This is a genomic window from Polaromonas sp. (genome assembly GCF_030680935.1).
In the GTDB taxonomy this organism is placed as follows: domain Bacteria; phylum Pseudomonadota; class Gammaproteobacteria; order Burkholderiales; family Burkholderiaceae_C; genus Polaromonas.
Genome location: NZ_JAUXUP010000004.1, coordinates 1 through 56,112, shown reverse-complemented (window position 1 = coordinate 56,112; position 56,112 = coordinate 1). Strand labels below are relative to the sequence as shown.

At 62.6% G+C, this 56,112-nt stretch carries 50 protein-coding genes (1 of these 50 only partly in view); 29 read left to right on the top strand and 21 right to left on the bottom strand.

The features are described 5' to 3' along the window. Together Q8L50_RS01055 and Q8L50_RS01050 are read left to right on the top strand one after the other, a co-directional pair. On the top strand, positions 1-410 hold the final stretch of the coding sequence (locus Q8L50_RS01055) for a dihydroorotase (RefSeq protein ID WP_305346791.1). It extends 883 nt beyond the left edge of the window; only the last 410 of its 1,293 coding nucleotides appear in the window; its start codon lies beyond the left edge, outside the window; its stop codon occupies positions 408-410. A 3-nt stretch (positions 411-413) separates the two neighbouring features. Then, on the top strand, positions 414-1,163 hold the full coding sequence (locus tag Q8L50_RS01050) for a 1-acyl-sn-glycerol-3-phosphate acyltransferase (RefSeq protein WP_305346790.1): 750 nt from the start codon (positions 414-416) through the stop codon (positions 1,161-1,163). On the opposite strand, the gene Q8L50_RS01045 is transcribed toward Q8L50_RS01050, so the two are convergent. After that, positions 1,151-2,215, bottom strand: a complete 1,065-nt coding sequence (locus Q8L50_RS01045) for an ABC transporter ATP-binding protein (protein ID WP_305346789.1) — start codon at positions 2,213-2,215, stop codon at positions 1,151-1,153. The two genes, Q8L50_RS01050 and Q8L50_RS01045, sit on opposite strands and share 13 nt — an antisense overlap. Positions 2,216-2,339: 124 nt before the next feature. Here Q8L50_RS01045 and Q8L50_RS01040 point away from each other — a divergent pair, with 124 nt between their 5' ends. The 3 genes from Q8L50_RS01040 (at position 2,340) to Q8L50_RS01030 (ending at position 5,157) form a co-directional block, all read left to right on the top strand. Continuing rightward, complete coding sequence (locus tag Q8L50_RS01040) at positions 2,340-3,950, top strand: iron ABC transporter permease (RefSeq protein ID WP_305346788.1); 1,611 nt, start codon at positions 2,340-2,342, stop codon at positions 3,948-3,950. Between the two features lie 170 nt (positions 3,951-4,120). Next, the gene (locus Q8L50_RS01035; protein ID WP_305346787.1) at positions 4,121-4,693 is read left to right on the top strand and encodes a hypothetical protein; all 573 of its coding nucleotides are present in this window, start codon (positions 4,121-4,123) and stop codon (positions 4,691-4,693) included. 236 nt (positions 4,694-4,929) lie between these two features. Then, on the top strand, positions 4,930-5,157 hold the full coding sequence (locus Q8L50_RS01030; protein ID WP_305346786.1) for a sulfurtransferase TusA family protein: 228 nt from the start codon (positions 4,930-4,932) through the stop codon (positions 5,155-5,157). Between the two features lie 167 nt (positions 5,158-5,324). Here Q8L50_RS01030 and galU read toward each other — a convergent pair whose 3' ends face one another. Beyond that, positions 5,325-6,206 (bottom strand): UTP--glucose-1-phosphate uridylyltransferase GalU, encoded by an 882-nt coding sequence (gene galU, locus Q8L50_RS01025; RefSeq protein ID WP_305346785.1) that lies wholly within the window; start codon positions 6,204-6,206, stop codon positions 5,325-5,327. Positions 6,207-6,311: 105 nt separating this feature from the next. On the opposite strand from galU, the gene Q8L50_RS01020 reads away from it, so the two are divergent. Next, complete coding sequence (locus tag Q8L50_RS01020; protein WP_305346784.1) at positions 6,312-7,328, top strand: D-isomer specific 2-hydroxyacid dehydrogenase family protein; 1,017 nt, start codon at positions 6,312-6,314, stop codon at positions 7,326-7,328. A gap of 155 nt (positions 7,329-7,483) precedes the next feature. Here the strand turns inward: Q8L50_RS01020 and Q8L50_RS01015 are convergent, their stop codons facing one another. From Q8L50_RS01015 to Q8L50_RS01000, 4 genes are all read right to left on the bottom strand, one after another. Beyond that, positions 7,484-10,390, bottom strand: a complete 2,907-nt coding sequence (locus Q8L50_RS01015) for a valine--tRNA ligase (RefSeq protein WP_305346783.1) — start codon at positions 10,388-10,390, stop codon at positions 7,484-7,486. A gap of 80 nt (positions 10,391-10,470) precedes the next feature. Beyond that, positions 10,471-10,662 carry a DUF2783 domain-containing protein gene (locus Q8L50_RS01010; RefSeq protein WP_305346782.1) on the bottom strand — a complete coding sequence of 64 codons (192 nt, stop codon included), beginning with the start codon at positions 10,660-10,662 and terminating at the stop codon, positions 10,471-10,473. Positions 10,663-10,686: 24 nt separating this feature from the next. Further along, positions 10,687-12,441: an FAD-dependent oxidoreductase gene (locus tag Q8L50_RS01005; protein WP_305346781.1), complete on the bottom strand. Its 1,755-nt coding sequence runs from the start codon at positions 12,439-12,441 to the stop codon at positions 10,687-10,689. A 68-nt stretch (positions 12,442-12,509) separates the two neighbouring features. Continuing rightward, positions 12,510-13,154 (bottom strand): VOC family protein, encoded by a 645-nt coding sequence (locus Q8L50_RS01000; RefSeq protein ID WP_305346780.1) that lies wholly within the window; start codon positions 13,152-13,154, stop codon positions 12,510-12,512. A gap of 313 nt (positions 13,155-13,467) precedes the next feature. Here Q8L50_RS01000 and Q8L50_RS00995 point away from each other — a divergent pair, with 313 nt between their 5' ends. The 7 genes from Q8L50_RS00995 to queF all read left to right on the top strand — a co-directional run bounded on the left by Q8L50_RS00995 (position 13,468) and on the right by queF (position 19,621). Then, entirely contained in the window at positions 13,468-13,890 is a 423-nt protein-coding gene (locus Q8L50_RS00995) for a rubrerythrin family protein (RefSeq protein ID WP_305346779.1), read from the top strand. A 200-nt stretch (positions 13,891-14,090) separates the two neighbouring features. Beyond that, positions 14,091-15,440, top strand: a complete 1,350-nt coding sequence (locus Q8L50_RS00990; protein WP_305346778.1) for a heterodisulfide reductase-related iron-sulfur binding cluster — start codon at positions 14,091-14,093, stop codon at positions 15,438-15,440. A 19-nt stretch (positions 15,441-15,459) separates the two neighbouring features. Beyond that, a complete protein-coding gene (locus Q8L50_RS00985) occupies positions 15,460-16,050 on the top strand; it encodes a DUF3501 family protein (RefSeq protein ID WP_305346777.1) in 591 nt (196 codons plus the stop codon). A 66-nt stretch (positions 16,051-16,116) separates the two neighbouring features. Then, the gene (gene yaaA / locus Q8L50_RS00980; protein WP_305346776.1) at positions 16,117-16,893 is read left to right on the top strand and encodes a peroxide stress protein YaaA; all 777 of its coding nucleotides are present in this window, start codon (positions 16,117-16,119) and stop codon (positions 16,891-16,893) included. Positions 16,894-16,909: 16 nt separating this feature from the next. After that, positions 16,910-17,740 (top strand): 2OG-Fe(II) oxygenase, encoded by an 831-nt coding sequence (locus Q8L50_RS00975; RefSeq protein WP_305346775.1) that lies wholly within the window; start codon positions 16,910-16,912, stop codon positions 17,738-17,740. A gap of 166 nt (positions 17,741-17,906) precedes the next feature. Beyond that, positions 17,907-18,797, top strand: coding sequence for an alpha/beta fold hydrolase (locus Q8L50_RS00970; protein WP_305346774.1), 891 nt, complete (start codon positions 17,907-17,909; stop codon positions 18,795-18,797). Beyond that, positions 18,794-19,621: an NADPH-dependent 7-cyano-7-deazaguanine reductase QueF gene (gene queF / locus Q8L50_RS00965; protein WP_305346773.1), complete on the top strand. Its 828-nt coding sequence runs from the start codon at positions 18,794-18,796 to the stop codon at positions 19,619-19,621. The genes Q8L50_RS00970 and queF overlap by 4 nt, the downstream gene beginning before the upstream one ends. 95 nt (positions 19,622-19,716) lie before the next feature. On the opposite strand, the gene Q8L50_RS00960 is transcribed toward queF, so the two are convergent. The 8 genes from Q8L50_RS00960 to Q8L50_RS00925 all read right to left on the bottom strand — a co-directional run bounded on the left by Q8L50_RS00960 (position 19,717) and on the right by Q8L50_RS00925 (position 25,038). Beyond that, on the bottom strand, positions 19,717-20,562 hold the full coding sequence (locus Q8L50_RS00960; RefSeq protein WP_305346772.1) for an enoyl-CoA hydratase-related protein: 846 nt from the start codon (positions 20,560-20,562) through the stop codon (positions 19,717-19,719). A 15-nt stretch (positions 20,563-20,577) separates the two neighbouring features. Continuing rightward, positions 20,578-20,880 carry a hypothetical protein gene (locus Q8L50_RS00955; protein WP_305346771.1) on the bottom strand — a complete coding sequence of 101 codons (303 nt, stop codon included), beginning with the start codon at positions 20,878-20,880 and terminating at the stop codon, positions 20,578-20,580. A 75-nt stretch (positions 20,881-20,955) separates the two neighbouring features. Next, on the bottom strand, positions 20,956-21,414 hold the full coding sequence (locus Q8L50_RS00950) for a tetratricopeptide repeat protein (protein ID WP_305346770.1): 459 nt from the start codon (positions 21,412-21,414) through the stop codon (positions 20,956-20,958). A 119-nt stretch (positions 21,415-21,533) separates the two neighbouring features. Further along, a complete protein-coding gene (locus Q8L50_RS00945) occupies positions 21,534-22,274 on the bottom strand; it encodes an anti-sigma factor domain-containing protein (protein ID WP_305346769.1) in 741 nt (246 codons plus the stop codon). Then, a complete protein-coding gene (locus Q8L50_RS00940; protein ID WP_305346768.1) occupies positions 22,271-22,885 on the bottom strand; it encodes an RNA polymerase sigma factor in 615 nt (204 codons plus the stop codon). Before Q8L50_RS00940 ends, Q8L50_RS00945 begins: the two co-directional genes overlap by 4 nt. Before the next feature lie 63 nt (positions 22,886-22,948). Beyond that, positions 22,949-23,599 (bottom strand): plastocyanin, encoded by a 651-nt coding sequence (locus tag Q8L50_RS00935; protein WP_305346767.1) that lies wholly within the window; start codon positions 23,597-23,599, stop codon positions 22,949-22,951. A gap of 28 nt (positions 23,600-23,627) precedes the next feature. After that, positions 23,628-24,071, bottom strand: coding sequence for a group 1 truncated hemoglobin (locus tag Q8L50_RS00930; RefSeq protein WP_305346766.1), 444 nt, complete (start codon positions 24,069-24,071; stop codon positions 23,628-23,630). A 37-nt stretch (positions 24,072-24,108) separates the two neighbouring features. Continuing rightward, entirely contained in the window at positions 24,109-25,038 is a 930-nt protein-coding gene (locus tag Q8L50_RS00925) for a DUF3034 family protein (protein ID WP_305346765.1), read from the bottom strand. Between the two features lie 154 nt (positions 25,039-25,192). Here Q8L50_RS00925 and Q8L50_RS00920 point away from each other — a divergent pair, with 154 nt between their 5' ends. Then, positions 25,193-25,618, top strand: a complete 426-nt coding sequence (locus Q8L50_RS00920; RefSeq protein WP_305346764.1) for a cytochrome c family protein — start codon at positions 25,193-25,195, stop codon at positions 25,616-25,618. A gap of 46 nt (positions 25,619-25,664) precedes the next feature. On the opposite strand, the gene Q8L50_RS00915 is transcribed toward Q8L50_RS00920, so the two are convergent. Beyond that, positions 25,665-26,867 carry a DNA polymerase IV gene (locus Q8L50_RS00915; RefSeq protein ID WP_305346835.1) on the bottom strand — a complete coding sequence of 401 codons (1,203 nt, stop codon included), beginning with the start codon at positions 26,865-26,867 and terminating at the stop codon, positions 25,665-25,667. Positions 26,868-27,168: 301 nt separating this feature from the next. Between Q8L50_RS00915 and Q8L50_RS00910 the strand changes: the two genes are divergently transcribed. Next, positions 27,169-28,404 carry a diguanylate cyclase domain-containing protein gene (locus tag Q8L50_RS00910; RefSeq protein WP_305346763.1) on the top strand — a complete coding sequence of 412 codons (1,236 nt, stop codon included), beginning with the start codon at positions 27,169-27,171 and terminating at the stop codon, positions 28,402-28,404. Here the strand turns inward: Q8L50_RS00910 and Q8L50_RS00905 are convergent. Together Q8L50_RS00905 and argH are read right to left on the bottom strand one after the other, a co-directional pair. Further along, positions 28,383-29,543: an alpha-hydroxy acid oxidase gene (locus Q8L50_RS00905; protein ID WP_305346762.1), complete on the bottom strand. Its 1,161-nt coding sequence runs from the start codon at positions 29,541-29,543 to the stop codon at positions 28,383-28,385. The two genes, Q8L50_RS00910 and Q8L50_RS00905, sit on opposite strands and share 22 nt — an antisense overlap. A 98-nt stretch (positions 29,544-29,641) precedes the next feature. Beyond that, entirely contained in the window at positions 29,642-31,057 is a 1,416-nt protein-coding gene (gene argH, locus Q8L50_RS00900; RefSeq protein WP_305346761.1) for an argininosuccinate lyase, read from the bottom strand. 235 nt (positions 31,058-31,292) lie between these two features. Between argH and Q8L50_RS00895 the strand changes: the two genes are divergently transcribed. The 4 genes from Q8L50_RS00895 to Q8L50_RS00880 all read left to right on the top strand — a co-directional run bounded on the left by Q8L50_RS00895 (position 31,293) and on the right by Q8L50_RS00880 (position 35,132). After that, complete coding sequence (locus Q8L50_RS00895) at positions 31,293-32,354, top strand: sensor histidine kinase (protein WP_305346760.1); 1,062 nt, start codon at positions 31,293-31,295, stop codon at positions 32,352-32,354. Then, positions 32,351-33,097 (top strand): LytTR family DNA-binding domain-containing protein, encoded by a 747-nt coding sequence (locus tag Q8L50_RS00890; RefSeq protein WP_305346759.1) that lies wholly within the window; start codon positions 32,351-32,353, stop codon positions 33,095-33,097. Before Q8L50_RS00895 ends, Q8L50_RS00890 begins: the two co-directional genes overlap by 4 nt. Positions 33,098-33,280: 183 nt before the next feature. Beyond that, positions 33,281-34,447 carry an AI-2E family transporter gene (locus Q8L50_RS00885; protein ID WP_305346758.1) on the top strand — a complete coding sequence of 389 codons (1,167 nt, stop codon included), beginning with the start codon at positions 33,281-33,283 and terminating at the stop codon, positions 34,445-34,447. Further along, the gene (locus Q8L50_RS00880; RefSeq protein WP_370869705.1) at positions 34,410-35,132 is read left to right on the top strand and encodes a tRNA-uridine aminocarboxypropyltransferase; all 723 of its coding nucleotides are present in this window, start codon (positions 34,410-34,412) and stop codon (positions 35,130-35,132) included. Before Q8L50_RS00885 ends, Q8L50_RS00880 begins: the two co-directional genes overlap by 38 nt. Here Q8L50_RS00880 and Q8L50_RS00875 read toward each other — a convergent pair. Both Q8L50_RS00875 and Q8L50_RS00870 read right to left on the bottom strand, forming a co-directional pair. Then, a complete protein-coding gene (locus Q8L50_RS00875; RefSeq protein WP_305346757.1) occupies positions 35,078-35,713 on the bottom strand; it encodes an ABC transporter ATP-binding protein in 636 nt (211 codons plus the stop codon). The genes Q8L50_RS00880 and Q8L50_RS00875 overlap by 55 nt on opposite strands. A gap of 28 nt (positions 35,714-35,741) precedes the next feature. Continuing rightward, complete coding sequence (locus tag Q8L50_RS00870; protein ID WP_305346756.1) at positions 35,742-36,743, bottom strand: integron integrase; 1,002 nt, start codon at positions 36,741-36,743, stop codon at positions 35,742-35,744. Positions 36,744-36,936: 193 nt separating this feature from the next. Here Q8L50_RS00870 and Q8L50_RS00865 point away from each other — a divergent pair, with 193 nt between their 5' ends. From Q8L50_RS00865 to Q8L50_RS00845, 6 genes are all read left to right on the top strand, one after another. Further along, positions 36,937-37,212 (top strand): BrnT family toxin, encoded by a 276-nt coding sequence (locus Q8L50_RS00865; RefSeq protein WP_305346755.1) that lies wholly within the window; start codon positions 36,937-36,939, stop codon positions 37,210-37,212. Continuing rightward, positions 37,196-37,450, top strand: coding sequence for a BrnA antitoxin family protein (locus Q8L50_RS00860; RefSeq protein ID WP_305346754.1), 255 nt, complete (start codon positions 37,196-37,198; stop codon positions 37,448-37,450). The genes Q8L50_RS00865 and Q8L50_RS00860 overlap by 17 nt, the downstream gene beginning before the upstream one ends. Before the next feature lie 115 nt (positions 37,451-37,565). Continuing rightward, positions 37,566-38,009 (top strand): lipocalin-like domain-containing protein, encoded by a 444-nt coding sequence (locus tag Q8L50_RS18910; protein WP_370869704.1) that lies wholly within the window; start codon positions 37,566-37,568, stop codon positions 38,007-38,009. A 241-nt stretch (positions 38,010-38,250) separates the two neighbouring features. Next, entirely contained in the window at positions 38,251-38,544 is a 294-nt protein-coding gene (locus Q8L50_RS00855; protein ID WP_305346753.1) for a DUF1330 domain-containing protein, read from the top strand. A 74-nt stretch (positions 38,545-38,618) separates the two neighbouring features. After that, positions 38,619-38,798 (top strand): hypothetical protein, encoded by a 180-nt coding sequence (locus Q8L50_RS00850; RefSeq protein WP_305346752.1) that lies wholly within the window; start codon positions 38,619-38,621, stop codon positions 38,796-38,798. A 325-nt stretch (positions 38,799-39,123) separates the two neighbouring features. After that, complete coding sequence (locus tag Q8L50_RS00845) at positions 39,124-39,558, top strand: SRPBCC domain-containing protein (RefSeq protein ID WP_305346751.1); 435 nt, start codon at positions 39,124-39,126, stop codon at positions 39,556-39,558. A gap of 103 nt (positions 39,559-39,661) precedes the next feature. On the opposite strand, the gene Q8L50_RS00840 is transcribed toward Q8L50_RS00845, so the two are convergent. Beyond that, entirely contained in the window at positions 39,662-47,824 is an 8,163-nt protein-coding gene (locus Q8L50_RS00840) for a GH36-type glycosyl hydrolase domain-containing protein (RefSeq protein ID WP_305346750.1), read from the bottom strand. 421 nt (positions 47,825-48,245) lie between these two features. Further along, positions 48,246-51,110 carry a phosphoenolpyruvate carboxylase gene (gene ppc, locus Q8L50_RS00835; RefSeq protein WP_305346749.1) on the bottom strand — a complete coding sequence of 955 codons (2,865 nt, stop codon included), beginning with the start codon at positions 51,108-51,110 and terminating at the stop codon, positions 48,246-48,248. Between the two features lie 133 nt (positions 51,111-51,243). On the opposite strand from ppc, the gene hemC reads away from it, so the two are divergent. From hemC to Q8L50_RS00815, 4 genes are read left to right on the top strand one after another with little or no spacing between them, the layout of a single operon-like run. After that, positions 51,244-52,152, top strand: coding sequence for a hydroxymethylbilane synthase (gene hemC / locus Q8L50_RS00830; RefSeq protein ID WP_370869708.1), 909 nt, complete (start codon positions 51,244-51,246; stop codon positions 52,150-52,152). Continuing rightward, complete coding sequence (locus tag Q8L50_RS00825) at positions 52,149-52,949, top strand: uroporphyrinogen-III synthase (RefSeq protein ID WP_305346747.1); 801 nt, start codon at positions 52,149-52,151, stop codon at positions 52,947-52,949. The genes hemC and Q8L50_RS00825 overlap by 4 nt, the downstream gene beginning before the upstream one ends. Further along, on the top strand, positions 52,946-54,052 hold the full coding sequence (locus Q8L50_RS00820; RefSeq protein ID WP_305346746.1) for a uroporphyrinogen-III C-methyltransferase: 1,107 nt from the start codon (positions 52,946-52,948) through the stop codon (positions 54,050-54,052). Before Q8L50_RS00825 ends, Q8L50_RS00820 begins: the two co-directional genes overlap by 4 nt. An 11-nt stretch (positions 54,053-54,063) precedes the next feature. Continuing rightward, entirely contained in the window at positions 54,064-55,353 is a 1,290-nt protein-coding gene (locus Q8L50_RS00815; RefSeq protein WP_305346745.1) for a heme biosynthesis HemY N-terminal domain-containing protein, read from the top strand. Positions 55,354-56,112 lie beyond the last annotated feature (759 nt).

Here is a 56,112-nt window from a genome sequence, read left to right as displayed (position 1 = left end):
TCGACGGAACCATCGACGCGCTGGTCTCTGACCACACGCCGGTCGAGGCCGACGCGAAAACATTGCCTTTCGCAGAGGCCGAGCCGGGTGCGACCGGGCTGGAGTTGCTGCTGGGCCTGGGTTGCAAGTGGGGCCACGACAGTGGACTGGATTTGGCGCAGGCGCTGACCGTCTTGACCGTTGGCCCTGCCCGGGTGCTGGGTAGTGCGCTCGGTACCCTCCAGGCCAGCGTGGGGCAACTGGTCAAGGGGGGCGTGGCAGACCTTTGTATCTTCAATCCAGACGCCGAATGGACGGTGCAATCCGATACCCTGAAGAGCCAGGGCAAACACACGCCGTTTTCCGGCTACCAGTTGCCGGCTCGCGTGGGCTGGACGCTGGTGGGCGGGCAGGTCGCCTACGAGGCTTGACGCATGCGCCAGATCAAGGCCGTGTGGCGGCTGTTGCGCTGCCTCATGCACATTGCGGGCGGCATCTGGACCATCCTGACGCTGTTTCCACGGCTGGGTCAGGTCGCCAGAGAGGCCCGGGTTCAGGTCTGGGCCCAGGCCATGCTGCCGCTGGCCGGTATCGAACTGGTGGTCAGCGGAACCCCGGTTGCAAGCGGCCCGGCGTTGCTGGTGGCCAATCACCTGTCCTGGCTGGACATCGTGGTGATGCATGCCTCACGTTATTGCCGCTTTGTGTCCAAGTCGGATATCCAGCACTGGCCGCTGGTCGGCATATTGGCCGGAGGCGCCGGCACCCTGTACATACAGCGCGAATCCAGGCGTGATGCACACCGGGTGGTGCACCACATGGCAGAGCGCTTGCTGCAGGGCGATGTACTGGCGGTGTTCCCGGAGGGTACGACCGGTGATGGCACCAGGCTCAAGCCCTTTCATGCCAACCTGCTTCAGGCGGCGATCTCCAGCAACACTTGTGTGCAACCGGTGGCCTTGCGGTTTGTCGATGCAGACACCGGGCAAACCAGTTTTGCGCCGCGTTACATCGACGACGATTCCATTTTTGTCTCGATCTGGGAAACGCTTTGTGTGCCGCACCTGCGGGCCGAGGTGATTTTCGGGGAGGCCCAGCAATGTGAGGGCAGAGACCGGCGCAGCTGGGCCGCCGATCTGCAAAGGGAAGTCGAAAGTTTGCTGGGCGCAGCCTACTCGCGCTGAAAGGTCACGACGTGATCGACCTCGGCCCGGATGCCTATCCATTCGCCTAACGCATGGTCGTGGTGCGAAGGCACATGGGCCATCACCGTTTCCCCGGTTTTGAGCTGAAGCGTGTATAAAAATTCAGAGCCCCGGAATGACTTGCGCAGGATCTGCGCTTTCACCGGTGCCGCGTCGTCATGCACGATGTCGTCAGCGCGCAGCAGGACATCACACATACCGTCAGGGTAAGCGCCGGGCAGGGGGCACTCCAGCATGTCGCTGAGGTTGCCCAACGCGGTGTGCACCACCACGTCGTCTCCCTGTTGCGAGATCTGCGCCCGGGTAAACACCCCATGACCGATGAAGTCGGCCACAAAACGTGTGGCCGGCCGGTGGTACAGCTCGTAGGCATCGGCCCACTGGTGCAGCTGGCCTTCATGCATGACACCAATGCGGTCACCGATGGCAAAGGCTTCGAGCTGGTCGTGCGTGACAAACAGCGCGGTGGCGCCGGCCTGCTTCAGGATGCCGCGCACCTCATGGGCCAGGCGTTCACGCAAATCCACATCCAGGTTGGAAAAAGGCTCGTCCAGCAATAGCAGGCGTGGCCGGGGGGCCAGCGCGCGGGCCAGCGCCACGCGCTGCTGCTGGCCACCGGACAGCTCATGCGGATAACGCTTGTACACGCTGCCCAGGCCCACCAGATCCAGGACTTCTTCCACCCGTTGTCTGCGCTCGGGATGCTTCAAGTGCGCCAGGCCAAAAGCCACGTTGTGTGCCACATCAAGATGCGGAAAAAGTGCATAGTCCTGAAACACCATGCCAATGCGGCGCTGCTCGGCGGGGATGTGCACGGTGTCACTGCTCACGGTTTCGCGGGCCAGCAGAATGCTGCCGCCCTGTACCCGTTCCAGGCCCGCCACGGCACGCAGCAGCGTGGTTTTTCCACAGCCTGACGGCCCGATCAACACCCCTATTTCGCCCGCCACCAGACCCAGCGAGACCCCATTGACGGCGGGACGCGAGCGACCTGCGTAGTGCACCACCAGATGCGAAATGTCCAGAAACATGCTGGTAATTGTAGATGCTTACAATTCTCATTTGCAATGACCGGGGGTTTGACCCGGTTTGGCCCCGCCCGGCGCGGGACGCCAGGCCGCGCGCCGAACCGCCAACTACCTTTTCTGGGACTTCATGTTTCGTCGTTTTGTGTCGCCCGCGCTGTGGTTTCTGCTGATGGCGGCGCTCACCTTGCCGGTGCTGGCGGTGATGCTGTCGTGGCTGGAGCTGGGCGGCCAGTCTTTGCCCATCCTGCAGGAAATGTGGCAGACCGTGCTGCCCGAGTATGTGCTGACATCGCTGTTGCTGTGCCTGGCGGTGGCTACGGGGGTTGGGTTGTTGGGAGTCACGACGGCCTGTGCGGTGAGTTTGTTCGAGTTTCCCGGGCGCCGTTTTTTTGCCTGGGCGCTGCTGCTGCCGCTGGCCATGCCGGCTTATGTGGTGGCTTATGCCTACACCGATTTTCTGCAATACGCGGGGCCGCTGCAAAGCTGGCTGCGCTCAAGTTTCGGTCTGCAGGGCCGATTGCTGCCTGAGATACGCAGTCTGGGTGGGGCCATGCTGGTCTTTACCGTGACCCTTTACCCCTATGTCTATCTGCTGGCGCGTACCGCGATGTCCGAGCGCGCTGTGTACTTGATGGAAGCGGCCCGTCTGCTGGGCGCGCCGCTGGGCCGCCGCATCCGTGAAGTCGCGCTGCCGCTGGCGCGACCAGCCGTGGCGGCTGGTGTGGCATTGGCGTTGATGGAAACGCTGGCCGACTTTGGCGTGTCCAGCTACTTCGGAATCCAGACCTTCACTGCCGGCATTTACAAGGCCTGGCTGGCCATGGACAACCGCCTTGCGGCTGCGCAATTGGCTACCGCCTTGCTGCTGGTGGTAGCGGTTCTGCTGAAGATCGAGCGGCACGCGCAAAACCGCATGCGTTTTGCGGGCAGCCGGGGCGGCCGTGCAGGTGCGGCAGATGCAGCCCCGATTGTCCTGAGTGGCTTGCGGGCGGTGCTGGCCTGGGTGTTGTGTGCCTTGCCGATTGCACTGGGTTTTGGGTTGCCCGTGCTGTTTATGCTGCGTCCCCTGACTGCCGCGTGGGGTGAGTTGCCCTGGAGCCAGTTTGCGGGCTGGGCCATGAACAGCGTAGGCCTGGCCAGCTTGAGTGCCTTGCTGGCCACCGGCATTGCGTTGGGGCTGGCTTTTTCGCTGCGCGGTCGGCCCCATTTCCTGACCCGGTTCGCTGCGCAGCTGGCGAGCCTGGGTTATGCAGTCCCAGGCGCGGTGATTGTGGTGGGTCTGTTGCTGCCTTTGGGTTGGCTGCAGGCTGTTGCCCCCAGCAGCACGGCTGGCTACTGGATCACAGGCACTGTGCTGGGAGTGGTGTGGGCCTATCTGGTACGTTTTACTGCTGTGGCGCTTCAGTCTGTACAAAGCGGCTACTCCCGTATTCCTGCCAGCTTTGACGACAGCGCGCGCATGCTGGGCACCACAGGCCCGGCCCTGCTGGGCCGGGTGCACTGGCCCCTGCTCAATCGCTCGATAGGCGCCGCCGCCTTGCTGGTGTTTGTGGACGTGATGAAAGAGCTGCCCGCCACCCTGGTGCTGCGACCTTTCAACAGCGACACGCTGGCTGTGGTGACGTATCAGCTGGCGCGTGACGAGCGGCTTGGAGAGGCGGCCCTTCCTGCCCTGGCGCTGGTACTTGTGGGGCTGCTGCCTGTGCTGCTGCTTGGCCGGACGCTCAAAGGCCGCTAGCTCTGCTACTGGGGTGTGTTGTGCCGCCGGAATCCCTGTAGGTGCCTGCCTACGGGTGCTTATTCTTTTTGCCTATCAAGCCGGCGCTGACTTTTTCCTAAAGTGATTTTCTCCCGTCGAAGGGCAGAAAAACATTCACTTTCCGAAAATCATCCTCAAGGAAATGCACCATGAAAACCAAACTATCCATGTTGACCCTGGCCGTATCGTGCGCTTTTGCAGGCCATGCGATGGCGCTCACCAAAGCGCAATACAAGACGCAAAAAGAAAGTGTTGAGGCCGCCTACAAATCCGCCAAGGAAAAGTGCGCCGCCCTGAATGCCAACGCCAAAGACATCTGCCGAGCTGAAGCCAAAGGTGCAGAAAAAGTGGCCAAAGCCGAGCTGGCGGCCCAATACAAACCCAGTCCCGGCCGAGACAAAAAGGTGCGCGATGCCAAGGCCGATGCAGCTTATGACGTTGCCAGGGAAAAGTGCGACGACCTGGATGGCAATCCCAAGGACGTGTGCGTGAAGGACGCCAAGGCTGCCCGCGTCTCGGCCAAGGCAGACGCCAAGGTCAGCAAGGCCCGGGCAGAGCCGAACAATGACAAGGCTACTGCTGTGGTGGATGCCAAAAAAGACGCCTCCAGTGACAAAAATGACGTAATGTACAAGGCTGCCAAGGAGCGTTGCGATGCCATGTCCGGCAATGCCAAAGATGCCTGCCAGGCAGATGCGAAGGCAAAATTTGGCATGAAGTAATGCCGCGCAGGGGCCGCACAACTGTTGTACTCAGCGATTCCCGGCCTGACTTGCAGGACCTGGAATTTTTCTGTTCGGCATGAAAACAGGTTGTGGCCCTTTCGGGGTATACATGAGCCGCTATCTATTTTGTAGCGGTTATTTGGGTTGATCAGCTTTTTCGACGACGGGCATGACCGCAGGGGCCTGCCAATCGGCGTATTTGCTTAAAATCGGCCCATCCCAAGGACACACGCATGCAAATTGATAAAGAGCTTGATACCCGAGGCCTGAACTGCCCATTGCCCATTCTCAAGGCAAAAAAAGCCCTGGCCGAGATGAGCAGTGGTCAGTTGCTGCGGGTGGTCTCCACTGACGCTGGTTCCACGCGCGACTTCATGGCATTTGCCAAGCAGACTGGCAATGAGCTGGTAGAGCAGCAGACTGAAGGCGGCGACTTCATTCACGTGCTCAAGCGACGCTGAATCGCCCCCACGTTCGCTCACTTCGTGTAGCTCACTGCCCCCCAGGGGGGGGCCGCTGCGCCTGCGGCCCGGCGAAGCCGGTTCCGCGGCCCCTACTGGAATGGTATTGGTCCTTGCGCTCCTGCGCGGGTGTTCGCTTGGGGTGGCGTGCGCTACACGGGGCCGACTCAGGGAATCTGCAGGTTTTTCAGGTAGTTGCGGAAGTGCTCGCCAACTTCCGGATGGGCCAGTGCCAGCTCAACAGTGGCCTCCAGAAAACCTTCCTTGCTGCCACAGTCATAACGTTTGCCGCTGTACTGGAAGGCATAAACCGCCTCTTGCGTCATCAGCCCGGCAATGCCATCGGTCAGCTGAATCTCACCGCCCACGCCGGTAGGCTGGCTGCGAATGTGCTGGAACACCGCTGGCGTCAAAATGTAGCGACCAGCCACCGCCATGCGCGAAGGAGCGACCTCTGGCGCCGGTTTTTCCACCATCTTGCTGACCTTCATGAGCCTGTCGCCAATCGTCTCACCGGCCACCATGCCGTAGCGTTTCGTGTGCGCCAGGGGCACCTCCTGAACGGCCAGCACCGACTGCTGCAATTCGGCAAACCGGGCCGCCATTTGCGCCAGCACGGGTGGCGTGCCTACCATCAGGTCGTCGGCCAGCAGCACCGCAAAGGGTTCGTTGCCAACCAGGTGTTCGGCGCATAAAACGGCGTGCCCCAGACCCAGCGAGCGGGGCTGGCGCACGTAGGAAAAGTCCATATCACTGGGGTTCATCGAGCGCACCAGAGCCAGCAGGTCGAGCTTTTGGGAAGCCTCCAGCTCGGTTTCGAGCTCATAGGCGGTGTCAAAGTGATCTTCGATGGCCCGCTTATTGCGTCCGGTGACAAAAATCATGTGACGTATGCCCGCTGCGTAAGCTTCTTCAACGGCGTACTGAATCAGGGGTTTGTCCACCACCGGCAACATTTCCTTCGGCTGGGCCTTGGTGGCGGGTAAAAAACGGGTACCCAAGCCGGCGACAGGAAAAACGGCCTTCTTCAAAGTTGTGACTTTATTCATTTACTAGGGTGGTTAAAGGGACTAGAGTGTTGCGTGATCGCTACATTGGCGACAAGACTGGCCGCGAGATAGCGGAAAAAGAATAACAGTAACAAGGGGCAGTTTTTGGACATCTTACTTCTTGATGCATTGGTTCCAGAGGCCATGGCCTGGCTGGAAACCCGACACAGCGTGGAATACCGGCCCGAGTTGGCCGATGACCTCACTGTGCTGCGCAAGGCCGCCTATAAAACCCGGGGCATCGTTTTCCCCCGGCAGACCGTGGTGACCCGCGATTTTCTGGATTTCCTGCCCAAGCTCAAGGCAGTGGGCCGGCTGCATGTGGGCACCGACAACACCGACCTGGAAGCCTGCAAAGAGCGTGGCATCAAGGTCATCCATGCCAGCAGCGCCAATGTACGCTCCAACGCCGAATACCTGCTCAGCAGCCTGTTGCTGCTGTACCGGCGCGGTGTGGTGTCGGCACTGATGGGCCGGCGCCATCCCTCGGGCCAGATGGGGCGTGAACTGCATGGCAGCACCATAGGCATCCTGGGCCTGGCCCCCACGGCACACACACTGGCCGGCATGTTGACCGGTCTGGGCGTGCGCTTGATTGGTTATGACCCTGCCGTCCACCACACGGCACCCATCTGGGAGCGCCTGCGTATCCAGCCCGTGACTTTGACCGAACTGGTCAGCCAGTCTGATGCCGTGTCGGTGCAGATGTTGTATGCGGCGCGGTTCAGGGGTTTCGTGAACGAAAAATTGCTGGCGGCCTGCAAGCGCGGGCAAGTCTGGGTAGGCATCAGTCGAAGCGCCCTGTTCGACGAAGTGGCGCTGGCCGCTGCCTTGTCTGATGGTCGTATCGAGGCCTGCATTCTGGACGGCGCCGAAGACAATTTCACGGGTCAAAGCTCACCCCTGAACGGGCTGAAAAACCTGTTCATCACACCAAGGCTCGGCTCGCACACGCGCGAGGCGCGGCTGCGCTCAAGCTGGTATGTGGCGCATCGCATGCATGAAGCCATCAGCGCCGAGCAGCGCGGCGTCGAATATGTGCCCAGCGCGCCCATGGATATGGAACTGCCCGGCGCGATATCGCCCTCACAATGGGGCGACCATGACTTGATGATCCGATAGCGGTATAGCCCCCACGCTTGCTCACAACGCGCAAGCTCCCTGCACCTTGCAGGCCGCCGCTCGCCAGAGGCTTCGCTTCTGGCGCCTGTCCAAACCTGCTCAAGCAGGTTCGCAGCCGCAGCTTGAATGGATCCCCGGGGCGTTCGGCAGGTGTGTTAGTTGAGTCTCGCGAGTTGCTCGCGGATTTTTTCAAGCGTGGCCGTGAAATCGGTCAGGCGTTTGCGCTCCTGCTCCAGCACGGCTGGCGGCACCTTGGCGACAAAGGCTTCGTTGGCCAGCTTGGCCTGAACCTTGACCAGCTCGCCTTCCAGTCGCGTCGCTTCCTTGCCGAGGCGGGTTTTTTCGGCGGCCACGTCAATTTCCATGTGCAGGCAAATACGGGCCTCGCCCACCACCACCACCGGTGCCGCCTGGGCCGCTGCCGCCCATTCGGTAGCGCTTTCAAACACCCTGACTTCGCTGAGCTTGGCGAGCGCCTTGATCACGGGCCCGGACTGGCTCATGAAGGCGCTGTCACCCAGCACGAACAGGGGCAGGCGCGTGGCAGGTGACACCTTCATCTCGCCGCGCAGGACTCTGGAGGCATCCACCAGGGTTTTGAGTTTGGCAACATGAGCCTCAGCCAGCGGATCAATCTTCGCGGGCTGGCTTTGCGGGTAGGCGGCCTGGCCGATGTACAAGCCTTTTTTCAGCCCCGCTACGGGAGCGACTTTTTGCCACAGCTCTTCGGTGATGAAGGGGATCACGGGGTGCGCCAGTCGCAGGATGGCTTCGAGTGTGCGGATCAGCGTACGGCGTGTCGCGCGTTGTTCTGCGGGGCTGCCGTGCTGGATCTGTACCTTGGCAATTTCCAGGTACCAGTCGCAAAACTCGTCCCAGACGAACTGGTAAATGCGGGTGGCCACATTGTCCAGACGGTAGTCCGCGAAACCCTTGGCAACGTCCGCTTCGACACGTTGCATGGTTGATGAAATCCAGCGGTCGGCCTGCGAGAACGTCAGGTAGTTGTGAAATTCAGCGCCCGGTGCGCACTGCTCTTTGCTGTGTTCTGCCAGGCCGCAATCCTGCCCTTCGCAGTTCATCAGCGTGAAACGTGTGGCGTTCCAGAGCTTGTTGCAGAAGTTGCGGTAACCCTCGCAGCGCTTGCTGTCAAAGTTGATGCTGCGGCCCAGGCTGGCCAGCGAGGCGAAGGTAAAACGCAGGGCGTCCGCGCCATAGGCGGGGATGCCCGCCGGAAATTCCTTCTCGGTGTTTTTACGCACGGTCGGTGCGGTCTCCGGCTTGCGCAGGCCTTGCGAGCGTTTGTCCAGCAGTGGGGCCAGCTCGATGCCGTCGATCAGATCGACCGGGTCCAGCACATTGCCCTCTGACTTGCTCATCTTCTTGCCCTGCGCGTCTTTCACCAGGCCGTGGATATACACGTGGTGGAAAGGCACCTGGCCGGTGAAATGCGTGGTCATCATGATCATCCGTGCCACCCAGAAGAAGATGATGTCGTAGCCGGTGACGAGCACGCTGGACGGCAAAAAGAGATCGAGTTCTTTGGTTTTTTCGGGCCAGCCGAGGGACGAGAAGGGCACCAGCGCCGAGGAGTACCAGGTGTCCAGCACATCGGGGTCGCGCGTCAGCGTCTTGCCCGGCGCCTGGGCCTGGGCCGCGGCATCGCTTTCTGCGACATAGACCTTGCCGTCTTCGTCGTACCAGGCCGGGATCTGGTGGCCCCACCAGAGCTGGCGCGAGATGCACCAGTCCTGGATGTTGCCCATCCACTGGTTGTAGGTGTTGACCCATTGCTCGGGTACAAACTTGACCGCGCCGCTGTCGACCGCATCGCGCGCCTTCTGGGCAATCGATTTGCCGGTCGGGTCCTGGTCGCTGACTTTGCTCATGGCGACGAACCACTGATCGGTCAGCATCGGTTCGATGACGGCGCCGGTGCGGGCGCAGCGCGGCACCATCAGTTTGTGCTTCTTGACCTCAACCAGAAAGCCCAGGGCTTCGAGGTCGGCCACCACGGCCTTTCGCGCCACGAAGCGGTCCATGCCGCGGTATTTCCCGGGCGCGTTGTCATTGATGGCTGCATCGAGTGTCAGTACACCAATCATGGGCAGTTGATGACGTTGGCCCACCGCATAGTCGTTGCTGTCGTGTGCGGGCGTGACTTTCACCACGCCGGTACCGAAGGCCTTGTCCACATAGTCGTCGGCGATGACCGGGATGTCGCGGTCGCACAGCGGCAGCTTGACGAGTTTGCCAATGAGGTGCTTGTAGCGCTCGTCCTCGGGGTGAACCATCACGGCCACGTCGCCGAGCATGGTTTCGGGGCGGGTGGTGGCCACTGTCAGCGAGCCGCTTCCATCGGTCAGCGGATAAGAGATATGCCAGAGAAAGCCGTCTTCCTCTTCGCTTTCAACTTCCAGGTCTGACACCGCGGATTTGAGGATGGGGTCCCAGTTGACCAGACGCTTGCCGCGGTAGATCAGGCCCTGCTCGTAAAGCTGCACGAAGGTCGAGGTGACCACTTTGGACATCTTCGGGTCCATCGTGAAGTACTCGTGTTTCCAGGCCACCGAGTCGCCCATGCGGCGCATCTGGCGCGTGATGGTGGTTCCCGATTCTTCCTTCCACTCCCACACTTTTTCGGCGAATTTTTCGCGGCCCAGGTCGTGCCGGCTTTTGCCTTCGCCCTGCAGCTTGCGCTCGACAACGATTTGCGTCGCGATGCCGGCGTGGTCGGTACCCGGCACCCACAAGGTGTTGTGGCCGCGCATGCGGTGGTAACGCGTCAGCGAGTCCATGATGGTCTGGTTGAAAGCATGGCCCATGTGCAGCGTGCCGGTCACATTGGGCGGCGGCAGCTGGATAGCAAACGAGGGAAGGGCCGCGTCCAGCGTCGGTTCGTACATGCCGCTGGTTTCCCAGAGCGGAGCCCATTGACGCTCTATTGCGGCGGGTTCAAACGATTTGGCCAGGCTGTCCAGCCCCGGTGTGGGGACGGTCACCCGCGCCGTGATGGCATCAGTGGCGGGGAGCGCGGGCGTGGGCTTGGCAGAATCGGTCATGGGGCAATGAAAAACGGCATCACCTGGATGCCGCCTTGGGTTGGAGGAATTGCCCCGATTTTATTCGACTGGCGCCTGCTTCAGTTTGACTCAGCCGGTTTGGCCGCTGCAATGCAGGCTTGCAGCAGTGACGCATCGCCCAGCTGGTTGGCCAGGATCAGGATCAGCCTGGCGTTGAGCAGCTCAGACTCGTCGCGGCTCAGCCCCTGATGCGCGTCAAGCAGGCACTCGTAAAACGCATCCGCGTCCTGGAAATTGGCTTTGGTTTTCATGTGTTCGTCCTGACTTCGGAAGTCTTAACGCAGGCCCAGGGTTTTTTCGACAGCGGTGACCAGCTGGCCGTCCACCGCCTCGCCCGTGGCGGCCAGATAGCCGTCCGGACGCAGCAATGCCCAGGCGTGGCCAAAAACATGGCAGGCGCCCTGCAGGTGGGCGTTGCCGCGTGTATTGACGTCGCGCAGGTGTTCCACCGCCGCCGCCCGCTCGTCCTGGCCCAGCACCTGCACGCTGCGCACAGGCGCATGCCGGGCCAGTTGGCGCAAGCGTTCCAGGCCGGTGCTTGTAAGTTCACCAAACACCAGCACCAGCAAATCGCCATCTGCCCATTGCAGCAGGTCGTTCACCGTGCCTTCGGTTCCGTTGGCCCATCGGAAGGCCACGTTCTGCACCGATTGCCCACCCGTGCTTTCGCAGATGGCTGATTGTGTGTAGTTGTTGGCCACCGCCATACGACCTGTGTTGACCAGCGCGCGTGCAAACGGGTACTGTTTTGCCAGTCCGATGGCGGCCGTGCGAAAGCAGCGCTCCATGCCGTCTGCCGGCCGCAAAAAACGCGCAGTGCGATTGGTCACCTGCACGTTTTGTCGGGCCGCTTCCAGGCGCTCGTCGTTGTAGCTTTCCAGCAGTGCCGCGCTCGCGCGGCCGCGCGACACGGCTGCCAGTTTCCAGGCCAGGTTATCGGCATCGGCCACACCGGTGTTGCCACCGCGTGCGCCGAAGGGGCTGACAATTTTCGCGGTATCTCCCATGAAGAAAACCCGGCCCAGACGCAACTTGTCCAGACAACGGCTGCGGTAGGCATAGGGGCCCACCCAGACAATCTCGACCTCGACATCCGGGCCAAACTGCCGCTGCAGGCGCTCGCGCACCACGTCTTCCCGGCTGACCTCGTCGGGGTTGGCGTTCGGGGCCATCTGGTAGTCAATGCGCCAGACGTCATCGGCCATCAGATGCTGCCAGACGGCGCGGTTTTCATTGAAGGGCGCTTCAATCCAGGTGTGGCGTTCAACCGGCGGGCGCGTGGAAAAGCGCACGTCGGCGATACACCAGCGATCGTCGCCGCGTTTGTTCTGCATGGTGGCGCCCACCCAGTCGTGAAAAGGCGTGTGCGAGCCGGACGCGTCAATGACGTGTTCGGCTTCGACTTGGTACCTGCCCGCAGGCGTTTCTACCGTCAGCGTGGCAACATCGGCATTCTGCGTGAAAGAAGTGACGCGCGACTTCCAGCGCATGTCCACATGGCCCAGCTCGTAGATACGCTCGACCAGGTAGCCCTCAATGTAGAACTGCTGGATATTGATGAAAGGTGGCTGGGTCGAGAGGTTGAAGTTGCCTTGCTGGCGCAGGTCAAAGCTGTACACCTCGTCGTCACCGGCAAAGGTGCGGCCCACGCTCCACTGCACACCCTTGGCGGCAATCCGCTCATAAATGCCGAGCCGGTGAAAGATCTCCAGTGACTTCTGCGTGTAGCAGATGCCGCGCGAAGAGGCGCCCTTCACGCCTACTGTGTTGTCTTCATCCAGCAGCACCGCCTTTACCCCATAACGTGCCAGCGCACAGGCCAGACTGAGGCCGGTGATGCCGCCGCCGACGATGACGACCGGGTGGCGTGTGATTTCTTTCGATTGGAGCTCGGGGGGCGCGACAAACGGGTATTCAGGCAGGACATAGCCCTTCCCTTTAGTGAACTCGTAGCCGTTGGTGAACGCCGGTTGCGCGTAGGCGGGTTGTGTTTCCAGCATGGCTTTTTCGCCCTTTGCGTTGATCTTCATGAATGATTTACGGTTTTTCCCTTTGTGCACGGGCGCAACCAGCTATCAAATAAATAGCGTAGCCGGTCTCAGGCTGCGGGCTTTGCGCCCACCTCCGGCCTGTCGTTTTGCTGTGGTTTGAGCGCTTCGCTGGTTTTGCCCGCCGCTTTTTCCTTGCGCCACTGCTGCTTGCGCGCTGTCCATTCGGCCAGACGCGCGTGGGCGGTTCTGCTCTCCTTCAGCATCTCGAACTCGTCAGCCAGCTGCGCCGTCAACTCCAGCCGTACACCATTGGGGTCAAAGAAGTAGATGCTCTTGAATATGTGGTGGTCCGTCACGCCCAGTACTTCGACCCCATCGGCTTGCAGCCGCGCTTTCATGGCCTCCAGTTCAGCCACCGTATTGACGCGAAACGAGATGTGGTTGACCCACAGCGGCGTGTTGGGTGAGGGCAGGGCGGCCTCGTCGTTGCCGAGGTCGAAAAACGCGATGAAAGAGCCGTCCTGCAGCCGGAAGAAAAAGTGGGTGTAAGGGCAGTATTCGCCGGTGCTGGGCACGTAATCGCTCTGGATGATGTGGTACAGCGGCAGTCCCAGGATGTCTTCATAGAAGTGCCGGGTTTCCTCCGCATCTTTGGCCCGATAGGCGTAGTGGTGCAGCTGCTGTACCGGCGCCGGTGGCGGCAGGGTGGATGCAGCGGGGCGCAGGCTTGGGGGAGTCATCAGGGCGGCCATGGCAATCTCCAGATTCAGGTTCCAGATTGAGTGGAAGGGTGAGTGAAGCACTGTGATGTGCGCCTTTCACGATTCACCTATTCATAACGCATTTACTATAACGTAACTCCAGAGCGCTGCCAAGGGCGGCAAAGTTGGTTTGTAATTGAGGTATTGAGAATGGTTATCAATTGACGCAAGCCCATAGCCTTTGCCAATTTTTTCTATTGAACCAAGCAATTAGACGCAGCCCCTTAATCAGGCTATGGTTACTCCGTCTCTGACCATCACGTCAGGGCGAATCACGATTTTTATCAACCCCAAGGAGATTTCCATGGCTGCTCTCAAAGGCTCCAAAACGGAAGAAAACCTGAAAGCCGCATTTGCCGGTGAATCACAGGCCAACCGCCGTTATCTGTATTTCGCGAACAAGGCTGACGTGGAAGGCCAGCCTGACGTTGCAGCGCTGTTCCGCTCCACCGCAGAAGGCGAAACCGGTCATGCGCACGGTCACCTCGAGTGGCTTGAGCAGTGCGGTGACCCAGCCACCGGCATGCCATTTGGTGCCACGCGTGACAACCTCGCTTCTGCCGTGGCAGGCGAGACCCACGAGTACACCGACATGTACCCCGGCATGGCCAAAACTGCGCGTGACGAAGGTCATGACGAAGTCGCCGACTGGTTTGAAACCCTGGCCAAGGCTGAGCGTTCACACGCAAACCGGTATGCCAAGGCCCTGACCGAACTGGTGGATTAATTGGTGGCTACTGCGCGGCTGTGATCCGTCGTTGCGGGGCCTGTCTGGAAATCCTCACGACCCTCAAGGTCGCTCCGGTTTCCAGCCACCCGCGCCTAGGTTGACAGCCGCTCGCTACGCCACTTCTGCGGTGGTGTAGCGGTTTCGGAAAGGGTTGGTATCAGCCCTTTCTCAAACCCCACGACAACAAGAGACCGACCATGGCCACAGAAGGCAACCTCTCGGCGCCCACGCGCCACGCGATTGACTGGAAAAACCCGGACTACTACAACGAAGAAGCGACTTTCCATGAGATGGAGCGCATCTTCGACATCTGCCATGGCTGCCGCCGCTGTGTGAGCCTGTGCGGGTCTTTCCCCACCCTGTTTGACCTGGTGGACAACAGCAAAACGATGGAAGTTGATGGCGTCGACAAGAAGGACTACTGGAGCGTGGTGGACCAGTGTTACCTGTGCGACCTGTGTTACCTGACCAAGTGCCCCTATGTGCCGCCGCACGAGTTCAACCTCGACTTCCCGCACACCATGCTGCGCGCCAAGGCGATCAAGTTCAAGAAGGGCGACGTGGGCATGGGCGAGAAGTTTCTTGCGTCCACCGATGTGCATGGCCAGTTTGCCGGTATTCCCATCGTGGTCCAGGTGGCCAATGCGGTGAACAAAACCAAGCCGGCGCGTGCCGTGATGGAAAAGGTGCTGGGCGTTGACAAGGACGCCTGGTTGCCGGAGCTGGCCACGAAGAAGTTTCGCAGCAGCGCGCCCGAGTCGCCGCCGCACCCTGTCAGGGATGGTGTAAAGACCCCCGGCAAGGTCGTTATTTATTCCACCTGCTACATCAACTACAACGAGCCCGGCATCGGCCACGATCTGCTCAAGGTGCTGGACCACAACGAAGTGCCCTACGTGCTGGTCGAGAAAGAAAAATGCTGTGGCATGCCCAAGCTGGAGCTTGGCGACCTCGAATCGGTTAATACCAGCAAAGAGGCCAACATACCGGTACTGGCCCGGTACGCCAAAGACGGCTTTGCCATCCTGAGTGCGGTGCCCAGCTGCACCCTGATGTTCAAGCAGGAAATCCCGCTGATGTATCCGGACGACGCCGACGTGCAACTTGTCAAGGAGCACATGTGGGACCCGTTTGAGTACCTGATGGCGCGCAAACGCGACGGCCTGATCAAGACGGAGTTTCCTGTCCCGCTGGGCAAGATCAGCTACCAGATCCCCTGCCATGGCCGCGTGCAGAACATTGGCAAGAAGACCGAGGAAATGCTCAAGATGGTGCCGGGCACCAGCGTCCACACACACGAGCGTTGCTCGGGTCACGCTGGCACCTTCGGCGTGAAAGTGCCTTACCACCAGCAGGCCATGAAAATCGGCAAACCGCTGTTCAAGGCCATGGCCAACCACAAAGACGGTGGCCTGCCCGATGTCATCAGCAGCGACTGTCCGCTGGGCGGCCACCACATTGCCCAGGGCTTTGAAGTCAACCAGTTGGGCGCGCCGCCGCAAAAACACCCCTTGACCCTGATACGTACAGCCTACGGTATCAAATAGACCTACCTGGATACTCGCCATGCAAACCACCGGAACCATCACCGCCGACAGCCTCATGACGCTGGAGGCCTACAGCAAATACCGCAAGGAAAACAAGGGCGCCATCATGGCGCATCGCCAGCTGCGCAGCGTGCGGCTGGGCGAACACGTCAATGTTCAGTTTGAAAGCGAAACCAGCATCCGCTACCAGATCCAGGAAATGCTGCGTATTGAAAAGATATTTGAGGAAGACGGCATCCTCCAGGAAATCGAGGCCTATGCCCCCTTGATGCCCGACGGCAGCAACTGGAAAGCCACCATGATGATCGAGTACCCCGATGTCAACGAGCGCAAGCGCGAGCTCGCGCGTCTGATCGGTGTGGAAGACCATCTGTTTGTCGAGGTCGAAGGCCATGCCCGCGTGTACGCGATTGCCGACGAGGACATGGACCGTGAGAACGACGAAAAAACCTCTGCTGTGCACTTTGTGCGGTTTGAACTCAACTCGTCCATGTGTGCGGCGGTCAAGGCTGGCGCCAGCGTCAAGCTGGGCTGCGACCACACCAATTACCCGGCGCACCTGAACATTCCGGCGGAATCGCTGGCCTCTCTGGCAAGCGACCTGCGCTGACAGCTGCCCGGGCTGGCACCGGGGTGTCGTAAAGTCGGGGATTGCCTTCACGGATTGCCCGCCACCATGCTGTTTTTACTGTCGCCCGCGAAATCGCTGGATTTCGAGACGCCGCCCCATGTTCAGGCCCACACCCAACCGCTTTTCACGCGCCAGTCCCGGCAACTGATCAAAGTGCTGCGCGAAAAAACTCCGGCGCAGGTCAGCGAGCTGATGTCGCTGTCAGATGCCCTGGCCGGACTCAATGTCGGGCGTTACCAGGCATGGTCGCCGACCTTCACCGAACAAAATGCCAAACAGGCACTGCTCGCCTTCAATGGCGACGTGTACGACGGCCTGGATGCCAAAAGCCTCACCAGCAAAGAAGTCGACTGGGCACAGAGCCATGTCTGCATCCTCAGCGGCCTTTACGGTGTGCTGCGTCCGCTGGACCTGATGCAGCCCTACCGGCTGGAGATGGGCACCCGGCTGCCCACCGCCAAGGGCAGCAACCTGTATGCGTTCTGGGGCGCGCAGATTGCCGACTACCTCAATGAACGCGCGGCTGCCGACACCTCGCCCGTCATCGTGAATCTGGCCAGTGAGGAATATTTCAAGGCCGTCGATCTGCAGGCTTTGAAAGCCCGGGTGGTCAGCTGCGTTTTTGAAGACTGGAAAAACGGCAAGTACAAAATCATCAGCTTCAATGCCAAACGCGCGCGCGGCCTGATGGCGCGTTATGCGATTGAAAAGAAAGTCGCCACGGTCAAAAAGCTCGAAGGCTTCGGCGCTGCGGGTTACCGCTTCGAGCCGGCAGTGTCGGCACCGGACCGGCTGGTATTCCGGCGCAGGCTGGCCGACTGAGCGCTAGCCAATAGTCATGAGCGCCCTGCCCACCCTTGCGCAAAACGTCACGCCGCAATTGCGCGCATGGCTGCGCGCGCAAGCCAGTCTGGGCCACACCGTGCAAACCATGCTCGAGGCCATGCGCACAGCCGGCTGGCAGACCGGTGTGGCTCGCGACGTGATTGCCACCACGTTGCAAATACCGGCCAGTGGCGCGCTGCCCCGGCTGGACCAGGACGGCGCCTTGCAGCTGGATGCGGGCGACCGGCAGGTCGATGTGCTGCTGCAGATGCGCAGGCCCCGTCTGGCGGTGCTGGGCAATCTGCTGAGCGACGCAGAATGCAGCGCGCTGATCAAAGCGGCGCGGCCCAGTCTGGCCCGCTCGTTGACGGTGGCGGTCAAAACCGGCGGTGAGGTGCTCAGCCACGACCGCACCAGCAGCGGCATGTTTTTCACCCGGGGCGAAAATGCACTGGTTGCGCGCATCGAGGCGCGTATCGCGCGGCTGCTGAACTGGCCGGTAGAGAATGGCGAGGGTCTTCAGGTGCTGCGTTACCTGCCCGGTGCCGAGTACAAACCGCACCACGATTACTTCGATCCGGCCGAGCCCGGCACACCGACCATTTTGCAGCGCGGCGGCCAGCGGGTGGCGACGCTGGTCATGTACCTGCAGGCACCCGCGCAGGGTGGTGCGACGGTTTTTCCTGAGCTTGGGCTGGAGGTCTTGCCGCAGCGCGGGCATGCGGTGTTTTTCAGCTACGACCGTCCGGATGCATCGACGCTGAGCCTGCACGGCGGTGCGCCTGTGTTGGCTGGGGAAAAATGGGTGGCCACCAAGTGGCTGCGCGAACGACAGTTTATTTAACACCCCTGTGGAGGCTCACTTTGTGTAGCCTCCTCTCCCTTTGCAGGGGACGGCGCCTGCGGCCTGGCCCTTCGACAGGCTCAGGACAGGCCAAAGCCAGTTCCACGAACCCCCTTGGAGGAGGCCGTGTACCCCAACCCCAACAGGGGTGTAGATAATCACCATTATGAAAATCAGCGCAAACGGTATTGATATTGAGATCGAAGACAGCGGCGGAGCGGGGCCTGCGGTGCTGCTGATCATGGGCCTGGGCATGCAGCTGGTGGCCTGGCCGCCAGCCATGGTGCAGGCGCTGGTGGACGCCGGTTACCGCGTCATCCGGCTGGACAATCGCGACATTGGTTTGTCGCAAAAGTTCGACCATCTCGGAAAACCCAACCTCGTGTGGGCCAGCATCAAGTACAGGCTGGGCCTGACCATCCAGGCACCGTATTCGCTGCACGACATGGCGGCCGATGCGCTGGCCGTGCTGGACGCGCTGCAGGTGGACAAGGCGCATGTGGTCGGTGTCAGCATGGGCGGAATGATTGCGCAGCGCGTGGCGCTGGCAGCCCCGGCGCGGGTATTGAGCCTGACCAGCATCATGAGCTCCAGCGGCGCGCGCGGATTGCCGCAGGCCAAGCCGCGTGTCATGCGTGTGCTGCTGAGCCGGCCGGCCGGAAGCGATGCCGGCGCGGTGATCAACCATTACGTGCGGCTGTTCAAGGCGATTGGCAGCCCCGGCTTTCCGGTGGACGAGGGCGAGTTGCGCAAGCGGGTTGCGCTGGGCGTGAAGCGGAGTTTCCACCCCGCCGGTGTGCTTCGCCAGATGGTCGCGGTTGCCGCCGACAGCCGCCGCGCCGCCGAGCTGGCGCGGCTGCGTGTGCCCACGCTGGTGATTCACGGCAAGGCCGATCCGCTGGTGCCTTTTGCCTGCGGTGAAGACACGGCGCGGCGCATCCCCGGAGCCAGCCTGGTCGGCATTGAAGGCATGGGCCACGACCTGCCCCCCGGCGTGGTGGAACGCATGCTGGCACCGCTGATTGCGCATCTGCACACAGACAGGGCTGCAGCATGAATACCCCTGACCAGTCACAACTTGGCAAACCCTCGGCTTACATCGACCAATACGATGCATCGCTGCTGTTTCCGATAGCGCGTGCAGTCAAACGTGCCGAGCTGGGCCTGGGCGAGCAGCTGCCTTTTTTCGGCGCCGACATGTGGACCGTGTTTGAGTTGAGCTGGCTCAACCAGCGCGGCAAACCGCAGGTGGCGCTGGCGCACATCACCGTGCCCTGCGAGTCGCCGAACATCGTCGAGAGCAAGTCCTTCAAGCTTTACCTGGGAAGCTTCAGCAACACGCGTTTTCTGGACGCCCGCGAAGTGCGCGAGCGTATTCGTGCCGACCTGAACGCCGTGGTGGGCGCTGGCGTGGGTGTCAAGACACTGGGGCCGGAGCTGTTTGACCAGGAGCCGGTGCATGAGCTGGATGGCCTGAACCTGGACCGGCTCGATATCGAGTGCCAGCACTACACACCTGCGCCCGAACTGCTGTTTGCCGACCATGAAGAGCCACCCGTCACCGAGACCCTGGTGTCGAATCTGCTCAAAAGCAATTGCCTGGTGACCGGGCAACCCGACTGGGGCAGCGTGCAGATCGGCTACACCGGCGCACCGATTGACCAGGAAGGCCTGCTGCAATACATAGTGAGTTTTCGCAACCACAATGAGTTCCATGAGCAGTGTGTAGAGCGCATCTTCATGGACATCTGGACCCGCTGCCGGCCGCTCAAGCTCTCGGTATACGCGCGTTACACCCGGCGCGGCGGCGTGGACATCAACCCGTTTCGAACCAGTTATCCGCAGGGCTTGCCGCCTAATGTGCGGACGGCGCGGCAGTAGGCGGCGCGTCTGTTATCGCAGCGTCAGTCCGCGCTGACAGGTTTTGCTGGAATATGCTATCAAATAGATAGCTGCTTACGCAGTACTAGAAAGGGCTAGAGCCCTATTTCCTTGAAATAGTTGAGAGGTGGCAGCGCGCTGAACTCGCCCGCCCGCTTTTCCTTCATGGCCGTCACCGCTTCGCGCACATGCTGGTTGCTCCAGATCGCGCCTTGCAGCCAGCCCATTTGTTTGAGCGCGTCGTCCACCGAATGGTCGCGGGTGTAGTGGATCGCCTGTTTGGTGCCCCAGATGGCAACAGGGGGCTTGCCGGCAATTTCTTTGGCGCACTGCAGCGCACCGGCCAGCATGGCTTCGGGTGAATCAAACACCTCGTTGACCAGGCCGTAGCCCAGCGCCTTGGCCGCGCCGAGCCGGCGCCCGGTGTAGGCCAGCTCCTTGACCACCGCCAGCGGCACCAGCTTGGGCAGGCGCTGCAAGGTGCCGACATCGGCCACCATGCCGATGTTGATTTCCTGGATGCAGAAGAAGGCATCCTGCGTGGCGTAGCGGATGCAGCAGGCGGTGACCATGTCGACCGCGCCGCCAATGCAGCCGCCCTGAATCGCCGCAATCACCGGTATACGCAAGGACTCGAGTTTGGTGAAGGTGGCCTGCATGTCGCCGAGCACATCAAACATGGCGGCCCGGCCCTCGGGGCTCTGGTCGTCCATGCTGATGGCGCCGCCAAAGGTTTCCAGCGCCATGCCAGCGCTGAAATGTTTGCCGGTGCTGGAGATCACCAGCACACGTGCATCCCCGGCCTTGTGGATGTGGGTCAGTACCTCATCAAGCTCACGCCAGAAGGTCGGATGCATGGTGTTCATCGCCTCGGGGCGATTGAGCACCAGGTGCGCGATGTGGTCGGTGAGGGAAAGGGAAAAGCAGGTCAGTGGGTTCATGCCTGCCAATGTAAGTCAGTGGGCCAGTTCCAGCCAGTCACACCTGAGACGGCCCTGCAGATGGGCGCGGATTCGCCAACGTACATACAACCGCGGCGTGACCATGCCCAGCAGGCACAGCGGGTAGGCCAGCGGCAGCTCCAGCACAAACGCCGGCAGCCAGCCCACCCAGCCCATCACCCATACCATCATCACGAAGTCCCAGAGTTCGTATTCCAGCGGGTGCTCGGCCTTGTGCGCCAGATGCCATAGCCTGATGCGTTTCAGCTTGGGCAGTGTGAGAGCCGGGTTCGCCGTGGGGGTGAAGGGGTGCGCCATGAAGCCTCCTGCAGAGACTTCAATGTAAGTTTCGAGAAAGCGTCTGTCAACGCCCGCGCGCCCCACGCGCAAACTTTATTTGGCTGCGGCCAACGCCTTGGCCAGGTCAGTGGTTTCCTCGCAGCTTGCGCAGATGGACTGCAGCTTGGCGAGCTGGGCTTCGGCCTGGGCCTTCTGGCCGGTTTTCAGATAGGCGATGCCCGAGTATTCCAGCGCACCCCGGTGTTTCGGGTCCAGCGTCAGCGCCTTGTTGTAGGCGGCAAAGGCCTCGTCATATTTGCCAAGCCAGCGGCTGGAGTAACCGAGGTAGTTCCAGGCGTCGGCATTTTTCGGGTTTTGCGCGACGACCTTGTTGAAACTGTTGACTGCCTCGGCCCATTTTTTGGCTTCCATGGCTTTTTTTCCTGCGGCAAAGTCGTCCATGCGGGCGTTTTCAACCGGCGTGGACTGGAAGTCGGCAGCCAGAGCAGCGCCAGCCAGGGTCAGGCCCAGAAGGGGCAGGGTGATGAAGCGGCGAAGGGTGGTGGTGGTCATGGAATACTCCTTTTCGAATGTTGTGGGATGGATGCGCTGTGGATCAGCACCCAGGACAAACGAGCGAAATCGGGAAACGGATGCAGTGAACTCGCTTATTGATGACCTGCCGCGCCGCTTCACCACAATTTGGCGCAATTGCCGCTGAACACGACGTTGGCACTCGGGGCTGCCGGGCTGGCATCAGTCTCCAGCGTGACCACCAGCTTGCCGACCTTGGACAGCAGTTTCTCCGAGGTGTCGGGCAACATGGACACAGCTGAACCGCTGGCGGGCACCGGCCCCAGTACAAAGGCCGGGCCGCTGGCGGGCAGCGCCCACAACACCAGTCTGCCGCTGGCGGGCGGCGTGATAGGGCCTATGACCTTGACCGTCATGGTTTTGCCGTGGCGCAATGAACTGACCAGCAGCTTGCCGTTGCCCTGGGCATCGGTCAGCAGGCCGACATAACTTTGCGGCAGTTTTTCACCGCTGCGCATGGCGATCTGGTCGCTGGATACAAAGATACCCGGTACCGTGACAAATACAAGGCTGGCGGCAATCACGCCGGCGGCAAGGCCGCCAAAGCCGAATCCGGCCGGCTCGAGCCAGCCCAGCCAGCCGCGTGCAGAGGCATAGTCGACGCTTGCCGCCGGCTGCGTGCGGGCTGCAATGGACTTCCACAGTTGTGCTGAGGGCTGCTGCGCGGGCACGGACACGGTCAGCTGGCCCAGGCGGGCTTCCCATTGCGTGACCAAAGCACGCACATCCGAGCGGTCGCGCTGCAAACGCTCAAAACGGCGCCGTGCGCCGCCCGTCAAGGTACCCAGCACGTGGGTTGATGCGAGGTGGTCCAGCAGGGCGGGGTGGGTGTATTTCATGACGCCACCACCCCTTGCGCAGCCAGGCAGCCCTTGAGCTTTTCCAGCCCACGACGTATCCAGGCTTTGACAGAGCCGAGGGGTGCGCCCATTTGTGCGGCCACTTCGGTATGGCTCAAGCCCTGGTAATAGGCCAGCGCCAGGCTTTGGCGATGACTGCCATCGAGGGAGTTCATGCAGCCCTCGATGTGCAGGGCCTGGCTCGCCTGCTCCAGCAACTGCATGGCGCTGGGCGCCGGGTTGCCGCTGGCCTGCACCTCATCTTCATCGACGTCGCCTGATTCAGGCAACTCGTTCTCCTTGCGCCGCGCGCGCGCGCGGTAGCCGTCCAGCGCCTTGTTGCGAACGATGGCAATCAGCCAGGTCATCGCCTGAATGTTTTGCCCGCCCACCTCACTGCGGTAATTGCCGGCACTTTTCCAGATACTCACATAAGCCTCTTGCAGCGCATCTTCGGCCGCCTGTCCTTGCCCCAATATACGAACGGCAACGCCAAACAGATGCGTGTGGGTGCGCTGGTAGATTTCGGCAAAGCAGGCATGGTCGCCCTGCGCGGCGGCGGCGATCAGTGTCTCCAGGCTGCGGGCGTCCAGGGCAGAGTCGGGTTTCATGCGGCCCGAGTATATGGACTTCTGCCGCCCTGACAAATCGCTGTCGGGGCGGGCTTGACGTGACTAGATCCTTCGCCGGCGCGGCACCACGCTTAACTGCATGCTGGCTTTGCCCGGTGCCGCGGTGATGTTGGTCTGTACGGGGCTGATGTCAATCAGCTGATCGGCATGCCAGACCTTGATCTGGGCAGCCCCGTCGGGAATCTGCTCCAGGTTGGCGATGCCGTCGGCTCCGGTCAGCAGGGTCCAGGGCGAGTCGCTGACATAGACATGGCCACGCATGGAGCCATGGATATGGCAACCCAGCAGCACGGCCCCGGCCTTTTCAAACACGGCGTCAGCGGCCTTGCCCGGCTTGCCATCCGGCTTGCCGTCAATGCGCAGCTCAAAGCCACCACTGGTGGCGGTGCTGAATTGCGCAATACCAGCAGCCGAGGCCCGCACATGGTGCTCCCAGGGGTCGTTGTTGACAAAAGAAGCCTTGGCACCCACGCCCACCACACTCACCGCCGGAACAAAGCGCATTTTTTCCTGGCTGATGGTCACCTGCATCGGCAGGCTTGCCTTGGGCGCGCCTTTGTTCACCGGCACCACCACCACCACGGCATCAGCCACCGGCTTGCCTTCCTTGTCCAGCACCAGCACTTGCAGGTTGCCAGCTGCTGCATAACTGGACAGGGCGCAAAGCGCCAGGGAGATCAGGGTTTTGTTCATGGGGTCGTACCGGTTAAAAAGGGTTGGGTCAGCGTACCGTGATCGTATCGCGGTGCATGGGGGCCAGCAGGGCCAGCATCTGGTTTTGGGTGCGGAAGGGAATGCCCTTGGCGTCCATGCTTTGCTGCAAGACCTCGACCAGCGCGTTGAAGTCCGACTTCTTGATGTCCAGGTTGGCATGCGCGCTTTTCATGTCGGCGCCCTTGTAGACGCAGGGACCACCGGAGAGCGAACACAACTGGTCCACCAGCTGCTCTTTCACGCGGTCCTGGTTGGCTGGCTTGAAGTGCGGGCCGGTGCGCGGGTCGGCCAGCAGACGGACCATGAAGTCGTCCATCAGCGTGACCAGGCCGGCTTTTTCGCCAAAGGCCTTGTAGAGCTGGTCGTTTTGCGGCGCAGTCTGGGCAAAAGAGGTACCTGCCATCAGCAGGCCGGACGTTGCAATCATGAGGGATATCAGGGATTTTTTCATGTCAGTTCCTTTTTAAATATTTGAAGAGGAGTTCCGGTCAGAAGGCCAGCTGGGCCGACAGGTAATAACCCGTCTGCTTGCGGCTGGCCGTGGTGGCCGGCACGATCACGCCCAGATCCACATAGGCCAGCGTGACCGAAACGTTTTTATTCGGTGCCCAGGCAATAAAGATGTCTTTCCAGTCTTCCGAGCGCAGGCCATTGCCCAGACCGGCGGCGCGGCCAGCGGTCTCCAGCTTGTTGCGCATGAAGCGGTATTCGGCGCCTACGGCGACGTTTTTGCTGATCAGGTAGGCGACCGAGAATTCCGGCTGCAGGCTGTAGCTGTTGTTGCTGCCGCCGCCCAGGGTGGCGCCGTAGCCGAGCAGGCCGTTCTGGTTGGCCTTGGTGGCGCGCAAGGTCCCGTTGACCAGCAGGCTTTGGCCCAGAAACAGCTTGGTGGCGCTGACATACAGGTCCACACCTTCACGCTTGGCGCCCAGCGTGCGCAAGGTGCCGTCCAGCCCGGTTGACCCCAGCGTTTTGTATTCCACACCCACCGCCACTTGCGGCATCAGGGTGTCGGCGTCGAGCACCGCGTCGCCTGCGACGCGTACCTTGGCGCCCACAATCGTCTGCTTCAGGTGCAGGCCCGGCAGGCCCAGCCCTCGGCCCGTGATGCCGGTTTTGAAGTCCTGCTGGGCCACCGACAACTCATAACGGTCGTTGATGCCGACCGAGGCGCCGACGACATTCAGGCCGTAGTCTTTGGTGCGGGCGGTGGTGACAAAGGCGGTACCGCCGATTTCACCCTCCGTGGCGTTGCTGCCAATCACCGCCCAGGGGGTCAGGCCGCCGCCCGCTGCGCCGTCAATACTGCTGACACCACCGGTGAGCAGCAGCTTGCCGGTTTCGGCGTGGGCGGACAGACTGGCGCCGGCACACAGCAGGGTGGCGCTGGCAGCGAGCAGGGAAGGAGAAAATTTCATGGTCTGGACTCCGGGTGGCGGCACGCGGCCGAAATAATGTAAGAAAAGGTAGCCCCTCTGATACGGCCCTGATAGGCAGCTGGATTCAACTATTTTTTGCACTGTTTTGGCGCGGGACTGAATCCGCCCCGGGCGGGGCTGCGTAAATCACTGCATGCACGTTGATCGCACCCCAACTTCCCCGTGGCCAGGCAGGCTGGCCGCGGCGGCCTTCTGCCTTCTGGCGGGGCCTTTGTTGGCACAGGCCAACCTCGGCCCGCGTAACTGGCAGACCCCGCCGCCGGGGGATGTGCTCAAGGGCCAGTCGCTGTACCAGGCGCGCTGCACCGCCTGTCATGCGGTGGACAGCAACAAGATCGGCCCGGCGCATCGCGGTGTGATGGGGCGCCGGGTCGGTAGCCTCAAGGGCTACAAATATTCGGATGAGATGGCGCAGTCCCGGCTGCGCTGGACGCCGCAAACCCTCAATGCGTGGCTACAGGACCCGGAAGACCTGGTGGCGGGGCAGCGCATGGGCTTTCAGGTGGAGGATGCGCAGGAGCGGGCCGACCTGATTGCCTGGCTCGCCACACTCAAATAGGGGGCTGACGGCTGCCAGCCTGCGGGCGCAGGCAGATCAGCTGCGGCTAAAACAACTGGTCAGTTGCTATAAATTCAGTAGCTGCTTGCGCAGGCAGGGAAAGGGCTGGAGGCCTTTTTGACTCATCAACTGGGGCTTCACCGGCCCTGGCCAGCGTCGCCGCCCGCACGCCCAGCAGCCGCAGCCGCTTTTGCAGCGGTACCCGCTTCAGGCACAAGCCGGCGATTTTCCGGATGGTGGGTCCGTCTGCGGTGAAGGCCTCTACCGTCTGGTCGCGTGTGGCAATTTTGAAATCGTCATACCGCAGCTTGATGCCAATCGTTTTGGCCACGTAGCCTTTGCGCTGCAGGTCGTCGGCCAGTTTTTCGCACAGGTGGGTAAAGATGGCGCCAAGCTCGGCCCGGTCGCGCACCGCATGCAGGTCGCGCTCAAAAGTGGTCTCGCGGCTGATGGAGACCGGCTCGCTTTCAGTCACCACCGGGCGCTCATCGCGGCCCCAGGCGGCCTCATGCATCCAGGCGCCTGTGGCCTTGCCGAAGTGCTGGATCAGAAAGCCCGGGTCCTGCGCCGCCAGCTCGCCAATGGTCTGGATTTGCAACGCCGCCAGTTTTTCACCGGCCTTGGGACCTATGCCGTTGATCTTGCGCACATGCAGGGGCCAGATCTTTTCCTGCAGATCGGCCTCATAAACCACCGAGATGCCCTTGGGCTTGTTGAACTCGCTGGCCATCTTGGCCAGCAGTTTGTTGGGCGCCACACCGACCGAGCAGGTCAGACCGGTCACATCAAAAATCTCTTTCTGGATCAGGCGCGCCAGTACCCGGCCGCCTTCACGCTGGCCGCCTGGCACGTCGGTGAACTCGATGTACACCTCGTCCACGCCACGGTCTTCCATCTGCGGCGCAATCCCGGTGATGGTGCTTTTGAACAGGCGCGAGTATTTACGCACCTCCTCAAAGTCCACCGGCAGCACGATCGCCTGCGGGCAGAGTCTGGCGGCCTTCATCATGCCCATGGCCGATCCCACGCCAAATTGCCGCGCAGCGTAGGTGGCGGTGGTGATCACACCCCGGCCCACATAGTCCTTGAGTCGCGGAAAGTCCGCCACTGGAATAAAACGCAAGGCCCGCCCGGGCTGGCCTTCCAGCAGGGCATCGTCCACCTGGCGGCGGCCCCCGCCAATGACGACCGGCAGGCCCTTGAGCTGCGGGTAACGCAGCAACTCGATAGACGCAAAAAAGGCGTCCATGTCCAGGTGGGCCACACGGCGCACTTTGGCGGGTACGGTGGGGGAGGAGGGAACAGGGCTCACCCCACAAGCATAGCGCTGCCACTCACCGGCAGTTGCGCGCTACAGGGGGGAGCGGGATTTATCCGGCCGCAGCTTCGGGAGGCCGCATGACTGTTATCGCCAAGGGCGCCCAATTGGTCAGGCGTTCAATTTGTAACTAATCGTAGAATGAATGGCGTCTCGGCTGTGTTTCAAGCGAGCGCATCTTGTGCGGCACGCTGGCAATCCTCACGCGGCAAAAGCAAAGGACGGATCGGTCTTGAATATTGCGACGCAATGGGAGCTCGCCATCTGGTCGGCCATGACGGGCGCGATTTTACTGTTGGCTGTTGTGGCGGGGGCTGACCTGTTGGTGAGCCGGTCTGTGCCTGCGGCGCGCGGGCTGGCATTTTTGCTCCTGACCGGTGGATCGTCGGTGTTGATGACAAGGCTGCCTGAGCTGCTGGTGCCTGCTCTCAGCGCAGAGCTGCTGCTGCCTATCAGGGCGTCCTTCGGCCCGCTCAGCGGCGCGCTGGCGCTGACTTACCTGGGGGTCTGGGTAGGCGTTGCGCGGGACGACCGGCTGATTCACTGGACGGTGACGGGCGGCGCACTGGCGCTGGTGCTGGCAGCCGTCATTCTCGCTGTCCTGGCCTTTGTGACCGACTTGCAGGCGACGCAGCTGATTGGGACTGCGGCTGCGGTCAATGCCGTGTCGGTGCTGTTGGCAGGCATTGTCGCGGTGCGTTGTTTCACGCTGGGCGATGGCCTGGCGCGCTGGATGGTGGTGGCCTGCATTTGCCTGGCCGGCATGGTGAGCGGGCTTTATTCAGAAGGCCTGCAGGCGGCGGGGCCGTACCTGTGGGCCTTCACGGCGGTCTGCACCATTGGCTACTTTTTGATCGTGATTGCCCTGACTTTGCAGCGCAACCGCGAGTTGCGCAAACTCAAGCGGCTGGCGCAAAGTAAGGCCCAACCGGATTTGGGTGGCAACATGACGCTTGGCTCGCGCCTGGTTCCTCATGTCGAAGATGCCTTGTGGCGCAGCTCGCGGGTAGGCAGATCGTGTGTGGTGGCAGCCATCAGTATTGCCAACCTGTATGAGCTTGGGGAAGTGGCAGGTCATGGCGTCGATCAGCAGATTCTGGTGACGCTGATGGCGCGTATCCGCCGCATTGTGGGCTTTCGCAACGTGGTGGGCCTGTACCACCCGCGTTGCTTCATGCTGGTGGTGTCAGCCGTCCAGGACCCCCGGCGCAGCGAGTTGCTGGCGGCCCGTTTGTTGTATGAGTTGCGCAAACCCGTGACGGTCGGCGAAGAGCAGAACCGCCACGACTTCGAGCCCTCGATAGGCATAGGCCTGGTGCGTATTTCAGGCACCAGCATCCATGCCGTGGGCGCCATGAACCGGGCTGAAAAACTGGCGCTGGAAGCGGTCAATACATCGGCAGGTGTGCTGGGCGAAGACTTCAGCGAAGGCCAGCCCGCCCCGGCTCAAGGGGAAGTGAGGGGGTAGGTGCCGGGCAGCAAAATGCCCTTGTCCACCGTCTCGATGTTGGTGTGGCCGCAAAAAGCCATGGTGATGTCCAGCTCTTTGTGGATGATCTGCAGCGCCTTGGTGACGCCCGCTTCACCCATGGCGCCCAGGCCGTACACCATGGCGCGCCCGATCAGCGTACCGCGTGCACCCAGGGCCCAGGCCTTGAGCACGTCCTGGCCGGAGCGGATGCCCCCGTCCATCCAGACCTCGATCTGTGAACCCACCGCAGCCACGATGGCTGGCAGGGCCTCGATGCTGGACTGCGCGCCGTCGAGCTGGCGCCCGCCATGGTTGCTGACCACGATGGCATCGGCGCCGCTTTGCACCGCCAGCTTCGCGTCTTCCACATCCTGGATGCCCTTGAGAATGAGTTTGCCGCCCCAGCGTTCCTTGACCCAGGCCACATCGGCCCATGACAGGCGCGGGTCGAACTGCTCATTGGTCCACGCCGCCAGCGAGCGCATGTCGCTCACGCCTTTGACATGCCCGACCAGATTGCGGAAGGTGTGGCGGCGCGTGCCGGCCATGCCCAGGCACCAGCGCGGCTTGGTCATGAGGTTGATGATGTTGGCCAGGGTGGGCCGGGGTGGGGCCGTCAGGCCATTTTTCAGGTCTTTGTGACGCTGGCCAATCACCTGCAGGTCCAGTGTGAGCACCAGGGCATTGCAGCCGGCCTTGCGGGCACGCTCAATCATGGTGGCCATGGCCTCCCGGTCGCGCATCATGTACAGCTGAAACCAGAAGGGCGCCGTGGTATGGGCGGCCACATCCTCGATGGAGCAGATGCTCATGGTCGAGAGCATGAAGGGAATGCCAAACTTTTCAGCAGCCCGCGCGGCCTTGATCTCGCCGTCGGCATGTTGCATGCCCGTCAGCCCCACAGGCGCGATGGCGACGGGCATCTTGACGTCCACGCCCACCATTTTGGTGGCCGTGCTGCGGTTTTCCATGTTGACCGCCACGCGCTGGCGCAGCTTGATTTTCTGAAAATCGTCCGAGTTGGCGCGGTAGGTGCTTTCGGTCCACGAGCCGGAATCGGCGTAGTCGTAAAACATGCGCGGCACGCGTTTCTGGGCAAGGATGCGCAGGTCTTCGATGTTGGTAATAACGGCCACAGATGTCTCCTGATTGTTCGCGCCTGGAAACAAGATGGTAGCCGGGGACTTTGCGCCTTGGTGTGAATATCGCTTTTGAGGCAGTGAAATTATTTTGATCAGTCCGGGCTCAAACGTGCCCGGTGCCGCGCGATCTGCGCCCGCACCTGCGCCGGCGCGGTGCCGCCCAGGGTGTTGCGGGCGTTCAGCGAGCCGCGCAGGCTCAGCACGTCGTACACGTCTTTTTCGATCTTCGGGTTGAACTGCTGCAGCACGGCCAGCGGCAACTCCGACAAATCCACCGCATGCGAGATCGCGGCCTTGACGGCATGGGCCACAGCTTCGTGTGCGTCGCGGAAGGGCAGGCCCTTTTTGACCATGTAGTCGGCCAGATCGGTGGCGGTGGCGTAACCCTTTAGCGCGGCTCGCTCCATCGCTTCGGGCTTGACGGTGATGCCGCCCACCATCTCGGCAAAGATGCGCAGCGTGTCTTTCAGTGTGTCCACGGTGTCGAACAGCGGCTCTTTGTCTTCCTGGTTGTCCTTGTTGTAGGCCAGCGGCTGGCCCTTCATGAGGGTGATCAGGCCTATCAGGTGGCCAACCACGCGGCCGGTTTTTCCGCGTGCGAGTTCGGGCACGTCGGGGTTTTTCTTCTGCGGCATGATGGACGAGCCGGTGCAAAAACGGTCCGCAATGTCGATGAAACCAAAACTCTGGCTCATCCACAAAATCAGCTCTTCGCTCATGCGGCTGATGTGCACCATGGCCAGCGATGCGGCGGCGGTGAATTCAATTGCAAAGTCGCGGTCGCTGACGGCGTCCAGGCTGTTCTGGCAGACCTGGGGCTTGCCATCGGCATCGACCATGCCCAGCGTTCTGGCCACCCGTTCGCGGTCCAGCGGGTAGCTGGTGCCCGCCAGCGCGGCGGCGCCCAGTGGCAGGCGGTTGACGCGCTTGCGTACATCGGCCAGGCGCTCCGCGTCACGCGCAAACATCTCGACATAGGCCAGCATGTGGTGGCCAAAACTCACCGGTTGGGCCACCTGCAAATGGGTGAAACCGGGCAGGATCACCTCGATATTTTTCTCTGAAATGTCAACCAGTGCTTTTTGCAGGTCGGTCAGCAAGGCGTCAATCAGGTCGATTTCGCCGCGTAGCCACAGGCGCACGTCGGTGGCGACCTGGTCGTTGCGGCTGCGGCCGGTGTGCAGGCGTTTGCCGGCGTCACCCACCAGCTGTGTCAGGCGCGCTTCGATGTTCAGGTGCACGTCTTCCAGGTCCAGCTTCCACTCAAAGGCGCCCGACTCTATCTCTGCACTGATGCGGGCCAGACCGTCCTGGATAGCTGCGTGGTCGGCGGCACCCAGAATTTTTTGCGCTGCCAGCATCTCTGCGTGGGCCAGCGAGCCAGCGATATCGGCCTGCCACAGCCGCTTGTCAAAAAACACGCTGGCGGTGTAACGCTTGACCAGGTCGCTCATGGGTTCGGAGAACAGGGCCGACCAGGCTTGGGATTTTTTGTCGAGTTGGCTCACTTCAGGCTTTCTGTGGGGTGCCGCTGCCGGCTTTGGGGGGCGTCTTGCTGTCGCGCATTATTTCTTGTAAGTTCGGGTTGGGCGCCGTTTCAGGGCTCTTGCCGGTGCAATACTAGGACTGCGGTGTCTGGCCCCTGGCTCCGATTTTATCTGCGCGCCGCAGGCGCTACAGGCCAGCGTACCGACGGGCCGCTTTTTGCCCGTCAACCACAGAAATCAACTGGTCCAGCTTTTCATGCGTGTGCAACCCGACTTTGCCTCTTTTGACGAATCGACCGTGCTGGGCGGCATCAGCCAGCCGGGGGACTCTGTCGCGCGCGTCCCGGCGCGGGTGGTGGTGTTTGACGCGTGTAATGTCGGCGTGGTGTTGCGCGCGGTGCTGTTTGTGGAGGTGGTGGTGGGTGTCGGGGCGATGTTCGGCACCAGTCATTTTGTAGAGTGGTTGCTGCGCTTTTCCTTGCTGACCGGTGGTGTGCTGCCGGCTACGCTGGCCTGGCTGATCGCGGCCTGTGTGCTCAAGGGTCAACTGGCGCGCAGGGGCAACGTTCAACAATGGTTGGGTGGCATGCTGCTGGGGGCGCTGGCGGGGCTGTATGGCTGCGGCCTGCTGGTGATGATGGGCATGATTGATCCCGCTCCGTGGTGGGCCAGTGCGGCCGCTGGTGCCCTGCTGTCTTCGGTGCTGGTGGCGGGGTTGTTCTGGCGTGCCAAGGCGCGTACGCCAGCCGCCACGGCCGCTCGCCTGGCCGAGCTGCAGTCGCGCATCCGGCCACATTTTTTGTTCAACACCCTGAACAGCGCGATTGCGCTGGTACGCGCCGAACCGGCCCAGGCTGAGGCCGTGCTGGAAGACCTGAGCGAGCTGTTTCGCCATGCGCTGGCCGACCCGGCCGAGTCGGTGACGCTGGGCGCGGAGATTGCGCTGGCCAAACGCTACCTGGCGATCGAGCAGGTTCGTTTTGGCGAGCGCCTGCAGGTGCAGTGGAGTCTGGACCCCGAAGCCAACGGCGCCAAGTTGCCGCCCTTGCTGCTGCAACCGCTGGTCGAAAACGCGGTGCGCCACGGGGTTGAGCCCAGTGCCGGCGGCGCGCAGGTCAAGATATCAACGGTGCGGCGCGGCAGTATGGTGGTGCTCAAGGTGACCAATTCCACGCCGGCCGGCGTGGGTGAGCGTGGGCACGGGCTGGCGCTGGCCAATGTGCGTGAGCGGCTGGCCCTGTTGCACGATGTACAGGCGCAGTTCAAGACCGCCTTCAAGGACGGTATTTTTCAGGTCCGGCTGGAGCTTCCGTTATGACTACCCCACTCAGGGCGCTGATCGTGGATGACGAAGCACTGGCGCGGTCACGCCTGCGTACGCTGCTGGGTGACTGCACCAGCCCGGCGGTGGTGGTGGCCGGTGAAGCGGCGCATGCGGTGCAGGCCATGGACGCCCTGCGCCGCGAGGTGTTTGATGTGGTGCTGCTCGACATCCGCATGCCCGGTGTGGACGGCATCACGCTGGCGCAAACCCTGGCGCAGCTGCCGCAGGCACCGGCGGTGGTGTTTGTCACCGCCCATTCCGAGCACGCGGTGCAGGCCTTTGAGGTGGAGGCGGTGGACTACCTCACCAAGCCGGTGCGGCTGGAGCGTCTGCAACAGGCGCTACAAAAAGTAGAGCGGATTGCGCAGGCTGCAAAAGGGCTACAGGCCGAAACTGATGAAGAATGCCTGATCATCCAGGACCGCGGGCGGACCGAGCGGGTGCCGCTGGCTGAAGTGCTTTACCTCAAGGCCGAGCTCAAATACGTCACGGTGCGCACCGCCGACAAAAGCTACATTCTGGACGGCAGCCTCAATGAGCTGGAAGAGCGTTATGCGCAGCAGTTCATGCGTATCCACCGCAATGCCCTGGTGGCACGGCGTGCCGTGCGCGCGCTGGAAAAACATTTTGACCCGGAAGAGGGTGAAGGCTGGGCGGTGCGGCTGCGCGGGGTGGACGAGCTGCTGGCGGTGTCGCGCCGCCAGCTCAGTGCCGTGCGGGAAGCAATTGCCTCCTGAAGCGGCGCGCGGGCCCGGGCCCGCCCGCCTGGAGCCAGGCCTTAACTGGCTGCAACTGCCGGTAGCCCGCCGCGCAGACGTCCTACACATCGGGGGCCGATTCTCGGCCAAGATATGGTGGGAGGCACGCGCCGTTGCGCCCGACCTGCCCAACACCTGCTGCGACGCCCACAAGGACCACCGATGACCGACGAACGCCTGCTTGAAGCCGCACCCGAGCCTGCGGTAACCACCATCCCCGGGCCCGAGCGCCTGCTGCTGCACATGCCGGTGGACATCCGCAACATGTCGCTGATGGTGCTGGCCGGTCTGGCGCTGCTGTTTGTGTTGCACTGGGCCAAGGCGGTGTTTATCCCCGTCATGCTCAGCGTGTTGTTCAGTTACGCGTTATCGCCCGTGGTCAACTGGCTGGAGCACAAGCGTGTGCCGCGCTGGCTGGGCGCTGCGGTCCTGGTGCTGGGTATTCTGGGAGTCATGGGCTCGACCACCTATGCCCTGAGCAACAACGCGGTGCAACTGCTGGAGTCGCTGCCGGTGGCGGTGCAAAAACTCCGTAACTCGACCAAGGCCAAAACAGGGCGGCCCGACAGCACGCTGGAGACGGTGCAAAAAGCCGCCACGCAGATCGAGCAGGCGACCCAGGAGGGCGCCAAGCCTGCCGGCAACCGCGGCGCCATGCGGGTGGTGGTCGAGCGCTCCAGCTTCAACATCAAGGATTACCTGTGGACCGGCACCATTGGCCTGATGGCGCTGATAGGGCAGGCCACGGTGGTTATTTTTCTGACCTACTTCCTGATGCTCTCGGGCGACACCTTCAGGCGCAAGCTGGTCAAGCTCGCGGGCCCCAGCCTCAGCACCAAAAAAGTGACGCTGCAGGCCCTGCATGAAATCACCGGGCAAATCCAGCGCTACCTGCAGGTGCAGTTGCTGACCAGCGCGCTGGTGGGGGTGCTGACCTGGCTGGCGCTGCTGGCCATTGGCCTGGAAAACGCGACGGTCTGGGGCATTGCCGCGGGGGTGCTCAACCTGGTGCCCTACGTGGGCTCGCTGATCACCATGGTGGCCACAGCCCTGGTTGGCTTTCTGCAATTTGGCACCCTGAACATGGCCATGGTGGTGGGCGGGGCCTCGCTGGTTATTCACACCATTGTGGGTAACCTGGTGACGCCCTGGCTGACCAGCCGCGCCAGCCGCCTGAGTCCCGTGGCGGTGTTTGTGGCGCTTCTGGCCTGGGGCTGGCTCTGGGGCGTCTGGGGTTTGCTGATGGGTATTCCCATCATGATGATCGTCAAATCGGTCTGCGACCGGGTCGATGACCTCAAACCACTGGGTGAGTTTCTGGGGTCTTGAGGCTGCCGTGACCGCCCCGGCCATGCCGCAGCGAATGTGTTGCGCGACTTGTCTGCGACCAGCCAGTGCCTGTATCTGCGCCTGGGCCAGGCCGGTGGCGCATCAGGTAGAGGTGCTGATCCTGCAACATCCGCTGGAAGCCGACAACCCCAAGGGCAGCGCGCGCCTGCTGCACCTGTGCCTGCCACGCAGCCGCCTGCTGACCGGGGAAGTGTTTACAGATCAGGACTTGTTGGTGGTGCCCGGGGCAGCGCAGGCGGCGGGCAAACCCAGGCGCTCTGTGCTGCTTTACCCCGACATGCCGCAAGACCGCGCCCTGGGCATTGCAGCGCCGCCGGCCTTGCCGCCCGAATGTCTGCGCGAACCGTCCAGTCTTCGCCTGATCGTGCTCGACGGCACCTGGCGCAAAAGCCGCAAGATGCTGTATCTGAACCCCGTGCTGCAAAGCCTGCCGCGCCTGTCGCTACAGGGCCTGCCGCCTTCCAGCTACCGCATTCGCAAGGCCCATCAAGCTGACCAGCTCTCTACCCTGGAAGCCACCTGTGCGGCGCTGGTGCAGCTTGAAGGCGACGTTGACAAGTTTCAACCGCTGCTGACGGCCTTTGACGGTTTTGTGGCGCAGCAGCTGGGTTACCTGCCCAGGTCCACAGTGGCTGCCATCGGCACACCGGCAGGCGCCGCATAGTCAGCCACCATAAAGGCGCGTGTGGGGTGTGCCGCAGCCTCGTTCAGCAGAGACAGCACATTGGCAATCGACGCCTTGTCCAGCGCAGCAAACGGCATGTCCAGCAGCGTGACAGCCGCACCACTTGCAAACGCCGCCGCCAGCCAGACCTTGCGCTTTGAGCCGGTGGATAACATGAAAAGCTGCTTGTGCAGCTCTGGCGTCAGCGCCAGGCCCTGTACACACTGGGCCAGCACGCCTTCGTCAAAACCGGCATGGGTGCTGCGCTGCAAATCAAAAAACTCCAGCGGCGTCATCTGGTCAAACGTGTAGGTGCGCGGCTCTACCCAGAACACCTGCCGGCGGTAGTCTTTCGGGTATGTCTTCAGCTTGACACCGTTGATGCTGAGCTCGCCCGCATTGCCCGCCAGATCCCCGGCCAGCAGGCGCAGCAGCGTTGTTTTGCCGCGCCCGTCACCCCCCAGCACCAGCGTGACGCCGGGCCGAAGCGATGCCGACCAGTCCGAGAACAGCGTGCGTTCGGGGTAGCTAAAGTTCAGGCCATTTACTTCAAGGATCGCAGATGGGGTGGGGGTGTGCATGCCGGTATTGGACACGAGTGACAACAAATCAGGCAGCCAATACATCCAGCGGGCTGGCCGTGCCACCTGCGGCCACCTTGAGCACATGGGTGTAAATCATGGTGGTGGACACATCGCTGTGGCCCAACAGCTCTTGCACCGTGCGGATATCAGTGCCGGCTTGCAACAAGTGGGTGGCAAACGAATGGCGCAGGGTGTGCACAGATACCGGCTTGGCAATGCCTGCCTGCGCCACTGCGACTTTCAGCGCCCGCTGTAGCCGGTCTTCGTACAAATGGTGGCGCCGCTCTATGCCGCTGCGCGGGTCTATGGACAGCGTGGGCGACGGAAACATCCAGAACCATGCCCAGCTGTGGCCCACGCGGGGATATTTTTGCTCCAGCGCATGGGGCGTCTCTACCCCGCCGCGCTGCACCTGCCGGTCTGCTTCCCACTGACTGCGTGCAGCCAGCATCTGTACGCGCAACGCGGGAGCCAGTGAGCGCGGCAACATCACCACGCGGTCTTTGCCACCTTTGGCATCACGCACGATGATGACGTGCCGGTCGAAATCCACGTCCTTGATGCGCAGGCGCATGCCCTCCATCAGGCGCATGCCGGTGCCGTACAGCAGCCGTGCCAAGAGCGCGGTGAGGCCATCCATATATGTCAGTACCGCAGCGACTTCGTCTTTGGTCAATACGCTGGGGATGCGCCGCTTCTGCGTGGGCCGGTTGATATTGTTGAGCCACGGCAGGTCAATCTCCAGAACCTCGCGGTATAGAAACAACACGGCACTCAAAGCCTGGTTGTGGGTGGACGCAGACACTCTGCGTTCTGTAGCCAGCATGGTGAGAAAGGCCTCTACCCCAGGCGCCCCGATGTCGCGCGGATGCTGCATTTGCCCCGCGCGCCCATGCCAGCGAACGAAAAACCTCACCCAATACAGATAAACCTTCTCGGTGCTGAGGCTATAGTGCAAGTACCGAATGCGCTCGCGCATCTGATCCAGCAAGCGAGCGGACTTCAGCGGGGGAGTGCCGGGTTTCATGGTTCATTTATACCTGTTTATTTGTACAGTATATCCACGGGAAACCAAGGCTGCAAGCCACTTTCAGGAGGAAGTCATGTCCAGAATATCGAGCAGAGGCCAGTTTATAGAGCAAGTCTTGCTCTATACATTACGTTAAACCGCAGAAGTAATATTCCTTGATGCCAATACGATTCGTATATACACTTGGTGCATGGAGTTCACTTGGTCAGAAACGAAACGTGCAGCGAACATCAAAGCCCATGGCCTTGACTTTCTGGATGCTGCAAGTGTTTTTGAAGGCGTGACATTTACCTTCGAGGACGACCGTTTCTCCTACGGCGAGCAACGCTTCGTTACGCTGGGCTTGCTCGCTGGCATTACTGTTTCAGTCGTACATACGGAGAATGAAAATGAAATCCGCGTCATCTCGTTCCGAAAAGCAACCAAGCGCGAGTCGCAAATCTACTTCGATGAAATCAAAAACTGATTGGGCGCGCCTGAAGGCTGGCGCGGGTGATGCAAAACCGACGTCCGAACACCCAGAGTCTGACGTAAAGCACATTGTTCGCGGCCTGGTTCGCAAAGGTTTGAAGCCATTGCCGTCCAAGGCATCCATTTCGCTGCGCGTGGATCAAGATGTGCTGGAATGGTTTAAGGCACAAGGGACTGGCTATCAGACGCGCATCAATACAGTGCTCAGGGCGTTCCGTGACGCTTCGGTTTAACTGGTTGCTCGTCGCGGACGCGCAGCAGCAGGTTGCCGCTTCGCAGCGCATGCTGCGCGCCGGACAGCGCCAACGTTAGTCTGCGGAAGAAACCTTGCACAGCCGAGAGATCGCAATGAACACGACACAAGCCCAAACCTCACCGCTGGCGCCGCTTGTCGGCCAATGGGGACTGATCTCGTTCGACGTCGAGATCCAACAGACTGGCGAGCGAAGACCAGCTTGGGGCCCAAACCCAAAGGGTCGACTCGTAATACTGCCAAGTTACTTCATGATGGCCGTACTTACCGCTGCCGGTCGTCCCACTCCCTCTACCGAGGCTCAGAGAGCCGAAGCGTTCAATCAGACAGTTGCATATACAGGACCCATTGAGATAGTAGGGGACCAAATGCAGACGAATGTGGACGTCAGTTGGAACGAAGCCTGGATCAACACGGTTCAAGCACGGACATTCAAGTTCATCGGCGCCAATCTTTCGCTAGTTTCCGCGTGGGCACCGAGCCCCTTTGAACCTACGGTCATCATCAGGGGTATCCTTGAATGGAAACGAGAGGCGTGAAACTGCGGCCTAACCTGGCGCTCGAGCCGCCCCGCTTCTGCAGGCCGGATCCGGCCGCTCCAGGCCAGCTACGCTCATTGTCCTTTCGCGGCCAGCCACGTCCTGCCTCCGCGGTCGGATCAGCTCTACGTTGTGCCTCACCAGGAGCCCCGTCGTCGACCATCCAGCCTTCCTGCATGAAGGCCGCATCCGCTTCGAAATCGTCGAATCCAGAATTGAACAAGGCCATAAGGAGTTGCGAATGAGTGCGTATGTCATCTTTGATGTCGAGATCCGGGACATGTCCCGGTACCAGGAGTTCATGAAGGGGGTTAAGCCGGCTCTTGACGCTGCAGGCGCGCGCTATCTCGCCCGCGGAGGCGCACACAAGGTCTACGAAGGAGACTGGGAGCCGAGACGAATCGTCGTGCTTGAGTTCCCGTCAGTGGCCGCTTGGGAGGAGTTCTACACTGGACCGGTATATCAAGGTCTCAAGGCAATTCGAGATGAGTGCAGTTCTGCAAGGCTGGTGTCGGTGGAGGGCCTTGCGCCCTAGTCAAACCACGCCGCAGGTGATGCATAACTTTACGTCAGGCCGCACGAAAACACCCCACCCATCTCGGAGACACCATGACCCCAGATCTCTCGGCAAGCCTGCGCACTGACTCCGATGTTCTCAAGACATTCGAAGAATATCTTCTAGCAAGTTTCAGTCCGGATGCGAAGCGCGTGGCGGCCTACTACGATGAACCGTTCATGTTTGTGTCGGCAGCGCGCACCGTAACCGTGGCAACCGCGTGCGGAGGCTGAAGCATTCCTGAGCCCCGGATTCAAGGACCTACAGCGGGCCGGTTACGCGAAGACAGAGTTCCCGGAGCTCAAATCGCATTCCTTGGGCAAGGGACTCGCAGTCATCAGTGGCAGGGGCATCCGCGTCACAGGAGATGGCGCAGAGTTGGGAACATTTGGAATAACCTACATCTCGCGTAACCTGCTTGATGGATGGAAGCTGGCAGTCATGACCGTCCATGATCCGAAGAAGTTTCTGCCGCTCAACTAGGGCGACGGCGGAAAAATGCGGCCTGACCCCAACCTTAGGCAGCTCCAAACCCGCAGCCGCTGCAAAAGGCCCCACATGGAACCCATCGAGACCCGCTCAGACTCAAGGCGCAGACTGATTGCCGCAAGCCCTTCGGGGGTGTTCGCCGCGATGAGCGATGCCGATCGTGTTGCCAGATGGTGGGGCCCGGCTGGATTCACCAACACGATAGCGCAATTTGACTTCCAACCCGGTGGAAGGTGGCTGTTGACCATGCATGGGCCGGATGGCAAAGATTATCCGAATGAAAGCCGTTTCACGCGCATCGTTGCCGACCAGCTGTTCGAGATAGAGCATCTGAACGGGCATCACTTCCTGCTCACCATAGAACTGGTGCCCATGCAGGGTGGCACGGAGGTCAGGTGGCGGCAGACCTTCGACACCGTGGAACACCATGAGCGGATCGCGCAGTTTGTGGCTACGGCTAATGAGCAGAATCTTGATCGCCTTGCTGCTGAGGTGCTCAAGTGAGTGCTTTGGTTTTTGCCGGCAGCGCGATTTTCAGGGATAAAAAGTGCTTCCAGCCCTTACCTGATATACATAAGCAGCTACTGAATTAATAGCGAATCCAGCGTCAAGAAGCCGCTTGCACCAGCAGGTACGCCTGGTCAGGCAAGTCAGCCAGGAGCACCACTTCACCCGGTGCCAGCACGCGGTCAGGCGGGGTGCCACCGTCTGCCGCCAGGCCTGCGCGCTGCCAGCGCAACCTCACCACACGCTCGTCCAGCCGCAGCGTGACCTCAAATGCTGGCCAATGTGCGGGCACACGTGGCGACAGCGACAGCTGCCCGTGGCGCACTTTCAGGCCCAGCAGGGTTTCCAGTGCGGCGCGGTGCAGCCAGGCGGCTGAGCCGGTGTACCAGCTCCAGCCGCCGCGCCCGGTGTAGGGCGGTGCGCTGTACACGTCACCGGCCATCACATAGGGCTCCAGTTCATAAACCGGGCCGCGTGTGGGGTGCTGGCTGCGGTGCGCCGGGCTCAACGCCATGAAACTTTCCCACGCCGCCTCGTTGTCGCCGGTTTGCGCCTGCGCCATCAGGGCCCAGACACCGGCGTGTGAATATTGACCACCGTTTTCGCGCACGCCGGGTGGGTAGGCCTGGATATAGCCGGGGTTGTTCCCGGATGTCTGCAGCGGCGGCGTCAGCAGTCGCAGCAGGCCGGCTTGCGGGTCCACCAGTTGCTCGTTCATGGCCTGCATCGCAGGGCGGGTGAATGCTTCGGTTGACGCACCGGACAGCACCGCCCAGGCCTGGGCAATCAGGTCGATGCGGCATTCGCTGTTGGCGCTGGCGCCCAGTGGTGCGCCGTTGTCAAAAAACGCACGACGGAACCAGGCGCCGTCCCAGCCGGCGTCGTGCAGCGCGGCCACCCAGCCTTGCCGCGCGGCCAGCCATTGGGCGGCGCGGGTGTGGTCACCGCGAGCCTGGGCCAGGGGTGCAAAGGCACTGACCACCGCGCATAAAAACCAGCCCAGCCAGACGGACTCGCCCTTGCCCTCGTGGCCCACGCGGTTCATGCCGTCGTTCCAGTCACCGGTGCCCATCAAGGGCAGGCCGTGTGTGCCGGTGGCCAGGCTGCGGTCCAGCGTGCGGGCGCAGTGCTCGTACACGCTGACGGTCTGACTGCTGATCTGCGGCGCGTAGTAGGCGTCTTCTGCGCCTTCTGCAATCTGCGGGCCTTCAATGAAGGCGACTTCCTGCTCCAGCAGCGCGTCGTCGCCCGTGATGTCCACATAATGCGCGCAGGCATAGGGCAGCCACAACAGGTCGTCCGAAAAATGGGTGCGCACCCCTTCGCCGCCCGGGGCGTGCCACCAGTGCTGCACGTCACCTTCGGGGAACTGGCGCGAGGCATTGACCACAATTTGCTGGCGCAGACGGGCCGGCTCGACCAGTGCAAACGCCATTGCATCCTGCAACTGGTCCCTGAAACCAAACGCACCGCCGGCCTGGTAAAAACCGGCCTTGGACCACAGGCGCGAGCTCAGCGTCTGGTACAGCAGCCAGCGGTTGACCAGCGCATCAAACAGCGGGTCGGGTGTGTGCACCTGAATTTTTCCAAGCAGGCCTGACCAATATTGTTTGACACCTTGCAGGGCTTGTTCGGTATCGCGGTTTTGCCAGTCGGCTGCCAGCAACCGTGCCTGCGCCGCATCGGCGGCATGGCCCAGCACAAAGGCCAGGCTCAGGCGCTGGCCGGGCGCCAGGGTGAAGGCGCCAGACAGCGCTGCGCACGGGTCGGCAGCGGTGTCGGCCTGCTGGCCCAGGGTTTCGGGCAGCACCAGGCGACCCGCCACGTCAAAAAACTCGCTGCGGTCGCAGGTCCATTGCAGTGACTCATTCAGGCCCGAGAGCAACAAAAAGGCGGTGCTGCCGCCAAAGCCGGCCCGGCATTCGCGCTGCTGAGCAAACACGGCCGGCAGCTCCTTGTCCTTCCAGCCCAGTACCGTGCGGCGGTCCTGGCGCGCCGCGCCCATCTGCCACTCGACCATGGCCAGCGCGCGCAGTTTGCGCGGGGCAGTGCCGCTGTTGTGCAGGCTGATGCGCACTATCTTGACTGCATCGCTGCGGTCGGCCAAAAACGTGGTTTCTGCCAGCAGTTCGCCGTGCCGGCATTCAAACACGCTGTAACCCTGGCCGTGCCGCACGCTGTAGGGCAGCGGCGACGCGCTTTCTGTCGATGGGCTCAGGGCCAGCAGTTTTTGCGTGTCCAGGTCTTGCAGCAGGTAGTGCTCAAAGGACGGGTCCTGCACCGGGTCGTTGGACCAGGGCGTGAGCTGGTGCATGCGGCTGTTGACGGCCCAGGTGTAGCCGGCGCCGGCCTCCGACACCTGAAAACCGAAGGTTTCATTGGAAATGACGTTGACCCAGGGCCGCGGCGGGCGCTGACGGCTGTTGGCCTCAAAGCGAAACTCGCCGGTGGTGGCGTCAAAGCGGCCCAGGGGCTGTTGCCCGGCGGTCAGTGGTGGGGCGGTGGCGTGGGCCAACACGGTTTTGTCAGGGGTGGGTGTAGCGGGTACAACGCGGCGGCGCAGACCGCTGGCGCCCTGCAAAGTGGTCAGCTGTTGCTCCAGCGGCCGGCCGTCCGCGATGAAGATAAAACGCGCCAGCCCGGCCAGCACGGCTTTTTCTGAAGCGGCGATTTCGTGCTCGCGCAGCAGGAAGAAGCCGCCGGCTTCGTTGTGCGGAAAGCTGGTTTGCACCTGCTGGCGGGTGCGCTCACGCAGGGCCAGAATGCCTTGTTGCAAGGGCATCAGGTAGGAGTTGACCTCGCTGTTGAGAATCACCACATCCACCGCCAGACCGCCAAAACTCCACAGGGGTTGCGCGCGCAGCAGTGCATGCACAAGCGCCATGCCGTTGCTGGAGTGAATACGCACCAGCACAATCGGTTTGTCGCCCGACAGACCGAAGCGCCAGAGCTGGCGTTGGTCCAATAGGGTGCGTTCGGTCTGCGGGCGTGTGGCGGTGTACATCAGTGCCGTGGTCAGGTCCTGCAGGGCGGCATTGCGTTCTGGTGCCACATCCAGGTCGCGCAGGCGCACCTGGGCCAGGGTGGCTGCCATGCGTGTGGCGCGCTCCACATGCATGGGTTGCAGGTATTTGTCGATGCGGGCAATCAGCTCGGCTGTGGTCTCGGCGGCGGCCGTGGCAAAACACAGCCGCGCCACACCCCCAGCCGCAATACACACACGCACACGCAGGCCGGCCACCGGGTCCAGGCCGTTGGGCGCGGCGCCGTCGTCCTGTACAGCTGCCTGTTGCAAAGAGGGCTGGCTGGCCAGCCGGTTGCGGCCCAGAAAAGAGCGGCGGTCTGCAATAAAGTCGATGGCCCGCACATTGGCCTGTGCGTCAGCCAGAAAGTGCGCTACTGCCATGGCCGGGTCGCCCTGCAGGCGCGGTTTGCGCGACAGCAGCAGGGCACGCCATTGCGCGTGCCACTCGGTCTGCACAAACAGGTTGGAGAAAGCGGGGTGTGCTTCGTCGGCGCGTGTATCGGTCAGCACTGCCTCAAAACACGAGACCACGTCCAGCGTGATTTCGCTGGTGGTCAGGTTTTGCAGGCTGAGGGTGCGCAGCTCGGTGTCGTCTTCCGGGCTGACCAGTACGGTGATGGCGGATTCCAGCGCGGTCGAGCGGGCCTCGAACTGCACCCGGTCGGCCAGAAAGGTGGCCTGGTAAGTCCAGTCGGGGTGCGGCGCCGGGTGTGCTGTCAGCGAGTGTGCGCTGCTGCCCGGGCTGGCGTCGCGCAAATAGATAAAGCTGCCGTGGGCGTCGCGCAGCAAGTCGTCGCGCCAGCGGCTGACGTTGCGGCCACGCCAGCGGCTGACACCGGCGCCGTTGGCCCCTATTGCCACGCTGTAGTTGCCGTTGGACAGCAGTTGCGTGGGCTGCCAGCCAGGGGCGGTGGGATCGACATCGCGCGCGTGGTAAACCACGGCGTCGGCGCTGTCTTCGGGTTCGGGCAGGGTGCGCGGATCGGCGCTTTTGATGATCTGGCGCGGGGTTTTTTCATGCAGCAGGGAGTCGTGCGCCTGGATCAGCGGTGCCGATGAAAACCAGCGCCGCGGCGCCTCGTTGCAAAGCACATTGCACAGGGCCACCAGCGACATGCCCTGGTGGTGCGCCATGAAAGTGTTGACCACACTCAGGGCCTGCTCGGCGGGTTGCCGGGATGCCGTGAAATCGACCGCATCGACAAACCCGTATTCACCGCGCGCCCCGGTCAGTTCGAGCTGGCGCAGATTGGCAATGGCCTCGTGTGGCATGAGCATGCTTGCCAGTACGCTGGCATAGGGCGCCACCACGCGGTCCCCGGGCGGGGTGCGGCGCAGGGCAAGGCGCGGCACGCCAAATGGTGAATATTGGTAGGCCAGGGTGTGGTCTTGCCCAAAATAGGCCGACTCGGAAATACCCCAAGCCAGTTGCTGGGTGCGGCCATAGGCCTGCTGCTCCATCATCGCCGCCAGGCCTGCCACATGCAGCAAGCCGTGCTCGGGTTCAGTCATTACCAGGGAGGGCATCAGGTACTCGAACATGGACCCCGACCAGGATTTGAGGCCTGGCGTGACGCCCACGCTCAGAAAGTTGCGGCCCAGGGCTTGCCAGTGGCGGCGCGGCACGTCGCCTTTGGCAATCGCCAGATAACTGGTCAGCCTGGCTTCGGACGACAGCAGGTCGTAGTAGCTGGCATCCAGAGCCTGCTCATGCACACGCAGGCCGATGTGAAACAAGTGGCGCTTGCTGCTGTACAGGAAGCTGAAATCCATGGCCATACACAGTTGTTCACAACGACTGGCGATGGCTGCCAACGCGTCGGCTTGTTCGGGCGTGACAACAATGAGAGGGCTGGCTGTCGAGAGCTCTTTGCAGGCCTGGGCCGTGGCCAGCAGGTGACCGGCCAGGTTGCCGCTGTCCACGGTGGACACATAGGCTGGCGCGAGTACGGCCAAAGAGCGGGTGTCGTACCAGTTGAGCAGATGACCCTGGTGTTTGGGCAGGCGCTCCACCGTGTCCAGGGTGGCCTGCAGCCTATGGATCAGACCGTCGACAGAAATCCAGCCGAACGCGCGCGCGCACGCCGCTGCCAGCAGGTACATGCCGATGTTGGTCGGAGACGTGCGGTGGGCGATGGTCGGCTCCGGCTCCATCTGCAGGTTGTCGGGCGGCAGGTGGTTGTCTTCCGGCCCGACACAACGCTCAAAAAATTGCCAGGTCTGGCGCGCCAGCTCGTACAGGTAAGCGCGATCATTGTCATCCAGCGCCCGGGCGGACGGGGCGGCGGACGGCATGCTGGCCCACCAGGCTGCCAGTGGCGCCAGGGCCCATAACAGGAACAGCGCCGGACCGGCCAGGGGGTAGGGGCTCCAGAGCGCGGCCAGTGCCAGGGCCAGGGCCAGTAACGACAAAGCCGCGTGGCCACGGACAAATGCGCCCAGGCTGTACCGGGCCGAGGCTTGTACCGAGGCGGCAGTGGCCCATTCAAGCAGTTTTTTGCGGCTCACGACCAGGCGCCAGAGGGCACGCGCCACGGCGTCAGCCAGCATCCAGGCCTGGGCGGCGAGCTGGCTCAGTTGCCAGGCGCTGGCGGCAATGCTGCGCCCCACCTCACGTAGGCCCCCGTCAAAAAAATGCAGCCAGGCGATGCCCCGCCGTGTGGGCACCAGTCCCGCCAACGCACCCATCAGTGGCCCGGTCAGCAGACCCGCCAGAACCGCTGTCAGCGCAGTCGTCAGCGGCACAGCGTCGGTGGCGATCACCCATGCCAGCAGCAGTACGCTGGCCGGCGCAATCAGGGAGCGCCGCAGGTTGTCTGCCATGCGCCACAGACCCAAGCCGTCAATGCCAAAATGCCGCGCACGCAGCATCAGCGGCAGCAACTGCCAGTCGCCGCGTGTCCAGCGGTGCACACGCGCGGCAGCTACGCCTGCATGGTGCGGGTGCTCTTCCATCAACACCACATCGCCGACATAGGCGCAGCGAGCGATGCTGCCTTCGAGCAGATCGTGGCTGAGTACCGCGCCATCGGGCAGGCGCTTGTCCAGCACGGCGTGTACGGCGTTGACATGAATCAGTCCCTTGCCGGTGAAACTGCCCATGCCGAACAGGTCCTGGTACAGGTCCGACACGCCGCTGCTGTAAGGGTCCAGGCCACACTGGCCGGCAAACATGGCGTGAAAGGGCGAGCGCTCATGCTGCGCCGACAGGGGGGTGACCACACGCGGCTGCAAGATACCATAACCGCCTGTCACACGCCGTCTGGTGCTGTCGATCTGCGGTGTGTTCAGAGGGTGCGCCGCGATCGACACAAGTTCACGCAGCGAGCCCGGTGGCAGCCCGGTGTCACTGTCGAGTGTCAGCACATAACGGGTGCCCTGGGCCAGTTGCATGGCAGGGTCCACCTCTGCAAATGCCGGGGCTGTGCCCTCGGCCAGCTGGCGCAACAACATTTCAAGTTTGCCGCGCTTGCGCTCCCAGCCGATCCAGCGTTTTTCGGTGGCCGACCAGGTGCGGGGGCGGTGCAGCAACAGGAAACGGACCGGCGCACCCGGTGCTGCTGGGTAGAAGCGGTTGAGTGCGCGTACTTTCTCCAGCGCATCGTCCAGAAGGGGCTGGTCCCCTGCGAGGCAGGCGCTGTCGGCATCCAGCCAGTCGCTGAGCAGCGCAAACTGCGCATGGGTTTCGCGGTTGGCGAGCCAGTGCAGGCCAAGGCGGTGTGCCAGCTCGCTGTTGGACGCTTGCGAGCTGAGCATGCAGGGAATTACCACCAGCACGCGGTGTTCTGCCGGAATGCCCGCGCTGAAGTCCAGGCGGGCCAGGGGCTGGATACGCGTCGATTCGGCAACCACGCGGTGGATCAGCGCGGCCACAGCCTCAGAAAGTGGCCAGGCCATCAACACCGCCGCAAGCACCGCGCGCCAATCCAAAGGCGCCAGCAGGTGCAGGGCGCCATACAGCGCTGCGCTTGTGCCCAGCGCCCAGACCGCCGCATACAGGGGCAGCCGCCAGGCGCGCGGCGTGGTGATGGTGGCAGAAGAATGCTGCCGGCGCGTGCCGGCGGGCTGAAGGTTTGCCTCCAGCAGCGGTCGGCCCGGGCCGATCAGGTAGTAGCCGGCGGTTTGCGCGACCGGCGCCTGGTCCGGCTGTAGCGCCGCCGCCAGCACGGCCTGGGCAATCGCGCGCTCGGACTGACCACTTTGCTGCGCCAGCCGCTCCATCGCGCGCGTGATCTGTTGGCGCGTCATTTCGCTCTCGTGCGAAAAGCTGGGCAATCGCCGCAGCACCTGCAGTGACTGGCTCACCGGCTCGATCAGCTCGGTCCACTCGACCTGGCCGATCAGCCGCAGTGTGGTGATGATGTTGCCGACGGTCAAATTGGCTTCCACCTGCGCGGTCTGCCCCTCACCGACCAGAGCCAGCGCTTCGCTGCAATGCTGCCCGGCCCACTGCGCCACGCACGTCACCGGGCCTACCTGCTCGACCGACATGCGTTGCCACAGCTGGGTCAGGTAGCTGCGTTCCAGGCCCCGGGCCTGCATCAACTGGTGCAGTTCCTCCAGGTCCTGCAGGGTCAGGTCATCGGCGGCGTCCCATGCGGCGTGGGCCACTTCGCGCGACACCTTGTTCCATGCAATGCGGTCGGCCATGCGGCGCAGGTTTTCCAGCAGAACCACCCTTAGCGTGGTGGGCAGGGCCCAGAGCTCACCCAGCGAAAGCTCGCTGACCTCCTGATAGGCCCGCAAAAACGCGGTGAACAGCACCGGGTCCAGGACGCTGTCGGAATGCGCGACATAGGCCCAGGCTATGCCATAGACACGCGGCAAACCTTCCAGCGGCTTGTCCGCCAGCTTTGGCAAGTCGGCATAGTATCGGTGCGGAACGCCTTCCTGAATCTGCTGAAGTTGTGCCTCAATCAGGTGAAAGTTGTCCAGCAACCATTCGGCCGCGGGTGTGACGTAATGGCCGCTGCGTGAGGTGACGGCGATGTAGTCGTAGGCCTGGCGCAAGGCCGCGATGTTTTCCTGTACCCGCGGAAAAAAAGCCGGTCCCCGGGCCGGGCTGTCGGCGCTGAGCACCGGTTGCGCGCGGGCCAGGCTTCGGCCATGCTGCTCAAAACGCTGGGCACCAAAAAGCTCGGCACGTATGGGCGGCGCGACCTCGGCACGGGCACCGAGCAGCAGCTTGCGCGCGTGCGGACTTAAGCTGGCCAGCCGTTGAATGACGGCTGCAGCCACACCTCAGAGCGCCGCAAGCAGGCCAAGGCCAACGGATACGCTGACTGCAATAAGCGCCACAGTGACAAGACGGGGGCTCACCACAGAGTGGACGGACTGAAGCGCCGCATGCAGCGCAAAGAATGGGCTGTGCGACCCCGCACAGTGGCTCATGTGGCACGCCAGATCTGCTGCGTCGGTGGATACAAAATCAGTGGGTAAAAAGTCAGATCCAGTCGATCGCGTGTTGGACCGGATGTTAAATGTCGGCATGATGTGTGCACTCCCGCAAAATCTGTCAAGCCCCTGTTGTTCCGGTGCCTGTCAGCGTGTTGTGTATCTTCAATTGATACTACGCCGCGGCTTGGCCGAATGGCATCAGAACGGGCTGGAGTTGATCTAGGACAAGGCCTACAAGCCCGCTTGCAGGCGTCTGACGGGGTTAACCCGTGTTACGCAGCCCCGCAGCAATGCCATTGATGGAGATGTGGATACCGCGCTGCACACGGTCATCGGCCTTGCCCTCGCGGTAGCGGCGTACCAGCTCGACCTGCAGGTGGTGCAGCGGGTCAATGTAGGGAAAACGGTGGCGGATGGAGCGCTGCAGGGCGGCGTTGTTGGCCAGGCGCTGCCTGTCCCCCGTGATCAGGCTCAGCGCGTCTGCCGTGCGGTGCCACTCCTGCTCAATCGCGCTGAATATCTTCTTGCGCAAGCGCGCATCGGCCACCAGCTCGGCATAACGTGAAGCGAGTGCCAGATCGCTTTTGGCCAGCACCATATCCATGTTGCTCAGCAGCGTCCTGAAAAACGGCCACTGTTTGTACATCTTTTGCAACATGGCGAGCGCCTCCTTGCGGCTGGCCGGGGTACCGCCCTGATCAAGAAACTGCGCTATGGCGGTGCCAAAGCCATACCAGCCCGGCAGGGTCAAGCGGCACTGGCCCCAGCTGAAGCCCCAGGGGATGGCGCGCAAGTCCTCGATCTTTTGCGTGGCCTTGCGTGAAGCGGGGCGCGAGCCGATGTTGAGCTCGGCGATCTCGCGGATCGGTGTGGCGCTGAAAAAATACTCGGTGAAACCGGGGGTTTCATACACCAGCGCGCGGTAGGCCGCCATGCTGGCCTGCGACAGCTGGTCGGCAGCTTGCAAAAAGGCCTTGGTGGCCGGTTTGGTGGGCTGCAGCAAAGTGGCCTCCAGGGTGGCGGCGACCAGGGTCTCCAGATTGCGCCGGCCGATCTCGGGGTTGGCGTATTTGGAGCCAATGACCTCGCCCTGCTCGGTCAGGCGGATCTGCCCGCGTACCGTGCCGGGCGGTTGCGCCAGGATGGCCTGGTAACTCGGGCCGCCGCCGCGACCGACCGTGCCGCCGCGGCCATGGAACATGCGCAGCTGGATGTTGTGCGAGTTGGCGAGCTGGTCAAACAGCTCGACCAGCGCAATCTCGGCGCGGTACAGCTCCCAGTTGCTGGTGAAAATGCCGCCGTCCTTGTTGCTGTCGGAGTAGCCCAGCATGATGTCCTGCTCGGCGCCGCTGCGCTGCACCAGTCTGGCGATGCCGGGCAGCGCGTAAAACTCGCGCATGATGGGCGCGGCGTTGCGCAGGTCTTCAATGGTTTCAAACAGCGGCACCACGATCAGGTCGTTCGTGGCCTGGCTGTCCAGCGTGCCGTGCATCAGGCCGACTTCCTTTTGCAGCAGCAGTACCTCGAGCAGATCACTGACGGTTTCAGTGTGGCTGATGATGTAGTGGCGAATCGCCTCTTTGCCAAACCTTGCGCGCGCCGTGCGCGCCGCTTCAAAGATGGCCAGCTCGCCAGTGGCGAGTGCCGAGTAGCGGGTGCCGATCACACGCAGCGGCCTGGCATCGTTGAGCAGCTTGAGCAGCAGCTCGCGTTTGGTCGTCTCGTCCAGGGCGGCGTATTTCGCTTCAACCCGTGCGACCGCCAGCAGCTCGGCCACGACCTCTTCATGTTTGTCAGAGCTCTGACGCAGATCGACCGTGGCCAGGTGAAAGCCGAACACCTCCACCGCGCGGATCAGCGGGTGCAGGCGCTGAGCGATCAGGGCGCTGCCGTGGTTGGCGCGCAGCGAGGCCTCGATGACGCGCAAGTCGGCCAGGAAGTCTTCGGCCAGCAGGTAGGCGTTTTGCGGCGCAACGGCATGGCGCGCGGCGTCGCCGCCAGTCAGGTCTTTCAGCGTGGCGGCCAGTCGCGCATAGACCCCGGTCAGCGCGCGGCGATAGGGCTCGTCCTTGCGGTGTTCGTTGGTGTCGGGCGAGCTTTCGGCCAGCGCACGCATCTCGGGTGTGAAGTCCACCAGCATGGCCGACAGGGACAACTCGCCGCCCAGGTAGTGCACCTCGGTCAGGTAGTGGCGCAGCGCCACTTCAGCCTGCCGGCCCAGGGCGTAGTTGAGCGTGTCGGCGCTGACGTTCGGGTTGCCGTCGCGGTCGCCGCCTATCCATTGGCCCATGCGCAAAAAGCTGTGCACCCGCTGGTTGCCGAGTTCGCGTTCCAGGTTGGCGTAGAGCTTGGGTATCTCGCGCAGAAAGGTTGACTCGTAATAACTGAGCGCGTTTTCAATCTCGTCGGCCACCGTGAGCTTGGTAAAACGCAGCAGCCGGGTTTGCCACAACTGCATGACACGCGCGCGCAGCTGCGCTTCGTTGGCAGCCAGCTCGCGCGGCGTCAAGGCATCTTTGGCGGCGTTCATGGCCTGGCCGTGGGACTTGATCTCGTCGCGCGCCGTCAGCAACTGGGCGATATCGCGTTCGGCGTCCAGAATGCTTTTGCGCTGCACCTCGGTCGGGTGCGCGGTCAGTACCGGCGAGACAAAGCTCTGGGCCAGCGTCTGCGCGATGGTTTTGGGCGCGATGCCGGCCCAGCGCAGGCGTGCCAGTGCCACTTCGATGCTGCCTTCCTGGGTGTCGCCAGCGCGCTCGTGGATGGCGCGGCGCCGGATGTGGTGCCGGTCCTCGGCCAGATTGGCCAGGTGGCTGAAGTAGGTGAAGGCGCGGATCACGCTGACCGTCTGGTCGCCCGACAGCCCTTTGAGCAGCTTTTTCAGCGCCTTGTCGGCCTCGTGGTCGGCATCGCGGCGAAAAGCCACCGACAGCTTGCGCACCTGCTCGATCAGCTCATAGGCGGCCACTCCTTCCTGTTCGCGGATCACGTCGCCGAGGATGCGGCCCAGCAGGCGGATGTCTTCCACCAGGGGCCGTTCGTTGTCTCTGGCCCGGCTCGACGGTCTGCCGCTGACGCCTTCTTTGACCGGCTCAGTAACCTTTTTGGTTCGCGCGGAAGTGACCATCTCTGCCCTCTTGTTATGAACCTCGCATGCTAGCATTCACTCCCCCCAAAGGATTACAAACAGGTTACGGGTGTCCGCAGTGTCTCCAAGCTCCCCCAAAGTCGTGATTGCCACGCGCGAAAGCCGTCTCGCCATGTGGCAGGCCGAACATGTCAAGGACCTGCTGCAGGCGCGACTTGGCTGGCAGGTCGAGTTGCTCGGCATGACCACGCTGGGCGACCAGATCCTCGATCGCTCGCTCAGCAAGGTGGGCGGCAAGGGCCTGTTTGTCAAAGAGCTTGAAGTGGCGCTAAGCGAGGGGCGCGCCGATCTGGCGGTGCATTCGCTCAAGGACGTGCCCATGGACCTGCCCGAAGGCTTTGCGCTGGCCTGTGTGCTTGAGCGCGAGGACCCCCGTGACGCGCTGGTGTCCAACCATTTTTCGTCGCTGGACGAGCTGCCGCCCGGTGCGGTGGTCGGTACCTCCAGCCTGCGCCGGCTGGTGCTGCTCAAAAGCTTGCGGCCCGATCTGAAGATTGTGCCGCTGCGCGGCAACCTCGATACCCGCCTGCGCAAGCTCGACGAAGGCCAGTACCAGGCCATTGTGCTGGCCGCTGCGGGTCTGAAACGCCTGGGCCTGGAGACACGCATTCGCTGCGCCTTCGAGCCAGAGCAGATGCTGCCGGCTGCCGGGCAGGGCGCCCTGGGTATTGAAGTGCGCGCCGACCGCAGCGATCTGCTGGCCGCACTGGCCACGCTGGCCCACCAGCCGACCTGGCTGGCAGTGACGGCAGAGCGCACGGTCTCGCGGGCGATGGGTGGCAGCTGCTCGATGCCGCTGGCAGCTTTTGTGCGCGCGACTGGCGATGCGGCCGGTATGCACCTTGAGGCGGCCTGGGGTGAGCCCGGGTCCGACGGCCAGGGATCGGCCCAGCCGCTGGTGCGCGCCAACCACCGTGCCGCCGTGTTGACCTTTGCAGAGGCCGAGGCACTGGGCGAGCGTGTGGCCGCCGCGCTGCGTGCTGGCGGCGCGGTCTGGGCCGCCAACACGCCGGTGCCTTGAGCAGCGTGCCCGTCATCGTCACCCGGCCCGCGCGCGATGCCGCGCGCTGGGTGCAGGCCCTGCAGAGCAGCGGGCTACAGGCCGAAGCGTTACCGCTGATCACCATCACCCTGTTGCCCGATGCGCCAGCGCTGCGGCAGAGCTGGGCACAGATGGATGCCTACACGGCGCTGATGTTTGTCAGTGGCAATGCGGTGGACGGATTTTTTGCATCAAATCAGGCTGTAGCCCTTGTGCAACGTGCGCAAGCAGCTACTGATTTGATAGCGTCCGGCGCGCCGCGGTTTCTTGCACCCGGGCCCGGCACCGTGGCAGCCTTGCGCCTTGCGGGCATTCCTGCGGCCCTGATTGACGCGCCGGCGGACGACGCCGGGCAGTTCGACTCGGAAGCCTTGTGGGCGCTGCTGGCCCACCGGCCGTGGCAGGGGCAGCGTGTTTTGGTGCTGCGCGGGCAAAGTGCCAACTCGGGTGTAAACGGGCGTGACTGGCTGGCCCGGCAACTGGAGGCGGCTGGCGCGCAGGTCGATTTTGCCGCTGTGTATGAGCGGCGTGCGCCGCCATTTTCAGCGCAGCAGTTGCAGCGCATCGAGGCCGCAGCCGGCGATGGGTCGGTCTGGCTGTTCAGCAGTTCTGAGGCCGTGGGCAACCTGCCGCCGCACGATTGGTCCCGCTCCCGCGCCGTGGCCACACATCCGCGCATTGCCGAGGCAGCGCGTAAGGCCGGTTGGGGTGTTGTTGTGCAGTCACGTCCGGCCGTCGGGGACATCGTGGCGTCGATAGAATCGCTACAACCATGAGCGACAGCGAATCCCATCCCCCGTCTTTGTCCGCGCCCACTACGGGGTTGCCGGTCAGTGTGCTTTCGGCCGGGCCGGCGACGGGGCGTCGATGGTTGCTGGGTGTGGGCCTGCTGGCTGCAGCCGGGCTGGTACTCAGTGCCCTGTTGTGGCAAAAACTGGGCAACATGCAGGAAGAGCTGGCCAGGCGCAGCACCGACTCGACCGCGCAGTCCATCGAAGCCCGCACTCTGGCAAGGCAGGCCCAAGAGGCCACACGCGACATCACGGCGCGCCTGGCGCTGCTGGAAAACCGGCTCAGCGAGGCCAGCCTGCAGCGCACCCAGCTGGAAGAGCTGATGCAGAGCCTGTCGCGCTCGCGTGATGAAAATCTGGTGGTGGATCTGGAGTCCGCGCTGCGCCTGGCCCAGCAGCAAGCCCAGCTGACCGGCAGTGCCGAGCCCTTGCTCGCTGCGCTGCGCTCGGCCGATCAACGCTTGTTGCGCGCCGCGCAGCCGCGCCTCAATCCGCTACAGCGGGCGATTGCGCGTGATGTCGAGCGTATCAAGGCGACCACCGTGACCGATGTGCCCGGCTTGCTGCTCAAACTCGATGAGTTGACGCGCGGCGTGGACGAGCTGCCGCTGGCCAACGCCATGCCGTCCGGCCCTGCGACCCGTCCTGTGGCCGCGGCGCCTGCTCCCGCCCGCGCGGCTTCAGCGGCGGTACCCATGGACTGGTTTGACAACGCCCGGGTGCGGGCCTGGTGGCAGGGCATCTTGCAGGCCATGCGCGAGGAAGCGCGCGGCCTGTTGCGGGTGAGCCGCATCGATCAGCCTGAGGCCGCACTGCTGGCGCCCGAGCAGGCGTTTTTCCTGCGTGAAAACCTCAAGCTCAAACTGCTCAATGCGCGGCTGGGCCTGCTGTCGCGGCAGACCGCCAGCGCCCGTACAGACCTGGCCAGCGCCAGCGCCATGCTGGCCAAATACTTCGACACGACGGCGCGCAGAACCCAGGCCTCGGCGCAGCTGCTGCTGCAGGTGCAAAGCCAAATGAAGTCCAGCGAACTGCCGCGCCTGGACGAAACCCTGGCCGCGCTGGCGACCGCGGCTGCCGGCCGTTAGGAGTACGGGCCATGCGCAGCGCACTCTGGCTTCTGGCCCTGTTTGGCATCGCAGTGGCGGTGGCGCTGGTCGCCGGCAACAACCAGGCGGTGGTGACCCTTTTCTGGCCACCGCACCGCGTCGATATCTCCTTCAACCTGCTGGTGTTGTTGCTGGCCGGGCTGTTTACCCTGCTTTACGTGGCGCTGCGTGCCGCGTCGGCTGCGTTTTCGCTGCCCGGTGAGGCCAGGCGCTGGCGTGCCCAGCAACGCGAAAGGGCCATGTATGCCGCTTTCATGGATGCGCTGTCGCACCTGATGGCCGGGCGTTTTATCCGCGCTGCCAAACTGGCGCAGAACGCCATCATTCAGGAGAAAAGCCTGAGCCAGCTGGCGCAGACCTCCAGCGACATGGGTGGCTATAGCGCCGCACGTGCCAACCAGTTGCGCCTGCTGGCCCATCTGCTGGCCGCCGAAAGCGCGCAGGCACTGCAAAACAAGGGGCTGCGTGAAGAGCATTTGCGCCAGGCCCTTGAAAACAGCAACCACCGCAGCGCCCAGGAAACCCGTGAAGGCGTGCAACTGCGCGCGGCCCGCTGGGCGATTGAAGACCGCGACCCGGCTGTCGCACTGGAACTTCTCAACCAGTTGCCGCAGGGCGCAGCACGCCGCACGCTGGCGCTGCGCACCAAGCTGCGCGCCACACGGCTGGCACGGCAAACCGCGCCGGCGCTGGACACCGCGCGCCTGCTGGCCAAACACCGGGCCTTCTCGCCAGCTGCGGCGCAAAGTATTGTGCGCGGTCTGGCGCTGGAACTGCTGGGCGGCGCACATGACCCGACTCAGTTGCAGGCCGTCTGGCAGTCGCTGGACGCCTCAGAGCGTGCCATGCCCGAGCTGGTGATTCACGCGGCCTCGCGCCTGATGGCCTTGCACGGTGATGCCCATCTGGCGCGCAGCTGGCTGCTCCAGGTGTGGGAGCCGGTGATGCAGCCGCGCTCTGAAGCCACCGACAGCCAGCGCATCAAACTCATCCAGGTGCTGGAGCAGGGGCTGGACTCGATTGATGCGGCCTGGCTGGCGCGTATCGAAATCGCGCAGCAGCAGCGGCCGCGTGATGCGAATGTGCAGTATCTGGCCGGCATGGCCTGTCTGAAGCGCCAGCTCTGGGGCAAAGCCCAGCAGTTGCTGTCCCAGGCCGTCATGGCCTTGCAGGACGCTTCGCTGCACCGTAATGCGTGGCGGGCGCTGGCTCTTCTGGCAGAGCAGCGGGAGGATGCGGTTGCTGCTGCGCAGGCTTACAAGCGGGCGGCGGAAGTCTAGTCTTTGCCGGGACTGCGGCTGTGGGCCCGGATGAGGACCTGCTGGCAAACCTCGTAACTCTGTCATCCCGGGCTTGATCCGGGATCCATTTGGATCACCCGCACTGCTGGAGTGTGCCTACTGGCCGGGTCTCGCCCCGGCAGGCGACTTACTTTTCTTTGTCTCGCCAAAGAAACCTAAGGAAAAGAAAGGCGACCCGACTGTCCGGGTCCCTTCGCTTCGCTGCGGGCAACCTGCGCTGCTCGATTCCGGCGGGGGTCGGCAGAACTCGCCTTCGGCTCAAACAACTGCCGCCCTTGACACCGCCTCCATCTGCGCTGCTCGGCCCGGCCAAACGGGCTTTGGGGAAGAAATGGGATTCGGGGAGGCGAGGACGCGCTTTGCGCGTCCTCGCCGGAGCCCGACTTGGTATCCGGTTTCCGGTATTTACTCTCACCAACCCGTCGGGCTGAGCCGAGGAGCGCAGCCGAAAACGGATCAGGGCGAGCGATTGTCTGAGCCGAAGGCGAGTTCGAGCTCGACCCCGTTTTCGGCGAGCACCGGAGGTTGCCCCGTAGCGCAGCGCAGGGGACCCAGACCATCGGGTCGCCTTTCTTTTGGGTACTTTTCTTTGGCGACGTGTATAGACCGGAGACATGGGAAACAGGTGTGCGGAGACATAGGAAACACCTTGGAATCTCATCAGGCTTGCGTCAGGGTATTCAAGTCGAGCCGCATGAAGCGGTGGTGACAGAAGAACACATCGTAGCAACCGTCGGC

Excerpts from the sequence above, each read along its gene's own strand:
- Q8L50_RS00895 (WP_305346760.1), top strand. The coding sequence starts at position 31,293 with ATGCGTGTGCAACCCGACTTTGCCTCTTTTGACGAATCGACCGTGCTG.
- Q8L50_RS00925 (WP_305346765.1), bottom strand. The coding sequence starts at position 25,038 with ATGAAATTTTCTCCTTCCCTGCTCGCTGCCAGCGCCACCCTGCTGTGT.
- Q8L50_RS00930 (WP_305346766.1), bottom strand. The coding sequence starts at position 24,071 with ATGAAAAAATCCCTGATATCCCTCATGATTGCAACGTCCGGCCTGCTG.
- Q8L50_RS00975 (WP_305346775.1), top strand. The coding sequence starts at position 16,910 with ATGAGCGCCCTGCCCACCCTTGCGCAAAACGTCACGCCGCAATTGCGC.
- queF (WP_305346773.1), top strand. The coding sequence starts at position 18,794 with ATGAATACCCCTGACCAGTCACAACTTGGCAAACCCTCGGCTTACATC.
- galU (WP_305346785.1), bottom strand. The coding sequence starts at position 6,206 with ATGAATAAAGTCACAACTTTGAAGAAGGCCGTTTTTCCTGTCGCCGGC.
- Q8L50_RS01050 (WP_305346790.1), top strand. The coding sequence starts at position 414 with ATGCGCCAGATCAAGGCCGTGTGGCGGCTGTTGCGCTGCCTCATGCAC.
- Q8L50_RS01005 (WP_305346781.1), bottom strand. The coding sequence starts at position 12,441 with ATGAAGATCAACGCAAAGGGCGAAAAAGCCATGCTGGAAACACAACCC.
- Q8L50_RS00970 (WP_305346774.1), top strand. The coding sequence starts at position 17,907 with ATGAAAATCAGCGCAAACGGTATTGATATTGAGATCGAAGACAGCGGC.
- yaaA (WP_305346776.1), top strand. The coding sequence starts at position 16,117 with ATGCTGTTTTTACTGTCGCCCGCGAAATCGCTGGATTTCGAGACGCCG.
- Q8L50_RS01030 (WP_305346786.1), top strand. The coding sequence starts at position 4,930 with ATGCAAATTGATAAAGAGCTTGATACCCGAGGCCTGAACTGCCCATTG.
- Q8L50_RS01015 (WP_305346783.1), bottom strand. The coding sequence starts at position 10,390 with ATGACCGATTCTGCCAAGCCCACGCCCGCGCTCCCCGCCACTGATGCC.
- Q8L50_RS01035 (WP_305346787.1), top strand. The coding sequence starts at position 4,121 with ATGAAAACCAAACTATCCATGTTGACCCTGGCCGTATCGTGCGCTTTT.
- Q8L50_RS00885 (WP_305346758.1), top strand. The coding sequence starts at position 33,281 with ATGACCGACGAACGCCTGCTTGAAGCCGCACCCGAGCCTGCGGTAACC.
- Q8L50_RS00955 (WP_305346771.1), bottom strand. The coding sequence starts at position 20,880 with ATGGCGCACCCCTTCACCCCCACGGCGAACCCGGCTCTCACACTGCCC.
- Q8L50_RS00995 (WP_305346779.1), top strand. The coding sequence starts at position 13,468 with ATGGCTGCTCTCAAAGGCTCCAAAACGGAAGAAAACCTGAAAGCCGCA.
- Q8L50_RS00870 (WP_305346756.1), bottom strand. The coding sequence starts at position 36,743 with ATGAAACCCGGCACTCCCCCGCTGAAGTCCGCTCGCTTGCTGGATCAG.
- hemC (WP_370869708.1), top strand. The coding sequence starts at position 51,244 with ATGTGGCAGGCCGAACATGTCAAGGACCTGCTGCAGGCGCGACTTGGC.
- Q8L50_RS00940 (WP_305346768.1), bottom strand. The coding sequence starts at position 22,885 with ATGAAACCCGACTCTGCCCTGGACGCCCGCAGCCTGGAGACACTGATC.
- Q8L50_RS00945 (WP_305346769.1), bottom strand. The coding sequence starts at position 22,274 with ATGAAATACACCCACCCCGCCCTGCTGGACCACCTCGCATCAACCCAC.
- Q8L50_RS00875 (WP_305346757.1), bottom strand. The coding sequence starts at position 35,713 with ATGCACACCCCCACCCCATCTGCGATCCTTGAAGTAAATGGCCTGAAC.
- Q8L50_RS18910 (WP_370869704.1), top strand. The coding sequence starts at position 37,566 with ATGAACACGACACAAGCCCAAACCTCACCGCTGGCGCCGCTTGTCGGC.
- Q8L50_RS00865 (WP_305346755.1), top strand. The coding sequence starts at position 36,937 with ATGGAGTTCACTTGGTCAGAAACGAAACGTGCAGCGAACATCAAAGCC.
- Q8L50_RS01040 (WP_305346788.1), top strand. The coding sequence starts at position 2,340 with ATGTTTCGTCGTTTTGTGTCGCCCGCGCTGTGGTTTCTGCTGATGGCG.
- Q8L50_RS00855 (WP_305346753.1), top strand. The coding sequence starts at position 38,251 with ATGAGTGCGTATGTCATCTTTGATGTCGAGATCCGGGACATGTCCCGG.
- Q8L50_RS00935 (WP_305346767.1), bottom strand. The coding sequence starts at position 23,599 with ATGAACAAAACCCTGATCTCCCTGGCGCTTTGCGCCCTGTCCAGTTAT.
- Q8L50_RS00920 (WP_305346764.1), top strand. The coding sequence starts at position 25,193 with ATGCACGTTGATCGCACCCCAACTTCCCCGTGGCCAGGCAGGCTGGCC.
- Q8L50_RS00950 (WP_305346770.1), bottom strand. The coding sequence starts at position 21,414 with ATGACCACCACCACCCTTCGCCGCTTCATCACCCTGCCCCTTCTGGGC.
- Q8L50_RS00845 (WP_305346751.1), top strand. The coding sequence starts at position 39,124 with ATGGAACCCATCGAGACCCGCTCAGACTCAAGGCGCAGACTGATTGCC.
- Q8L50_RS00850 (WP_305346752.1), top strand. The coding sequence starts at position 38,619 with ATGACCCCAGATCTCTCGGCAAGCCTGCGCACTGACTCCGATGTTCTC.
- Q8L50_RS01000 (WP_305346780.1), bottom strand. The coding sequence starts at position 13,154 with ATGGCCGCCCTGATGACTCCCCCAAGCCTGCGCCCCGCTGCATCCACC.
- Q8L50_RS00960 (WP_305346772.1), bottom strand. The coding sequence starts at position 20,562 with ATGAACCCACTGACCTGCTTTTCCCTTTCCCTCACCGACCACATCGCG.
- Q8L50_RS01045 (WP_305346789.1), bottom strand. The coding sequence starts at position 2,215 with ATGTTTCTGGACATTTCGCATCTGGTGGTGCACTACGCAGGTCGCTCG.
- Q8L50_RS00915 (WP_305346835.1), bottom strand. The coding sequence starts at position 26,867 with ATGGACGCCTTTTTTGCGTCTATCGAGTTGCTGCGTTACCCGCAGCTC.
- Q8L50_RS00890 (WP_305346759.1), top strand. The coding sequence starts at position 32,351 with ATGACTACCCCACTCAGGGCGCTGATCGTGGATGACGAAGCACTGGCG.
- Q8L50_RS00985 (WP_305346777.1), top strand. The coding sequence starts at position 15,460 with ATGCAAACCACCGGAACCATCACCGCCGACAGCCTCATGACGCTGGAG.
- Q8L50_RS01010 (WP_305346782.1), bottom strand. The coding sequence starts at position 10,662 with ATGAAAACCAAAGCCAATTTCCAGGACGCGGATGCGTTTTACGAGTGC.
- Q8L50_RS00860 (WP_305346754.1), top strand. The coding sequence starts at position 37,196 with ATGAAATCAAAAACTGATTGGGCGCGCCTGAAGGCTGGCGCGGGTGAT.
- Q8L50_RS00880 (WP_370869705.1), top strand. The coding sequence starts at position 34,410 with ATGACCTCAAACCACTGGGTGAGTTTCTGGGGTCTTGAGGCTGCCGTG.
- ppc (WP_305346749.1), bottom strand. The coding sequence starts at position 51,110 with ATGGTCACTTCCGCGCGAACCAAAAAGGTTACTGAGCCGGTCAAAGAA.
- Q8L50_RS00990 (WP_305346778.1), top strand. The coding sequence starts at position 14,091 with ATGGCCACAGAAGGCAACCTCTCGGCGCCCACGCGCCACGCGATTGAC.
- Q8L50_RS00815 (WP_305346745.1), top strand. The coding sequence starts at position 54,064 with ATGCGCAGCGCACTCTGGCTTCTGGCCCTGTTTGGCATCGCAGTGGCG.
- Q8L50_RS00820 (WP_305346746.1), top strand. The coding sequence starts at position 52,946 with ATGAGCGACAGCGAATCCCATCCCCCGTCTTTGTCCGCGCCCACTACG.